At 72.0% G+C, this 56,192-nt stretch carries 58 protein-coding genes (2 of these 58 cut by a window edge); 33 read left to right on the top strand and 25 right to left on the bottom strand.

The genetic code is table 11. From position 1 onward, the window contains the following. The 7 genes from L2K70_RS06630 to L2K70_RS21590 all read right to left on the bottom strand — a co-directional run. Window positions 1-83, bottom strand: partial view of a type II secretion system F family protein gene (locus tag L2K70_RS06630; RefSeq protein WP_236400583.1) — the beginning only. Its footprint begins 853 nt before the window's first position; only the first 83 of its 936 coding nucleotides appear in the window; it begins with the start codon at window positions 81-83; its stop codon lies beyond the left edge, outside the window. Between the two features lie 2 nt (window positions 84-85). Next, complete coding sequence (locus L2K70_RS06635; RefSeq protein WP_236400585.1) at window positions 86-1,981, bottom strand: type II secretion system F family protein; 1,896 nt, start codon at window positions 1,979-1,981, stop codon at window positions 86-88. Further along, window positions 1,978-3,405, bottom strand: coding sequence for a TadA family conjugal transfer-associated ATPase (locus L2K70_RS06640; RefSeq protein WP_236400587.1), 1,428 nt, complete (start codon window positions 3,403-3,405; stop codon window positions 1,978-1,980). The genes L2K70_RS06635 and L2K70_RS06640 overlap by 4 nt, the downstream gene beginning before the upstream one ends. Window position 3,406: 1 nt before the next feature. Beyond that, entirely contained in the window at window positions 3,407-4,672 is a 1,266-nt protein-coding gene (locus L2K70_RS06645; RefSeq protein ID WP_236400589.1) for a CpaE/TadZ family protein, read from the bottom strand. After that, window positions 4,669-5,451, bottom strand: a complete 783-nt coding sequence (gene cpaB / locus L2K70_RS06650) for a Flp pilus assembly protein CpaB (protein ID WP_236400591.1) — start codon at window positions 5,449-5,451, stop codon at window positions 4,669-4,671. Before cpaB ends, L2K70_RS06645 begins: the two co-directional genes overlap by 4 nt. A 284-nt stretch (window positions 5,452-5,735) precedes the next feature. Next, window positions 5,736-7,532, bottom strand: a complete 1,797-nt coding sequence (locus L2K70_RS06655) for an AMP-dependent synthetase/ligase (RefSeq protein ID WP_236400593.1) — start codon at window positions 7,530-7,532, stop codon at window positions 5,736-5,738. Between the two features lie 10 nt (window positions 7,533-7,542). Next, window positions 7,543-8,196, bottom strand: a complete 654-nt coding sequence (locus tag L2K70_RS21590; protein WP_236400596.1) for a methyltransferase family protein — start codon at window positions 8,194-8,196, stop codon at window positions 7,543-7,545. A gap of 102 nt (window positions 8,197-8,298) precedes the next feature. Between L2K70_RS21590 and L2K70_RS06665 the strand changes: the two genes are divergently transcribed. Together L2K70_RS06665 and L2K70_RS06670 are read left to right on the top strand one after the other, a co-directional pair. Continuing rightward, window positions 8,299-8,736 carry an SRPBCC family protein gene (locus L2K70_RS06665; RefSeq protein WP_236400597.1) on the top strand — a complete coding sequence of 146 codons (438 nt, stop codon included), beginning with the start codon at window positions 8,299-8,301 and terminating at the stop codon, window positions 8,734-8,736. Further along, entirely contained in the window at window positions 8,733-9,116 is a 384-nt protein-coding gene (locus L2K70_RS06670) for a hypothetical protein (protein WP_236400599.1), read from the top strand. Before L2K70_RS06665 ends, L2K70_RS06670 begins: the two co-directional genes overlap by 4 nt. A 15-nt stretch (window positions 9,117-9,131) precedes the next feature. Here L2K70_RS06670 and L2K70_RS06675 read toward each other — a convergent pair whose 3' ends face one another. Together L2K70_RS06675 and L2K70_RS06680 are read right to left on the bottom strand one after the other, a co-directional pair. Continuing rightward, window positions 9,132-10,331: a pilus assembly protein TadG-related protein gene (locus tag L2K70_RS06675; RefSeq protein ID WP_236400601.1), complete on the bottom strand. Its 1,200-nt coding sequence runs from the start codon at window positions 10,329-10,331 to the stop codon at window positions 9,132-9,134. After that, entirely contained in the window at window positions 10,328-10,765 is a 438-nt protein-coding gene (locus tag L2K70_RS06680) for a TadE/TadG family type IV pilus assembly protein (protein WP_236400603.1), read from the bottom strand. Before L2K70_RS06680 ends, L2K70_RS06675 begins: the two co-directional genes overlap by 4 nt. A gap of 175 nt (window positions 10,766-10,940) precedes the next feature. On the opposite strand from L2K70_RS06680, the gene L2K70_RS06685 reads away from it, so the two are divergent. Further along, window positions 10,941-11,882 (top strand): ROK family protein, encoded by a 942-nt coding sequence (locus L2K70_RS06685; protein WP_236400604.1) that lies wholly within the window; start codon window positions 10,941-10,943, stop codon window positions 11,880-11,882. Between the two features lies 1 nt (window position 11,883). Here the strand turns inward: L2K70_RS06685 and L2K70_RS06690 are convergent, their stop codons facing one another. Beyond that, on the bottom strand, window positions 11,884-13,122 hold the full coding sequence (locus L2K70_RS06690; RefSeq protein WP_236400605.1) for an ornithine cyclodeaminase, nickel-pincer nucleotide-dependent: 1,239 nt from the start codon (window positions 13,120-13,122) through the stop codon (window positions 11,884-11,886). 80 nt (window positions 13,123-13,202) lie between these two features. Then, the gene (locus L2K70_RS06695) at window positions 13,203-13,631 is read right to left on the bottom strand and encodes a hypothetical protein (protein ID WP_236400606.1); all 429 of its coding nucleotides are present in this window, start codon (window positions 13,629-13,631) and stop codon (window positions 13,203-13,205) included. Window positions 13,632-13,718: 87 nt separating this feature from the next. Between L2K70_RS06695 and L2K70_RS06700 the strand changes: the two genes are divergently transcribed. The 8 genes from L2K70_RS06700 to L2K70_RS06735 are packed head-to-tail and all read left to right on the top strand — an operon-like array spanning window position 13,719 to window position 19,934. Further along, complete coding sequence (locus L2K70_RS06700; protein WP_236400609.1) at window positions 13,719-14,531, top strand: alpha/beta hydrolase; 813 nt, start codon at window positions 13,719-13,721, stop codon at window positions 14,529-14,531. Between the two features lie 9 nt (window positions 14,532-14,540). Continuing rightward, window positions 14,541-15,290: a lysophospholipid acyltransferase family protein gene (locus tag L2K70_RS06705; RefSeq protein ID WP_236400611.1), complete on the top strand. Its 750-nt coding sequence runs from the start codon at window positions 14,541-14,543 to the stop codon at window positions 15,288-15,290. Next, window positions 15,287-16,435 carry a MacS family sensor histidine kinase gene (gene macS, locus L2K70_RS06710; RefSeq protein WP_268930292.1) on the top strand — a complete coding sequence of 383 codons (1,149 nt, stop codon included), beginning with the start codon at window positions 15,287-15,289 and terminating at the stop codon, window positions 16,433-16,435. Before L2K70_RS06705 ends, macS begins: the two co-directional genes overlap by 4 nt. 4 nt (window positions 16,436-16,439) lie before the next feature. Further along, the gene (locus tag L2K70_RS06715) at window positions 16,440-16,958 is read left to right on the top strand and encodes a flavin reductase family protein (protein WP_236400614.1); all 519 of its coding nucleotides are present in this window, start codon (window positions 16,440-16,442) and stop codon (window positions 16,956-16,958) included. A gap of 52 nt (window positions 16,959-17,010) precedes the next feature. Continuing rightward, entirely contained in the window at window positions 17,011-17,649 is a 639-nt protein-coding gene (locus L2K70_RS06720; RefSeq protein WP_236400616.1) for a response regulator, read from the top strand. Next, window positions 17,646-18,542: an arylamine N-acetyltransferase family protein gene (locus L2K70_RS06725; RefSeq protein ID WP_236400618.1), complete on the top strand. Its 897-nt coding sequence runs from the start codon at window positions 17,646-17,648 to the stop codon at window positions 18,540-18,542. Before L2K70_RS06720 ends, L2K70_RS06725 begins: the two co-directional genes overlap by 4 nt. After that, window positions 18,539-19,012: a GNAT family N-acetyltransferase gene (locus L2K70_RS06730; RefSeq protein ID WP_236400620.1), complete on the top strand. Its 474-nt coding sequence runs from the start codon at window positions 18,539-18,541 to the stop codon at window positions 19,010-19,012. Before L2K70_RS06725 ends, L2K70_RS06730 begins: the two co-directional genes overlap by 4 nt. 22 nt (window positions 19,013-19,034) lie before the next feature. Next, window positions 19,035-19,934, top strand: coding sequence for a hypothetical protein (locus L2K70_RS06735; protein ID WP_236400622.1), 900 nt, complete (start codon window positions 19,035-19,037; stop codon window positions 19,932-19,934). 82 nt (window positions 19,935-20,016) lie between these two features. Here the strand turns inward: L2K70_RS06735 and glpK are convergent, their stop codons facing one another. Continuing rightward, window positions 20,017-21,495, bottom strand: coding sequence for a glycerol kinase GlpK (gene glpK / locus L2K70_RS06740; protein WP_236400624.1), 1,479 nt, complete (start codon window positions 21,493-21,495; stop codon window positions 20,017-20,019). Then, window positions 21,492-22,334, bottom strand: a complete 843-nt coding sequence (locus L2K70_RS06745; RefSeq protein ID WP_236400626.1) for a DUF1028 domain-containing protein — start codon at window positions 22,332-22,334, stop codon at window positions 21,492-21,494. Before L2K70_RS06745 ends, glpK begins: the two co-directional genes overlap by 4 nt. Before the next feature lie 53 nt (window positions 22,335-22,387). On the opposite strand from L2K70_RS06745, the gene L2K70_RS06750 reads away from it, so the two are divergent. Beyond that, complete coding sequence (locus L2K70_RS06750; protein WP_236400628.1) at window positions 22,388-23,632, top strand: MFS transporter; 1,245 nt, start codon at window positions 22,388-22,390, stop codon at window positions 23,630-23,632. Window positions 23,633-23,638: 6 nt separating this feature from the next. On the opposite strand, the gene L2K70_RS06755 is transcribed toward L2K70_RS06750, so the two are convergent. Then, on the bottom strand, window positions 23,639-24,835 hold the full coding sequence (locus L2K70_RS06755; RefSeq protein WP_236400630.1) for a pyrophosphate--fructose-6-phosphate 1-phosphotransferase: 1,197 nt from the start codon (window positions 24,833-24,835) through the stop codon (window positions 23,639-23,641). Between the two features lie 169 nt (window positions 24,836-25,004). Between L2K70_RS06755 and L2K70_RS06760 the strand changes: the two genes are divergently transcribed. The 4 genes from L2K70_RS06760 (at window position 25,005) to L2K70_RS06775 (ending at window position 30,550) form a co-directional block, all read left to right on the top strand. After that, complete coding sequence (locus tag L2K70_RS06760) at window positions 25,005-26,450, top strand: APC family permease (RefSeq protein ID WP_236400632.1); 1,446 nt, start codon at window positions 25,005-25,007, stop codon at window positions 26,448-26,450. Between the two features lie 60 nt (window positions 26,451-26,510). Beyond that, the gene (locus tag L2K70_RS06765) at window positions 26,511-27,869 is read left to right on the top strand and encodes a metallophosphoesterase family protein (protein ID WP_236400633.1); all 1,359 of its coding nucleotides are present in this window, start codon (window positions 26,511-26,513) and stop codon (window positions 27,867-27,869) included. Between the two features lie 74 nt (window positions 27,870-27,943). Further along, on the top strand, window positions 27,944-29,293 hold the full coding sequence (locus L2K70_RS06770) for a class II 3-deoxy-7-phosphoheptulonate synthase (RefSeq protein ID WP_236400635.1): 1,350 nt from the start codon (window positions 27,944-27,946) through the stop codon (window positions 29,291-29,293). A 255-nt stretch (window positions 29,294-29,548) separates the two neighbouring features. Continuing rightward, on the top strand, window positions 29,549-30,550 hold the full coding sequence (locus L2K70_RS06775; protein ID WP_236400637.1) for a threonine aldolase family protein: 1,002 nt from the start codon (window positions 29,549-29,551) through the stop codon (window positions 30,548-30,550). Here L2K70_RS06775 and L2K70_RS06780 read toward each other — a convergent pair. The 4 genes from L2K70_RS06780 to L2K70_RS06795 form a co-directional block, all read right to left on the bottom strand. After that, entirely contained in the window at window positions 30,528-31,625 is a 1,098-nt protein-coding gene (locus tag L2K70_RS06780; RefSeq protein WP_236400639.1) for an NADase-type glycan-binding domain-containing protein, read from the bottom strand. The genes L2K70_RS06775 and L2K70_RS06780 overlap by 23 nt on opposite strands. A gap of 72 nt (window positions 31,626-31,697) precedes the next feature. Further along, on the bottom strand, window positions 31,698-32,597 hold the full coding sequence (locus L2K70_RS06785) for a DMT family transporter (RefSeq protein WP_236400641.1): 900 nt from the start codon (window positions 32,595-32,597) through the stop codon (window positions 31,698-31,700). Between the two features lie 17 nt (window positions 32,598-32,614). Beyond that, complete coding sequence (locus tag L2K70_RS06790) at window positions 32,615-34,783, bottom strand: Stk1 family PASTA domain-containing Ser/Thr kinase (protein ID WP_236400642.1); 2,169 nt, start codon at window positions 34,781-34,783, stop codon at window positions 32,615-32,617. A 168-nt stretch (window positions 34,784-34,951) separates the two neighbouring features. Beyond that, on the bottom strand, window positions 34,952-35,752 hold the full coding sequence (locus tag L2K70_RS06795) for a glycoside hydrolase family 16 protein (protein ID WP_236400644.1): 801 nt from the start codon (window positions 35,750-35,752) through the stop codon (window positions 34,952-34,954). Between the two features lie 79 nt (window positions 35,753-35,831). Between L2K70_RS06795 and L2K70_RS06800 the strand changes: the two genes are divergently transcribed. The 3 genes from L2K70_RS06800 to L2K70_RS06810 all read left to right on the top strand — a co-directional run bounded on the left by L2K70_RS06800 (window position 35,832) and on the right by L2K70_RS06810 (window position 37,196). Continuing rightward, a complete protein-coding gene (locus L2K70_RS06800; RefSeq protein ID WP_236400647.1) occupies window positions 35,832-36,203 on the top strand; it encodes an Rv2175c family DNA-binding protein in 372 nt (123 codons plus the stop codon). Continuing rightward, window positions 36,203-36,697 carry a guanyl-specific ribonuclease gene (locus tag L2K70_RS06805; RefSeq protein WP_236400649.1) on the top strand — a complete coding sequence of 165 codons (495 nt, stop codon included), beginning with the start codon at window positions 36,203-36,205 and terminating at the stop codon, window positions 36,695-36,697. The genes L2K70_RS06800 and L2K70_RS06805 overlap by 1 nt, the downstream gene beginning before the upstream one ends. Before the next feature lie 64 nt (window positions 36,698-36,761). Further along, window positions 36,762-37,196, top strand: a complete 435-nt coding sequence (locus L2K70_RS06810; protein ID WP_236400650.1) for a barstar family protein — start codon at window positions 36,762-36,764, stop codon at window positions 37,194-37,196. Between the two features lie 60 nt (window positions 37,197-37,256). On the opposite strand, the gene L2K70_RS06815 is transcribed toward L2K70_RS06810, so the two are convergent. Beyond that, window positions 37,257-38,321: a polyprenyl synthetase family protein gene (locus tag L2K70_RS06815; RefSeq protein ID WP_236400652.1), complete on the bottom strand. Its 1,065-nt coding sequence runs from the start codon at window positions 38,319-38,321 to the stop codon at window positions 37,257-37,259. Between the two features lie 75 nt (window positions 38,322-38,396). On the opposite strand from L2K70_RS06815, the gene metF reads away from it, so the two are divergent. Continuing rightward, on the top strand, window positions 38,397-39,287 hold the full coding sequence (gene metF / locus L2K70_RS06820; protein ID WP_236400654.1) for a methylenetetrahydrofolate reductase [NAD(P)H]: 891 nt from the start codon (window positions 38,397-38,399) through the stop codon (window positions 39,285-39,287). A gap of 31 nt (window positions 39,288-39,318) precedes the next feature. After that, on the top strand, window positions 39,319-39,945 hold the full coding sequence (locus L2K70_RS06825; RefSeq protein ID WP_236400656.1) for an SIMPL domain-containing protein: 627 nt from the start codon (window positions 39,319-39,321) through the stop codon (window positions 39,943-39,945). Window positions 39,946-39,949: 4 nt separating this feature from the next. Here L2K70_RS06825 and L2K70_RS06830 read toward each other — a convergent pair whose 3' ends face one another. From L2K70_RS06830 to L2K70_RS06840, 3 genes are read right to left on the bottom strand one after another with little or no spacing between them, the layout of a single operon-like run. Next, window positions 39,950-41,251: a phytoene desaturase family protein gene (locus tag L2K70_RS06830; protein ID WP_236400658.1), complete on the bottom strand. Its 1,302-nt coding sequence runs from the start codon at window positions 41,249-41,251 to the stop codon at window positions 39,950-39,952. Window positions 41,252-41,260: 9 nt separating this feature from the next. Then, window positions 41,261-41,857: a DUF4126 domain-containing protein gene (locus tag L2K70_RS06835; RefSeq protein ID WP_236400661.1), complete on the bottom strand. Its 597-nt coding sequence runs from the start codon at window positions 41,855-41,857 to the stop codon at window positions 41,261-41,263. After that, window positions 41,857-42,351, bottom strand: coding sequence for a YbaK/EbsC family protein (locus L2K70_RS06840; RefSeq protein ID WP_236400662.1), 495 nt, complete (start codon window positions 42,349-42,351; stop codon window positions 41,857-41,859). The genes L2K70_RS06835 and L2K70_RS06840 overlap by 1 nt, the downstream gene beginning before the upstream one ends. Before the next feature lie 58 nt (window positions 42,352-42,409). Between L2K70_RS06840 and L2K70_RS06845 the strand changes: the two genes are divergently transcribed. The 6 genes from L2K70_RS06845 (at window position 42,410) to L2K70_RS06870 (ending at window position 46,416) form a co-directional block, all read left to right on the top strand. Beyond that, entirely contained in the window at window positions 42,410-42,874 is a 465-nt protein-coding gene (locus L2K70_RS06845) for a hypothetical protein (RefSeq protein WP_236400664.1), read from the top strand. 189 nt (window positions 42,875-43,063) lie between these two features. After that, the gene (locus L2K70_RS06850; RefSeq protein ID WP_236400666.1) at window positions 43,064-43,396 is read left to right on the top strand and encodes a DUF6504 family protein; all 333 of its coding nucleotides are present in this window, start codon (window positions 43,064-43,066) and stop codon (window positions 43,394-43,396) included. A 13-nt stretch (window positions 43,397-43,409) separates the two neighbouring features. Then, window positions 43,410-43,847, top strand: coding sequence for an SAV_6107 family HEPN domain-containing protein (locus L2K70_RS06855; RefSeq protein WP_236400667.1), 438 nt, complete (start codon window positions 43,410-43,412; stop codon window positions 43,845-43,847). A 43-nt stretch (window positions 43,848-43,890) separates the two neighbouring features. After that, window positions 43,891-44,631 (top strand): methyltransferase domain-containing protein, encoded by a 741-nt coding sequence (locus tag L2K70_RS06860; RefSeq protein WP_236400669.1) that lies wholly within the window; start codon window positions 43,891-43,893, stop codon window positions 44,629-44,631. 18 nt (window positions 44,632-44,649) lie between these two features. Further along, window positions 44,650-45,861: a DNA polymerase IV gene (gene dinB / locus L2K70_RS06865; RefSeq protein WP_236400672.1), complete on the top strand. Its 1,212-nt coding sequence runs from the start codon at window positions 44,650-44,652 to the stop codon at window positions 45,859-45,861. A 117-nt stretch (window positions 45,862-45,978) separates the two neighbouring features. Continuing rightward, window positions 45,979-46,416: an SCO2097 family morphological protein gene (locus tag L2K70_RS06870; protein ID WP_236400674.1), complete on the top strand. Its 438-nt coding sequence runs from the start codon at window positions 45,979-45,981 to the stop codon at window positions 46,414-46,416. Between the two features lie 218 nt (window positions 46,417-46,634). Here the strand turns inward: L2K70_RS06870 and L2K70_RS06875 are convergent, their stop codons facing one another. The 3 genes from L2K70_RS06875 to L2K70_RS06885 are packed head-to-tail and all read right to left on the bottom strand — an operon-like array spanning window position 46,635 to window position 51,322. Continuing rightward, window positions 46,635-49,016: a transglutaminase TgpA family protein gene (locus L2K70_RS06875; RefSeq protein ID WP_236400676.1), complete on the bottom strand. Its 2,382-nt coding sequence runs from the start codon at window positions 49,014-49,016 to the stop codon at window positions 46,635-46,637. Continuing rightward, on the bottom strand, window positions 49,013-50,281 hold the full coding sequence (locus L2K70_RS06880; protein ID WP_236400678.1) for a DUF58 domain-containing protein: 1,269 nt from the start codon (window positions 50,279-50,281) through the stop codon (window positions 49,013-49,015). The genes L2K70_RS06875 and L2K70_RS06880 overlap by 4 nt, the downstream gene beginning before the upstream one ends. A 9-nt stretch (window positions 50,282-50,290) precedes the next feature. Continuing rightward, complete coding sequence (locus tag L2K70_RS06885; RefSeq protein WP_268930183.1) at window positions 50,291-51,322, bottom strand: AAA family ATPase; 1,032 nt, start codon at window positions 51,320-51,322, stop codon at window positions 50,291-50,293. A 374-nt stretch (window positions 51,323-51,696) separates the two neighbouring features. Between L2K70_RS06885 and mraZ the strand changes: the two genes are divergently transcribed. From mraZ to L2K70_RS06915, 6 genes are all read left to right on the top strand, one after another. Continuing rightward, entirely contained in the window at window positions 51,697-52,125 is a 429-nt protein-coding gene (mraZ, locus tag L2K70_RS06890; protein ID WP_236400681.1) for a division/cell wall cluster transcriptional repressor MraZ, read from the top strand. A 343-nt stretch (window positions 52,126-52,468) separates the two neighbouring features. Continuing rightward, window positions 52,469-52,630: a hypothetical protein gene (locus L2K70_RS06895; protein WP_236400683.1), complete on the top strand. Its 162-nt coding sequence runs from the start codon at window positions 52,469-52,471 to the stop codon at window positions 52,628-52,630. Window positions 52,631-52,645: 15 nt separating this feature from the next. After that, window positions 52,646-53,656, top strand: a complete 1,011-nt coding sequence (gene rsmH, locus L2K70_RS06900; RefSeq protein ID WP_236400685.1) for a 16S rRNA (cytosine(1402)-N(4))-methyltransferase RsmH — start codon at window positions 52,646-52,648, stop codon at window positions 53,654-53,656. Then, the gene (gene ftsL, locus L2K70_RS06905; protein ID WP_236400687.1) at window positions 53,653-54,246 is read left to right on the top strand and encodes a cell division protein FtsL; all 594 of its coding nucleotides are present in this window, start codon (window positions 53,653-53,655) and stop codon (window positions 54,244-54,246) included. Before rsmH ends, ftsL begins: the two co-directional genes overlap by 4 nt. Window positions 54,247-54,359: 113 nt before the next feature. Continuing rightward, entirely contained in the window at window positions 54,360-56,141 is a 1,782-nt protein-coding gene (locus L2K70_RS06910) for a peptidoglycan D,D-transpeptidase FtsI family protein (protein WP_236400689.1), read from the top strand. Window positions 56,142-56,158: 17 nt separating this feature from the next. Next, window positions 56,159-56,192, top strand: partial view of a UDP-N-acetylmuramoyl-L-alanyl-D-glutamate--2,6-diaminopimelate ligase gene (locus L2K70_RS06915; RefSeq protein WP_308195747.1) — the 5' end (the start) only. 1,529 nt of this gene lie beyond the right edge of the window; 34 of the gene's 1,563 nt are visible here — the first part of the coding sequence; the start codon lies at window positions 56,159-56,161; its stop codon lies beyond the right edge, outside the window.

A 56,192-nucleotide genomic window follows, 5' to 3' on the forward strand; every position in this document is an offset into this window, starting at 1 on the left:
GTGATGACGCCGATCACCGTCAGCGCCATCACCATCGACACGCACAGGAGTCCTGCGCCCAGGAGCATCATCGTCTCGCTCATCGTCACACCTCGACCTTCGCGAGCTTCATCATGGCGAACGACCCGATCGCCAGCAGGCCTCCGGCCACGCCGAGCAGGATCATTCCGGGCAGGGTGGTGAAGAGGACTCCGATGTAGTCCGGGTTGACCAGCATCATGTACCCCCCGATCAGCGGCGGAAGTCCCACCAGGATGTATCCGGAGAGCCGGCCCTCGGCGCTCAGCGCCTTGACCTGGCGCCGCAGGTACTCCCGCTCACGCAGGGTGTCGGACACGGTGTGCAGGATCTCTGCCAGGTTGCCTCCGACCTCACGCTGGATGCGGATCGCCATGACGATCCAGTCGAAGTCCTCGCTGTCCATGCGCGCGCCCACACCGTCGAGCGCGTCGGTGATGTCGACGCCGAGGCGCTGCTCGATGAGGGCTCGTTTCAGCTCGCCGGCCATGGGCTCGTTGCCCTCCCTGACGACGCTGTCGACCGCCTGGGGGAGCGACAGGCCCGCCTGCAGGCCACCGGCCATCAGTCCGAGGGTCTCGGCGAGCTGACCGTTGAACTTGCTGAGCCGGCGCGAGTGCCGGAACTTGAGGTACACCCAGGGGCCGATCAAGCCGACGATCAGCCCGAACACGGCGAAGCCCGGGCCCTTGAAGACAAATGCGAGCACCGCAGTGCCGATCGCGATGCCGGCGTGGAGCAGCAGCCACTCGGCGGCCGTCAGCGCGGATCCGGCGCCCGCGAGGCGTTGCGAGACACGCGTCTCGAGGTCGGCGGACACGACCTTGTCGGTCAGTGCGACGGCAGAGCCCCTGAGGTCGGCGCTGCTGCTCGGCTTCCCCTTGCCGTCGGCACCCTTGTCGCCGAAGTACGCCTCGAGGCGCCTGTCGGCCGATGTCTTGTTCGGACCGCCGAGGACGACGGCGAGGACGCCCGCGAGGCCGAGGGCGAGTGCGAGGGCGCCGGCGAGCATCCCGGGAGTACCGACCAACGACTTGCCCGACGTCACGATGTCCGGCCGGGACTCGCCCGCGCCGACCGACACGAAGGCGGAGTCGGTGAAGGAGTCGCCCCCGGCGTCCACGGTGACACCGAGGTTGACCTCGCTGGCCGCGTCCTCGGGACGGTCGAACGTGACGAGGAGCTGCTGGGCGAGCGCGTCGGCCTGGGCCGAGAAGACCGCGTCGAGCGCGTCCTGCTCCGCGGGGATCACCTGGCCGCCGGTGGTGTCTGCGAGGTCGGCCATCGTGGCCGCGTTCTTCTCGTTGGCCAGCGAGACGACGTCGACGACCACTCCCTCGTCCGTGGCGTCGGTGGTGACGACGTCGAGGGTGGTCGCGCTGTTGGTGTCGCCGCCGTCCGACAGGACGAGGAGGGAACGGGAGCCCTGGGAGCCGACCAGGTCGAGGCCCTCGGCGATGCCGTCGTAGACCGACGTGCCCTTTCGGAGCTTGATGCCCTCGAGAGCCGCCCGGACGGACTCGTGGTCGGTGGTGGGATCGATGACCGCACCGAGGTCGCCCGCGAAGGTCACCAGGCCGATGCGGACGTCCGCAGGAGCGGTCTCGAGGAACGTGTCGACGGCCTCCTTGGCCGCGTCGAACTTGCCGCCCTGGAGCATGCTGTTGCTCGCGTCGAGCACCAGCACGGTGGTGCGCTCCACGTCTCCCGCGGAGATGACCTTGGCGCTCGAGTCGACGGCCCGGCCGTCGACCTCGACCTGGACGGACGCCGGGTCCACGGTCTCCCCGCCGGGGATGCCGTCCACTGCGAGGACGAGCGAGACGACCCCGTCCTCCGACTCGAGGTGGTCGATGTTCACCTCGTCCTCGGCGTGGCTCGGCGCGGCACCGCCGAGCACGACCAGCCCGCTGGCGAGGATGGCCGCGGCGAGCCTGGCGCGAGGGGCGTGGCGACGGCTCATCGCAGACTTCCTCCGGTGGCGAAGATCGCGGGGTCGACGTGGACGCCGTGGTCTGCGAGGTGCTCGAGGAAGCGGGGGCGCAGGCCCATGGAGATCAAGCCGCCCTTGAACTTGCCGTCCTCGCCCACGCCGGCGGCGTAGTCGAACATGAAGACGTCCTGGGTGGTGATGATGTCACCCTCCATGCCGACGATCTCCGTGATGGCGGTGATCCGGCGGGTGCCGTCCTTGAGTCGGGTCTGCTGGATGATCAGGTCGACCGCGCTGGCGACCTGCTCGCGGATGGCGCGGACGGGCAGGTCCATGCCGGCCATCAGCACCATCGTCTCGAGACGCGAGAGGGCGTCGCGCGGCGTGTTGGCGTGCAGCGTCGAGATCGAGCCGTCGTGACCGGTGTTCATCGCCTGGAGCATGTCGAGGGCGGCCGCGTCACGGATCTCACCGACCACCACGCGGTCGGGGCGCATGCGCAGGGAGTTCTTCACGAGGTCGCGGATGGTGACCGCGCCCTTGCCCTCGATGTTGGGCGGGCGCGACTCGAGGCGGAGCACGTGGTCCTGCCCGAGCCGGAGCTCGGCTGCGTCCTCGATGGTGACGATGCGCTCGTCGTCCGGGATGAACGACGACAGCACGTTGAGCGTCGTCGTCTTGCCGGCACCGGTACCACCGGACACCAGGATGTTGAGGCGACCGCGGACGCAGCCCTCGAGGAGGTTGGCCGCCGGGCGCGTCAGCGTCCCGAAGTTGATCAGGTCCTCGACCGTGTAGGGGTCCTCGGAGAACTTGCGGATGGTGAGCTTGGAGCCGTCGAGCGCGAGCGGCGGGATGATCGCGTTGACGCGGCTGCCGTCGGGGAGGCGGGCGTCGACCATGGGGCTGGTCTCGTCGACGCGTCGACCGATCTTGCTGACGATCTTGTCGATCGTGCGGCGGAGGTGGGCCTCGTCGGTGAACGACGTGCCGGTCTTGACCAGCTTGCCGCTCTTCTCCACGTAGATGGAGTCGAACGCGTTGACCATGACCTCGGAGAGGTTGGGGTCGCGCAGCAGCGGCTCGATGGGCCCGTACCCGAGGATGTCGTCGGCGATCTCCTGCGAGATGCGGGTGCGGTCGGCCGAGGACATCGGGGTGTCGGTGTCCGCGATGGCGGTCTGGAGCGCGAGCCGGACCTGCTGCTCGAGCTCCGACTGCGTCATGTGGGCGTCGTACAGCTTGGGGCCGAGCGCCTCGACCAGTCGCTGGTGCACCGTGCGCTTGAGGTCCTGGAAGGGGTCGGCCTTGGAGCTGGCCCGCTTCTTGGTCTCGATGTTCGCGACGCTGCCCTGGACGGCAGGCGTGGTCGATGCCCCGGCGGTCGCCGGGGCGCCGTTGTCGGCGTCGGTCGTGCGGCCACGTGCGGCGGCCAAGCGGTCGGTGAGGCTCACGTCATGCCCTCCTCAGGCGCAGCCGGGAGCCGCTGGACTTCCGACTGGATGGGTTCTGCTCGGCGGCGGGCGTCTCCCCGCCGATCGAGTCGGCCGTGCTCCTCGCGAAGGAGACGAGGGCCTTGGAGTTGGGGTGGTTGGGGTAGGCGGTCACCAGCGCCTCGCCCCGGTTGACCGCGGCGAGCACCTCGCGGCTCGACACGAGGGACGCGTCGGCCTTGAGGCCCAGCGTCTTCTCGAACTCCTCGACGGTGAGGCCCACCTTCCCGTCGGCGCGGTTCAGGACGAAGCGCCACGTCGACTTCGGGAAGTTGAGCACCTCGAGGGTGCTGGTGGCGAGCTTGAGCGCCTTGAGCGAGGGGATGTCGAGGGTCCCGACGAGGACGATGCCGTCGGATCGGTCGAGCGCGCAGAGAGCGAGGTCGTCGAACGTGCCGGAGGTGTCGACGACCACGAAGTCGACCATGCGCTTCAGGGCCTCGAGCAGCTTGGCGACGTCGTCCTGCGACGCCTGGTCGGGGGAGTCGATCCGGACCGGGGCAGCGACGACGGACAGGTTGTCGGAGTGACGGGTGAGGATCGACGAGATGCCCTCGGCGTCTATCACCCCGTTGAACCCCACCAGGTCGTTGATCGTGCGGTGCGGTGTCAGCTGCAGCATGATCGCGACGTCCCCGCTGTTGACGTCGAGGTCCACCAGGCACACCGACCTGCCGGAAGCCGCCAGCGAGACGCCGAGGTTGGTCGCGACCAGGCTCTTGCCCACTCCGCCCTTGGTGGAGAAGACCGTGATGATCCGCCCGCGCGGCGCCTCCGCCTTGGCCTGCGCTGCCGCCGCCGCAGCCGCGGCGTCGGCCTCTGCCTGCGCACGAGCGGACTCGGCCGCTGCCTGCGCCTCGTCCATCAGCGTCTGGCCGATGGCGTTGGCCACGGAGCGGGCGCGCTGGACGGCCGTGGTGATGCCGGCCAGGTCACGGGCGGCGACCACCTCCCGCATGCCGCTCCGCAGTGCCAGCGACAGCGCTGCGCTGTCGACGTCGTGGCGGAGCAGGATGACGCCCAGGTCGGGTCGGTGCACGCGAGCCCACTGGGCGAGCTCGGCGGCAGCCTCGCTCGGGACGGACGGTCCGATGACGACCGCGAACTCGTTGGTCTCCGTGCGGACGTGCTCGTCGAGGCCCTCGAGGTCCGCAAAGGCCTTGGACCCGTGCAGCATCGCCTGGAGGATGCCGCGCTGCGCGGCGTCCGGCTCGAGGACGGCGGTCACGGTGCGACGCCCCGGAACAGCTCGGGGTAGACGTCGCTGAGGAAGGCACCCGGCTCGTCGGCGGTCTTGCTGTCGTCGGTGAGGAGGGCGAAGTTGAGCTCGCCGGTGCGATCGGCCTGGATGAGCTTCTCGGCCTGGTCCTGCGTCACCGCGATCGTGAGGATGGTCTTGGCGACCTCCTCGGTGGACGAGCCGCCGTCCTCGTCCTGGGTGGTCCGCGAGGTGACGCTCGTGGTCCCGACGCCGAGCACCAGGTTGCGCGACAGGACGATGCGCGTGTAGGTGCCGAGCTTCTTCTCCTTGCCGTCAGGCTGGATCTGCACCGCGTTGAGCGTGGTGGTGAACACCGCCACCTCGTTGCCCGGATTCACGAAGCCGGCCACCCGCTCGAAGTCGGTGAGCTCGACCGACATCGCCATCATGTCGTCGGGGATCACCAGGCTCTGCGTGTCACCGAGGGTGCCGAACTTCTTGGCGATGAGCTGCTCGCCGGGGTAGATGGTCCCGACCGCCACGTCGTCGGCGATCGAGGTGGTCGAGGAGAGGCTGCCGTCGACCAGGTCGGCGCGACGGACCTCGGACTTCTCGATCTTCCCGGCATCCTGGGCATCGGAGACGGACTCGCCGATGTCGATCGTCTCGGTGGCGACGAGCACCTCGACCAGCTCCTGGTCCTTGGTGGCTCGGGCGTCGATGCCCTGGACGTACAGCACGATCATGGCCGTCCCGGCCAGTGCGATGAGGGCGGCGACGAGGAGGAGAACAGAACGGCGAGCCATGGTGCAGTCCTTCGCGGGTCATGTGGTCCCCCCACGGGGGGATTCGGTCGCGTAGGCGGATCCAGGGACTCTGCGTGAAGTCGAGCCCCGGTGCCCTCCCAGCGGATCGAATGTAGGGGCCGCGTTTGACTGCTTGTGGGCTAAACCTGGCAAACCACCCGAAAGCGGTGCCGGAGTGGCCCGAAGTGACTAGTCAGACCTAGTCATCGACTAGCCCGCGGCTCGGGAGCGGCAGGATGACCGGAGAACGACCGAAGATCTCTCGAAGAGCCGGTGGCCGGGCATCAGCCGAGGTAGATCGCCTCGATCTCGCGGCGCGCCTCACGCACCACGACGTTGCGCTTGAGCTTGAGGCTGGGCGTGAGGTGGCCGCCCTCCTCGGTCCACTCGTCCCTGAGGATCGTGAACTTGCGGATCGCCTCTGCCTTCGAGACCGCCTTGTTGGCGTCGTCGACGGCCTCCTGGATCGCCGCAACGAGGTCGGGGTCGTCCAGCACCTCGCCCACGTCGGCGGACTTGCCGTGCTCCGTCGCCCACGCGGGATAGGTCTCGCGGTCGATGGTCACCAGTGCGCCGATGAAGGGCTGTCCGTCACCGACCACCAGGCACTGGTCGACCAGGGGGTGGGCGCGCAGTCGGTCCTCGAGCACGGCCGGGGCGACGTTCTTGCCGCCGGCCGTCACGAGGATCTCCTTCTTGCGTCCGGTGATCCGGACGAAGCCCTCGTCGTCGACCTCGCCCACGTCGCCGGTGTGGAACCACCCGTCGCGGTCCAGGGCCTCGGCGGTCGCTGCGTCGTTGCCCCAGTAGCCGGCGAACACCTGACCACCGCGGAACAGCAGCTCGCCGTCGTCGGCGACCCGCGCGGCCGTGCCCGGGAGGGGCCGGCCGACCGTGCCGATGCGCGTGGCGCCGGGGAGGTTGGCGGACAGTGCCGCCGTGGTCTCGGTCAGGCCGTATCCCTCGAGTACCGTCAGTCCGACACCGCGGTAGAAGTGCCCCAGCCGCTCGCCGAGCGGGGCCCCGCCGGAGATGGCGTAGGCGCAGCTCCCACCGAGCGCCTGGCGCAGCCTGCCGTAGACGAGCCGGTCGAAGAGCGCGTGCTGGGCGCGCAGCCGTACGGGCACCTTCTTGCCGTCCTGGGCGCGGGACCACGCGATGGCGACGTCTGCCGCGCGGTCGAAGATCCTGCCGCGGCCGTCGGCGGCGGCACGCTGCGAGGCGGTGTTGAACACCTTCTCGAACACGCGAGGCACGGCGAGGATGAAGGTCGGCCGGAACTCGCCGAGGTCTGCCACGAGGTTCTTGATGTCGGCGCTGTGGCCCATCCGGGCGCGACTCTTCACGCACCCGACCTGGATGATCCGTGCGAACACGTGCGCGAGCGGGAGGAACAGCAGGGTCGAGGCGTCCTCGGTGTCGAAGAGGTCGCCCAGCTCGTCGACCGCGACCCCGAGCTCGAACATGAAGTTGCCGTGGGTGAGCATGCAGCCCTTGGGCTTGCCGGTGGTGCCGCTGGTGTAGATCAGCGTGGCGAGGTCGCCCGGGGAGGCGCTCGTACGGCGCTGCTCGAGCAGCTCGTCGGTGATGTCGGAGCCGAGACGGCCGAGGACGTCGACGGCGTTGTCCTCGATCGACCACACGTGCTGGAGCTCGGCCAGGTCGCCGGACTGGCGCGCCTCACGTACCCGGGCGAGGTGGTCGGGGCCTTCGGCGACGACTGCGCGGGCGCCGGAGTCCTGGAGGATCCACCCGATCTGCTCGGCGGAGGAGGTCTCGTAGATCGGCACCGAGACGGCGCCGGCGAACCAGGTCGCGTAGTCGAGCAGCGTCCACTCGTAGCGGGTCTTGGACAAGATGGCGACCCGGTCGCCGACCTCGACGCCGGCCGCGACCAGGCCCTTGGCCACTGCACGTACCTCGTCGTGGAACTGCTCGGCGGTGACGTCGACCCACCCGTCGGAGGTGCGTCGGCTGAAGACGGCCGCCCCGCCGGCGTCGCGTGCGTTGGCGACGACGTCGTCGGTGAGGTTCCCCGCGGTGGGGATGGTGGTCGAGAGTGGTGCGGCGTACTCACGCACGGGGGACCTCCTAGCTGCGGCCGAGTGCCGGCACGAGCATAGGGGTGCGGCTCTGGTACTCCACATAGCCGGGCAGCTCGGCGGCCAGCAGTGCCTCCTCCCGCCGGGCACGCATCACCTGGAACACGCCGAGCGCGACGAGGACCACCCACGGCCAGGCTCCGGAGTGGGCGAGGCAGAGGCCGACGACGTTGAGCAGCTCGGCGGCATAGAGGGGGTGGCGGACCTTGGCGTAGGGACCGTGGGTGACGACCTCGCGGGCCTGCGGCACGACGCTGATGTTGGTGCCGAGCGCGCCGAGCGCCCAGAGCATCGCGGCGAGACCGAGGGCCAGGACGGCCGCCGAGACGGACTCGCGCGCCGTGCCGGTGGCCAGGCCGTCGGACACCAGCGGGATCGCGAAGGGGGCAGCCGTGCCGGCGAACGCGACCAACCACGACGACCACCGCAGGTCGGTGCGGTCGGACGGGACGCGACGCAGGTACGCCCAGACGAGGAGGAGGTAGAACACCATCGTCAAGGTCGTCGCGACGGTCTTGAGCGGGGAGGACAACGGGTCCTCCTGCGCCAGGTGCGCGGCGTTCAGGACGAGGAAGAACGTGAACAACGTGACGGCGACGAGGCGGCCGGTGTCGACTCGACCGGTGGTGTGGTTCGGGCTCACGGTGGCGTCTTCCTGGGAGGGGCTGGCGCGTCCGAGGGTAGTGCGGATGCGGCGGCCCGGGAGGCGTTTCGGCGCAAGCGGGGCGCGCGATAGGTTCACGCCATGGCCGAACAGACCTCCTCGTCGATCACGATCGACGCCCCACCGGCCGACGTGATGGCCGTCATCGCCGACTTCGAGTCCTATCCCTCGTGGGCCAAGGGCGTGCAGAAGGCGGAGATCGTCGCGCCGGGCACCGGCGACCGCGCCGAGCAGGTCTACTTCGCGCTCGACGTCTCGCCCATCAAGGACGACTACACCCTCGCCTACGACTGGGACGGGGACCGCGAGGTCACGTGGACCCTGGTCGAGGGCAACATGCTGAAGATGCTCGACGGCGCCTACACGCTCGTGGACCGCGGTGACGGTACGACCGAGGTGACCTACCGCCTCGCCCTCGACGTCAGCATCCCGCTGATCGGCATGCTGAAGCGCAAGGGCGAGAAGATCCTCATCGACACCGCGCTCAAGGGGCTCAAGAAGCGCGTCGAGTCGCTGTGACCGAGGCCCGGGACGTCGGCCCACTTGCCGAGGAGGCCGCCAAGCTGGTCGGTGCGCTGTCGGGCTGGGCCCGGGAGCACGCGGCTGAGGCGGGGCACGGGCTGTCCGACCTCGCTGATCAGGCGGCGTCGGCGGTCCACGGCCTCGACGAGCACCTCGCCACCGGGGCGGCCGAGTGCACGGTGTGTCCGCTCTGCCGCACGGCTCGCGCCGTGCGACAGATCGACCCCGAGGTGACCACCCACCTCGCGTCGGCGTTCTCCTCGCTGGTCCAGGCTGCCAGCGTGCTCCTCGGCACGCCCGTACCCACGCGGGCAGGGGAGGACGTCGAGGACGTTCCGGCAGACGACGCCCGGCCGGAGAAACCCGACGCCCGGTGACGCGGGGGCGTCAGGTCACTGCGTCAGGCGGGTGCGGCGCAGGCCGCCGTCGCACGTGGCGCCCAGCGCGCACTCCGACTCGGCGTTCGACCCGCTCGTGCGCACCGAGACGTACTTCAGCACGATGTAGTTGTTCTCGTTGTTGCCGTTGGTGTCGCTGCCGGCGAGGTAGGGGTTGCCCGCGCACTCGCCGGTGGAGGAGTGGTACTTCTCCTGGTTGCTGAAGTGGTAGCCGCACACGACCGCGCCGAGCAGCTTGTAGACCGGGAAGACGGTGTTCGTGCCGCTGCCCGACGTGGTGTCGTCACTGCACTGCGGAGTCACGCAGAAGACGGGGAAGATGCTGACCTTCTGCTGATCGACGAGGTACTTCCACGAGTCGGCGATGTGACCCGCGTCGAGGCTGCCGGGGTCGCCGCTCATGCACGTCTCGGACCCCTGGGGCGCCGTGGGGCAGGCGGCTTCGAGCACCACGGTCAGGGCGCCCGGCGTGTTGACGTCCGCCTGGCCGGGGATCACGGTGACGCGGTTCTTGCAACCGTCCTTGATCTGGGCCTCGAGGGTCGTGGTCGCGCCGCCGCGCTCCTCGGGGCAGTCGAGGGTCCACCAGTTGCCGGCGCTCTTCGGCTTGGGGCACTGGGGCGGCGACTTGGTGCCGTTGAGCGGGTAGAAGATCTGCACGAACTGACCCGGAACGCTGTTGCCGATGGCTGCCGAGCACAGGGCCAGGGGGCGGACGCTCTCGCCGGCGCCGGGTGCCACGTCGATGGTGGCCTCCGCCGTGCGGGACGTGGTGACCTTCTTCGCGCCGCCGAACACCCCTGCGAAGCCGGCGTCGGTCGTGCCCTTGTTGCCGAACTGGACGGTGACGACCTTGAGCTTGGGGTCGCAGGCGACCTTCCACGTGCCGTCCTCGGCCCAGGTGCTGCTCGGATAGTTCTTCTTCGCCACGCTGATGGCCAGCGCGTGCGCCTTGCCCACCTCGACGGAGTTCGACAGCACCGCGTTGCAGGTGCCGGGCACCTTGGTCAGGGACTGCGCGGCCGCGAGGGCTCCGGCGTCGGCCGCCTTCTGCAGGTTGCGGTTGCTGACGTAGGCCGCGCCGAGGTCGACGGTGAAGGCGGACAGGCCGATGAGGAAGACGGAGAGGATGCCGACGAGGACCGCTGTGGCGCCGCGGTCGTCCCGGGGCCTCGCTGCCCGTACGGGGATCACTGGTACTCGCACTGGAACTCCGCCTTGCTGGACAGTGTGACCTGCTTCGGGAGAAGGGACTTCGGAAGCGGCCAGGGGATGAGGAACTTGGTCGTCACCGTGCCTTGGACGATCATGCTCGCGCCGAACGTGCTGCCCTTGCACGTCGAGCCGACGCCGCCGTACGTCACGCCGAAGCCGGACGTCTGTGACTTCGCGATGACCGTGGAGTTCCACTGGTTCGTGGCCACGGTCGCCGGGACGTTGCCGGTCTGGACGACCCCGGCGCGGGCGCCTGCGCGGATGGCGTTGTCGAGCGACAGCTGCTGGGCGAAGACGAGGCCGAAGTTGACGATGCCGGCGATGACCATGAGCAACGGGATCAGCGTGAGCGCGAACTCCACCGCGGACACGCCACGTTCGTCGCGTGTCTTCTTGCTGGTGCGCCAGCGCATGAGATCCCCTAACCCCGAAACAGTTCGCCTGCCAAGGTACGAGTCACGGTCGTGGCTGTCGCTCCATTCCCGGCACTCTTAACCGGTCGGCGGCGAAGATGGCCCGAAGTGACTAGACGGGTGGTCCGGGCGGTCCATGCAGCTCGCACGTTCACGCATGCGCAAGGATGCGCGGATGGACGGATTGGTCGTCGTCGGGGTCGACATCGGGGGCACCAAGGTGCTCGCAGGCGTCGTCGATGACGACGGCACGGTGTCCGCCACCGCACTCCGCACGACGCCGGGGCGGCGTGGCGTCACCCGTCAGGCCGAGGACGCGCTGGCCGAGGCCGTCCTCGAGGCTGCGGCGGGCCGCCCGCTCGCCGGTGTGGGCGTGGCAGCGGCCGGGTTCGTCGACCCGGCGGGGGAGCGGGTGATGTTCGCGCCGCACCTGCCGTGGCAGGGCGAGCCGCTCCGTGACCTGCTGGAGCAGCGTCTGGGTTGCCCCGTGCTGCTCGACAACGACGCGAACTGCGCGGCGCGCGCCGAGGCGCACCACGGCGCAGCGCGAGGAGCCGGGTCTGCCCTGATGATCACGATGGGCACGGGGATCGGCGGGGCGCTCCTGCTCGGCGACCGGGTGCTGCGCGGCGCGAACGGCATGGCCGGGGAGTTCGGCCACATGCAGGTCGTCCCGGGCGGCCAGGCGTGCGAGTGCGGGAGGAGCGGGTGCTGGGAGCAGTACTCGTCGGGCAACGCACTGGTCCGCAACGCCCGCGCGATGATGGTCGAGCAGCCGTCGGTGCTGGCCGAGGCGAGCGGGGGGCGGCCCGAGCGGGTGACGGGTCCGATGGTCACCGCTGCGGCCGAGCAAGGTGATCTCGTCGCACGCCAGGCGTTCGCCGCGGTCGGCGACTGGCTGGGTGTCGGCACCGCCAACCTCGTCGCGGCCCTCGACCCGGAGCTCGTGGTCGTCGGGGGCGGGGTGTCGGCAGCGGGCGACAGGCTCCTCGACCCGGCGCGTGCAGCACTGCGCCGTACGCTCGTCGGGGCAGCGCACCGCCGGGTGCCCGAGCTCGTCGCGGCCACGCTGGGCCCACAGGCGGGGATGATCGGCGCAGCGCTGATGGTCCGCTGAGTCAGGCGCCGCCGTAGTCCGGGACCAGCTCGAGGGCGAGCTGCTCGAGGAAGAGGCCCACGTCGGTGACGATCCCGCGGCCCTGGGCCGAGCCGCGGTCCGCGATCTTGGTCACGGTGCTGGGGTTGATGTCCACGCACACCAGCGGCACGCTCGCGGGGAGGATGTTGCCGGTGGCGACCGAGTGCAGCTGGGTCGCCATCATCAGGCAGTAGCCCACGTCGGCCACCTCGGCACGCATCGCCCGCTGGCCCTCCAGCACGTCGGTGTGGACGTCGGGGAGCGGGCCGTCGTCGCCCACCGAGCCGACGAGGACGAAGCGCTTCTGCTCGGTCACCAGCGCGTGCATGATCCCGCTGGTCACGACGCCGTCCTCCACGGCCCGCGCGATGGAGCCCGACCGGCGGATCGTGTTGAGCGCCCTGACGTGGTGCTCGTGGCCGTGCTCGACGCCCTGGGCCAATCCCAGGTCGAGCCCCAGGCTGGTGCCGTACAGGCTCAGCTCGATGTCGTGGGTGGCCAGTGCGTTGCCCGAGAAGAGGGTGTCCACGAACCCCGCACGCACGAGGGCCACGAACGCCGGCACCGCACCGGTGTGCACGACCCCGGGACCGGCGACCCACAGCAGCCGCTTCCCCGCGTCGCGGGCCTGGCGCATGCCGTCGGCGACCTGGCGGACGAGGACTGCCTGCGGCTTCTCGTACGACGACTCGCTCACCGCGGGCGCGAAGGACTCGCCGGCGGGCGCGCTGGGGATCGACACCCGGATCCCGGATGCGCCGACCACGATGCGCATCCCCGGCTCCACGTCTGCCATGGGGATCGTCCGGACACGCGTCGTGCCGTCTGTGTCGTCGGTGAGCACGAGCCCGCAGTCCATCTCGGGGTTCTCGACGTCGTACCACCGGCCGTCGACCCGGACGCGGGTGTCGAGGTTCGTGGTGGAGTAGAAGCCGTCGGGGAGCACGCCCGCCAGCTCGGCCTCGGCGGTCACTGCCTCGCCCGGGTCGAGCTGGTTGACCCCGCGGGTCTGCAGGCGCATCAGGAGACGCTGCAGCGAGGTGTCGTCGTCGGCGCGCACCGTGATCCGCGCGCTGCTGGGGTCGTGCGCCTCGTGACCGACGTCGAAGGTGTCGATCGAGTAGTCGCCGCCGTAGTCGCGGATGTCGTCGAGGATGCGCGACAGGATCCCGCTGTCCATCAGGTGTCCGGTGACCTCGACGGTCTCGCTCGCGCCCACGGCCCGGACCCTACGTCGTCAAGGTGGACTGGACGGGCGTCAGGGCACCCCGACGTGCTGGCTGGCGGGCGATCGGCGGCTCAGATGCGCGAGCCGTCGTCCCACGGGTCCCGGGGCGACTTCGGCATCTCGAGGACGAGGTAGGCGAACCCGCCGATGAACCACGCCACCAGGGCCCACCCGACCAGCGGCGTCACGTAGATGGAGAAGAGGCCGATGACCAGCGCCAGGACCGGCGCCACGAAGATGCCCGACCAGGCGACGCCGCGCTGCCAGGTGCGCGGCGCAGGGAACGGCGGCGGCGGAGGCGGCCGGAACCGCTCGACGGGGGCGACCTCGTCGCCGTCGTCCTCGTCCTGGTGCGCCTCCGGCACGTCGGGCGCGACGACGTACGACGTCACGGGCGGGTCGCGCGGGACGTCGTCGTCGAGGACCGGGCGGTCGCCGTAGTTCTCCACGATCTCCCGCCACGCCAGCTCGGTGCGGCTCTCGTCGCCGGGCGTCGTCACGCGGCAACGGTAACCCTCGGGTGGTGGGTCTCGATACGCCGCTCGCGTGCGACCCGGGGAGCGGGGATCGTGGTGCACACTGTGCGCGTGAAGATCCCCTTCCTCGGACCCCCGGCGGCTCCGCTCGACCCGGCCCTCGTCGCACCCATGTCGGTGGCGGCCCGCCCCGAGCTCACGGGTGGTCGCCGCATCGGCGTGCTGGTGCAGCACGGCTTCACGGGCAACCCGGTGTCCATGCGGCCGTGGGCCGAGGATCTCGCCAGCCGCGGGTACGCCGTCGAGATGCCGTTGCTTCCCGGCCACGGCACGCGGTGGCAGGACCTCAACAAGGTGACGTGGGCCGACTGGGTCGCCACGGTCGAGACGGCGTACGAGAAGCTCGCCTCGGAGAACGACGCCGTCGTCGCGGTCGGGCTCTCGATGGGCGGCGCCCTCTGCCTGCGGCTCGCGGCCGACCACGGCGACGGGCTCGCGGGGATCTGCGTCGTCAACCCGGCGGTCGACACGCTGCGCAAGGACGTCAAGCTGCTCCCGGTGCTCAAGCTGCTGGTGCCGGGGATGCCCGGCATCGCCAACGACATCAAGAAGCCGGGCGCCGACGAGCACGGCTATCCGACCACCCCGCTCAGGGCGGCGGCGTCGATGTTCGAGGGCTACGCCGAGCTCCGCAAGGACCTGCCGAAGATCACTGTGCCGGTGCTGTTCTTCCGGTCGGCCGAGGACCACGTGGTCGACATCTCGAGCTCGCGGGCACTCAACGCCGGTCTGTCCTCGAAGGACTTCGAGGAGCGGGTGCTGGAGGACAGCTACCACGTCGCGACCCTCGACAACGACGCTCCCCGCATCTTCGCCGAGTCCGCGGAGTTCATCGAGCGGGTCACGGCCCCCACCGAGGGATAGGCTCCGTCCGTGCTCTATTGGTTCCTCAAGTGGATCGCGCTCGGGCCGGTCCTCCGTCTGGTGTTCCGCCCGAAGGCCTACGGCGTGGACCACGTGCCGGAGGAGGGGCCGGCGATCCTCGCGAGCAACCACCTGTCCTACGCCGACTGGCTCTTCATGCCGTTGACGCTCAACCGACGCGTCACCTTCGTGGCCAAGGCGGAGTACTTCACGACGCCGGGCGTGAAGGGCTGGTTCCAGAAGAAGTTCTTCTCCGGCGCGGGCCAGGTGCCGATCGACCGCTCCGGCGCCAACGCGGCCGAGGGCGCGATGAAGTCGGCCATGAAGATCCTCGGAGAGGGCGAGCTCTTCGGCATCTACCCGGAGGGCACCCGCTCCCACGACGGCCGGCTCTACCGCGGCAAGACCGGCGTGGCCCGCCTGGCCCTGGAGTCCGGCGCTCCTGTGATCCCGTGCGCGGTCGTCGGCACCGACGTGGTGGCCCCGGCCGGCAAGGTCTACGGCACGTGGACGCGGCCGGTGGTGCGCTTCGGCAAGCCGCTCGACTTCTCCCGCTACGCCGGCATGGAGAACGACCGCTACATCCTGCGTTCGATCACCGACGAGATCATGTACGAGATCATGCGGCTCTCCGGCCAGGAGTACGTCGACCTCTACGCCACCAAGGCCAAGGAGCTGGCTCGCGAGAAGGCCAGGCAGGCCGCCGCCGAGCAGGCCGCGGCGGAGTCGGCGGAGCAGCCGGAGAAGAAGGCGTCCTGAGCACGTACGTCGACGGGCGCGCACCGCGTGCCGACTCGGCGCTCGCGGTCGAGGACCGGCTGTACTCGGCCCTGTCGCTCGTCCGGGTCGTGGTGACCGTCAACATGGTCGCCCTCAACGCCTACCGGCGCGACAACTTCGAGCACCCGACGCTCGGGCTGGTGGTCGTGGTCGCGCTGGTGGCGTGGACCGGGGCGGCCATCTGGCTCTACCGCGACCGCGTCCGGCGTACGCCGGTCCTGCTGGTCGCCGACCTCGCGATCGTGCTCGCCGCCCTGGCCGCCACCCCGTGGGTGAAGTCGCCCGACTTCAACGCGACCATCCCGGGCTTCTACGTCATGGGTGCCTTCTTCGCCTGGGCCATCCACTGGCACTGGAAGGGCGGCCTCGTCGCGTCGTCGCTCATCGCGCTCTTCGACGTGGTGCCGCGCAACCACCTCGACCAGGGCAACTACGGCAACGTGTTCCTGATCCTCATCGGTGGCCCGATCGTCGGTTACCTGTGCGAGTCGCTGCAGCGGATGGCTCGGGAGCGCGATGCCGCGGAGCATGCCGCCGCGGCCGCCGAGGAGCGCACCCGGCTGGCCCGCGCCGTGCACGACGGTGTGCTGCAGGTGCTCGCGATGACGCAGCGGCGCGGCGCCGCAGCGGGAGGGGAGTGGGCCGACCTCGGCCGGCTCGCCGGCGAGCAGGAACGCAGCCTGCGCTCGCTCATCCGGCAGCAGGACACCGTGCCCGCTGCCGCGGGCGGCAGGGTCGACCTCGCAGGTGCCCTCGAGGCGATGGCCACCGCCCATCCCGTCCGCACCGAGGTGGCCACCCCGGGCGGCACGGTCCTCGTCGACGAGCACGTCGCGACCGAGACGGTGGCCGCCGTACGCGCGTGCCTCGACAACGTCCTCGCGCACGTCGGCCCCCGGGGCAGCGCCTGGATCCTCGCGCAGGCCGCTCCCGACGCGATCACCGTCTCCGTGCGCGACGACGGCCCGGGCATCGCCCCCGGCCGGCTGTCGCAGGCCGAGGAGGAGGGCCGCCTCGGCGTCGCGTCGTCCATCCGCGGCCGCATCGAGGACCTCGGCGGGACCGCGACCGTCGAGAGCGGCGAGTGGGGCACGGAGTGGGAGATCGTGGTGCCGCTAGCGTGACCGGGTGACGATCCACTCGACGCACCCGTTCCTCGAGCCGGAGGGCGACCGTGATCCCGTACGACGACTGCGCGGGCGCCTCGGCGGGACGGTCTCGCTCTGGACTGCGGGCGCGCCTGACGACCGGGCGGGCCTGACGGTGTCGTCCTGGCTGGTCGCCGGCGGCGACCCGGGACGGGTGCTGGCCCTGCTGGACCCCGACGCGGACCTGACCGACGCGCTCCTGGACACCGGCCGCGGCCTGCTCCAGCTGCTCGCGTGGGACGACCGCGGTCTGGCGGACGCCTTCGCCGGGACGGCACCGGCACCGGGCGGGCCGTGGCGGATGGCGGAGTGGACGGCGACCGACCACGGCCCGCGCCTGGCGCACGCGGCCACCTGGGCGACCCTGGAGGTCGAGTCCGTCGTCGAGGTGGGGTGGTCGCGCCTGGTCACCTGCGCGCTCGGCGAGGTGGTGGTGGGGGACGACAGCGACCCGCTCGTGCACCGCCGCGGTCGCTACCAGCCGCCGTCGTCGTCGTGAGTGGCTACGATTCCTCCAACCGAGGGAGCCGGGGGGCGACATGGTGAGGGTGATGGTGGTCGACGACCACCCGATGTGGCGTGACGCGGTCGAGCGCGACCTCGAGGCGGCGGGCCACCAGGTGGTGGCGGTCGCCGCCAACGGGCGCGAGGCCATCGCGCGTTTCCCCGCTGCCGCTCCGCAGGTGGTCGTGCTCGACCTCCAGCTCCCCGACGACACCGGCGTCCAGGTGACGAGCATGATGCTCGAGCACGACCCGACGGCCAAGGTGCTGATCCTGTCGGCCAGTGGCGAGCAGGGCGACGTCCTCGAGGCGATCAAGGCCGGGGCCACGGGCTACCTCGTGAAGTCGGCCTCCAGCGCCGAGCTGATCGACGCCGTCGTGCGCGTCGCCGAGGGCGAGGCCGTCTTCACGCCGGGTCTCGCCGGCCTGGTGCTGGGCGAGTTCCGCCGGATCGCGGACGGTCCGCCCGACAGCCCGGTCGACCAGCTCACCGAGCGCGAGACCGAGATCCTCAAGATGGTCGCGACCGGCATGAGCTACAAGCAGATCGCCGCGCGCCTGGTCCTCTCGCACCGCACCGTGCAGAACCACGTGCAGAACACGCTGCGCAAGCTGCAGATGAACAACCGCGTGCAGCTCACCCGCTGGGCCATCGAGCACGGCCTCGACGACCAAGCCGAGGCATGACCGCACCCCACACCGACGCCCGGCTCGACGCCTATCTCTCCCGCATCGGCCTGACCCACCGGCCACCGGTGACGATCGGCGGCCTGCGCGAGCTGCACCGTGCCCACGTCGGGCGCATCCCCTACGACAACCTGTCGATCTACCTCGGCCGGCCCGACCCCGTCGACGGCTCGGTCGACCGTGTGTTGTCGGGCGGTCGGCTCGGCTACTGCTTCCACCAGAACACCGCTCTCGAGTGGCTGCTGACGGCGCTCGGGTTCTCCGTCAGCCGGCGCCACGGCCACGTGTGGGCGCGACCCGAGCACCAGCTCGGCACCGAGCTCAACCACCTCGTGCTCGTGGTGTCCGGACTGCCCGCCGACGACAACCCCGGCGGTCACTGGTGGGCCGACGCCGGGATGGGCGAGGGCTTCGCCGAGCCGCTGCCACTGGTGCGCGGGGACCACGTCCTCGACGGGTGGACGTTCGGCATCGGTGCCGGCTACGGCGCGCAGGCCGCGGGACGGCCGACCGGCCCCGCCGCCTGGACCTACCGGCACCTGCCGGGCGGAGTGGTCAGCGGCGTCGTCGTGACGTCGCGCGACCACTCGCCCGAGGCCGTCGCGTCGTCGCACCACGCGCTCGGCACGGGCGCGGAGTCGCCGTTCCGGCGGGTGGTGGTGGCCCAGCGCATCGACGGCCGGGTGCAGCGGTGCGTCCGCGGCCTCGTCCACCAGACGATGACACCCGACAGCCGCGAGCAGCGCGACCTGACGTCGTACGACGACTGGCGCGGCGCGCTCGTCGACGACCTCATGGTGCCGGTGGACGACGTCACCCCCGAGGAGTGGACGGCGCTTTGGGAGCGTGCCCGGGCCGCGCACCGGGCGTGGGACGAGGCGGGTCGACCGTGATCGAGGCAGGGAGCGCCGCCTGGCGGCGCGCCACGTCCGACGACGCGGTCGCGCTGCGTGACCTCGAGCGGGCCGCCAGCCTCGTCGGCCTGGCCCACGTCTTCGGCGAGCTGCCCTACCCGGAGGACGACGTGCTCGCCCGCTGGGTGCTGCTCCTCGACGACCCGTCCGTGGTGGTCGAGGTCGTCGACGACGACGGGGGCGACGAGCTGGTCGCCCTCGCCGCCCACGACGGCGAGACCCTGCGCCACCTCGCCGTACGGCCCGACCACTGGAGCGCCGGTCTGGGGCGGGAGGGCTTCCGCCGGGCAGAGGCCGCCGGCGCGCGGCGGCTGTGGGTGCTCGAGCACAACGACCGGGCCCGTCGGATGTACGAGTCCCTCGGCTGGCGGCCCAGCGGGACGACCCAGGAGTGCCCGTGGCCGCCGTACCCGACCGAGCTCGAGTACGCCGCTGCGCCTTCCCCCTAGGCCGAACCCCTAGGTTGGGTCCATGGCCGACCCGCTCCTGGAGATCGCCGACGACCTCTACGCGCTGCCCCTCGCGGACTTCACTCCCGCACGCGACGCGCTCGCCAAGGAGCACAAGGCCGACAAGGCCCTCGCGGCCGGCATCAAGGGCCTGCGCAAGGCGTCCGTCGCGGCCTGGGTGGTCAACCTGCTCGTGCGCCGCGACCCCGACCAGGTCGACCAGGTGCTCGCCGTGGGTGCCGCGCTCCGCGAGGCGCAGGAGAACCTCGATGCCTCCCAGCTGCGCGAGTTCACCAAGCAGCGCCGCCAGCTCACCGCGTCCGTGACGACCAAGGCCCGGCGGCTCGCGCGGCAGGACGGCGTGAAGACCACGGAGTCCGTCGGTGACCAGGTCGAGGCGACCCTCACCGCGGCCATGCTCGAGCCCGATGCGGCGAGGGCCGTGCGGAGCGGGTTGCTGGTCACGTCACTCGCCGCGACCGGGCTGGGCGACCTCGACCTGAGCGGTGCAGTCGCCGTGCCCGAGGCCCTCGGCTTCACCGCGACCGCCCGGCCGGTCGCCGAGCCCGACCCGACGCAGCGGCCGAAGCTCACCGTCGTACCGGATCCCGACGCGGACCTCAAGGCACGCAAGGCCGCCGACGAGCTGCTTGCCGACGCGAAGGCCGCGCTCGGCGTCGCGGAGAAGGAGCAGCGCGGTGCCCGTCGCGCCGTGGAGCGGCTCAGGGCACGGACGCTGCAGCTGCAGTCCGAGCTCGACGAGCTGCGCAGCCGCATCGCGACCCTGGAGGCGGAGGCCGAGGAGGTCGACGACGAGCTCGGCGAGGCCGAGGCGGTGGAGGCCGAGGCGCAGGAGGCCGTCGAGGAGGCACAGGCCGAGGTCGACGCGGCCAAGGAGGCGCGCGCGAGGCTCGACGGCTGAGCCTGCAGGTGGGGGAAGTCTTGCGCGGTCAGGGCGTTGCAACACCCTGACCGTGAGGGAGTCCCCGCTTGAGCGGTGACTCCTACAGCCCCGCCCAGCCCTTCGACCGTTCGACCGCGTCCGACCAGCGGGCGTACGACGCGTCGAGCGCCTCGCGGTCACCGCCGGGCTCGAAGCGCCGGTCGAGCGCCCACGTCTCGCGCAGGTCGTCGGTCGAGGACCACACGCCGGTGCCGAGACCGGCGAGGAACGCCGCGCCGAGGGCCGTGGTCTCGACGATCTCGGGCCGCTCGACCGCACGGCCGACGTGGTCGGCCTGCATCTGGCACAGCAGGTCGTTGGCCGACGCGCCACCGTCGACGCGCAGCGTCGTCTGACCTTGCCCCGGCAGCGTCTCGAGCACGTCGCGCACCTCGAAGGCGATCGCCTCGAGCGTCGCGCGCACGATGTGCGCGCGGGTGGTGCCACGGGTGATCCCGATGATCATCCCGCGCGCGTGGGGGTCCCAGTGGGGCGCGCCCAGGCCGGTCAGCGCGGGCACGAACACCACGCCGTCGGTGTCCTCGACCGTGGATGCGATTGCAGCCGTCTCGGCGGCGCTGCCGACGATCTGGAGGCCGTCGCGCAGCCACTGGACGGCCGACCCGGTGACGAAGATCGCGCCCTCGAGGGCGTACGTCATCTCGCCGCTGGGGGAGCGCCATGCTGCGGTGGAGAGCAGTCCGGCGTCGCTGCGGACCACCGAGGAGCCGGTGTTGGTGAGGATGAACGAGCCGGTGCCGTAGGTGCACTTGGACTCGCCCTCGTCGAAGCAGGTCTGCCCGAAGAGCGCGGACTGCTGGTCGCCGGCGATGCCGGCGATCGGCAGCGACAGGCCGAGGAAGACCTTGGGGTCGGTGGGCGCGACCTCCCCCCAGTTGGGCACCAGCTCGGGGAGGGCGTCGCGCGGCACGCCGAGGAGCCCGCACAGCTCGTCGGACCAGTCGCCCGACTCGAGGTCGAGGAGCAGGGTGCGGCAGGCGTTGGAGACGTCGGTGACGTGCCAGGTGCCGCGCGTCATCCGGGCGATCAGGTAGGAGTCGACGGTGCCGACGGCGTACCGGCCCGACTCGACCAGCGCCCACGTGTGCGGCTCGTTCTCGGCGAGCCACATGAGCTTCGTGCCGGAGAAGTAAGGGTCGAGCCGCAGGCCGGTCAGCTCGGCGACGCGGTCCTCGTGGCCCTCGGAGCGCAGCCGGTCGCAGATGTCGGCGGTGCGCCGGTCCTGCCAGACGATCGCGCGTCGCGGCGAGCCGAGCGTCTCGCGGTCCCACAGCACGATGGTCTCGCGCTGGTTGGTGATGCCGACGGCGGTGAGCTCGGACTGGTCGACCTTGGTGAGCACCTCGCGGGTCGCCTCGAGCGTCGCCTGCCAGATCTCCTCGGCGGAGTGCTCGACCCAGCCGGGCCGCGGGAAGTGCTGGCGGAACTCCTGGTAGCCGGTGGCCTGGATCCTGCCGTCGGGGGTGACGACGACGGCGGTGACGCCGGTGGTCCCGGCGTCGATCGCGAGGATGCTCATGACACGTCCTCACCTCGGATGATCGACAGGATGCGGCGGTCGATCCAGTCCGGCCGGGCACCTGGCCCGACGCGCATCTCGTAGTTCTCCGAGCCGACCCACATGTGGAAGCTGTCCTTGCCGTCGGCCTTCGCCAGTGCCTCGAGCTCCATCATCAGGGTGTCGTCGACCGGCACCTTCTCCTCGTCGGTGGAGGCGGTCAGGTAGAGCTCGTTGAGGTCGACGAGGCGCGCGAGCTCGGTGACCGGGTCGACGTGGTCGTCGACGCGCAGGTCGACCGCGACGTCGTCGTGACCGCCGTACCCCGCGCCGTCGCGCACGACGAGGACGGCGGCCGACTGGCGTCCCCGGCTGTCGCCTCCGGCGGCGTCGCCGGCCGCGAGGGCGGCGAGCAGGCGTCGTTCGAGGGAGAGGTCCGGTGCGCCCTGCCACGCCAGCTCCATCGCCTCGACCACCTCGGGTCCGGTGAGGATGTTGCCCTGGATCGCGTAGCCGCCACGCTCGCCGCTGCGCCCGGTCGTCCCGCCGGCCCACGCGAAGCACTCCGAGCCGGTGTACGTCGCCGCGTTGCCGTCCGAGTCGACGATCCCGGCCTGCCGGTGCTCGCGGCCGTCGTCGTCCTCAACGAGCCGGTCGAGGGCCACCTGGGCCGTGGCGCCGTCATCGAGGTGCGCCAGGCCGAGGTACTTGTAGGCGATGTTGGCGTCGGCCTGGGTGGCGATCGCGCCGACCCCTGCTGCCGCGGCGGGCACCGCGGACCCCACCGCCAGGAACTTGGAGGCGACGGCGACGCCCCACGACTCGCCGTCGTCGGACCGGGCCACGATCGAGAACGTCATGTGCCGAACATATCGGGGCGCGCGCCGTCGGACCGGCCACCTAGGGTGGCCCGGTGCTCACACGTCTCGGGTTCCCCAGCGTCGGGGAGCACCGACGCTTCGTCGCGGCGATCGTCGCCGACACCGTCGGCAGCGGGCTGTTCATGCCGATCACGCTGCTCTACTTCCTGGCGATGACGGACCTGTCGCTGGTGCAGATCGGCTCCGCGCTCTCGATCTCGGCGCTGCTGAGCCTGCCCGCGTCCTTCGTCATCGGCTCGATGGTCGACCGGTTCGGCCCGCGCCGGATGATGCTGGCGGGCAACCTCGTCCAGGCCGCGGGCATGGCGGCCTACATCTGGGCCGACTCGCTCCTGGCGGTGGCGCTGTGGACGGCGCTGCTCAACCTCGGCCGTCAGTCGTTCTGGGGGTCCTTCGGCAACGTCGTCACGGCGATCTCCGCGCCGGGGGAGCGGGAGGTGTGGTTCGGCTTCCTGCAGGCGGTGCGCAACCTCGGCTTCTCCGTCGGTGGGGTGCTGGCCGGGATCGCCCTCCAGGTCGGCACCGACACGGCCTACCTGTCGGTGGTCGTCGTCAACGCCGCCACCTTCGTGCTGGCCTTCGTCCTGCTGCTCGACGTCCCGGACCACCGGGTGGCCCACGACGAGGACGCCCCGGTCGAGGGGTGGGGCGTCGTGCTGCGCGACCGTGCCTACCTGCGACTGGTGGCGGGGCAGTTCGGCTTCGTCGTCGGGATGATGGTGCTCAACTTCGCGCTCCCGGTCTACGTCGCCGAGACCATCGACCTGCCGGGCTGGGTCGTGGGCGCCATCTTCACCCTCAACACGGCTCTTGTCGGCCTCGGACAGGGACTCGTCGTACGCCGGATGACGGGGCAGGTGCGCGGCCGGATGATGGGCCTGGCCCAGCTGGTCTTCGCCGCCGGCTACCTGCTGTTCGTCGTCGCCGGCTTCCTGCCCGTGGGGGTCGCCGTGGTGGTGATGCTCGCGGGAGCGGCCATCTACACCGGCGGCGAGCTCGTCGGCGGCCCGGTCTTCAGCGCGACCGCCGCGGAGGCAGCGCCCGACCACCTGCGCGGTCGCTACCTCGGACTGTTCCAGCTGAGCTGGGGGATCGGGGCTGCCGTGACGCCGCTCGGGTTCACCTGGCTGCTCGCCCACGGACAGACCACGCTGTGGTGGGTGCTCACCGTCGTCGCCCTCGCCACGGCGGCGTACCTCCAGACGCTGCCGCGTGTCCTGCCCGCGGCCGCGCTGCGCGTCACCGATCGCGCGGAGCCGGCCACCGCGACCGACTGATCCGCGTCAGGCCTGGCCGGTCCAGCGCTGGAGCTCGGCGAACCACTCCTGGTCAGGGTCGAACGGCTTGTGCCCGGCGATGCGCTCGAACTCGATGGCGCGCAGCTCGTCGCCGCGGTCCTCGTCGTGGCCGATCACCCCGGGCGTGCCCTCCATCGCGGACGACACCGCGAGCGTCGCCATCTCGCGGATCAGCGCGAGGTCGGTGTCGTTGGCGGGGGCGGAGCGCGAGAAGTAGCCCGACTTCTGCACCATCTGCTTCTCCGCGCCGATCTCGCGGGAGAACCGGTCGGCGAAGTAGCGGCCCGGGTTGATCGTGTCGATCTTGACGTGGCCGAAGGGGTCGCGCCCGACGGTCTCGCCGGCCGCCTCGAGGTCGGCGACGATGTCGTCGATGCCGGCGCCCTCGGCGAGGAAGATGTTGACGCAGCCGATCTCGTCCATCACGGCACGGAGCCGCTTCGCCTCGGCGGCGAGGTCGATCGCCCGCTCGGGCACGTAGACGGCGTGGACGGCCCACTTGCGGCCGTCGAGCCCGATGCCCGGCAGCCACTCCTGCTCGGCGTGCCAGGCCATGTAGTCGCGAGCCGCTGCTGCGGTGAGCCAGCCGCTGGCGCGCCCCATCACCTCGTGCACGATCAGCATCCGCGGGTTGGAGCCGTGCTCGGCGAGCACGTTCTGCGCGAACCGTGAGGCCTGCTGGGCGGCGGTCTGGGCACCGAGGCTCTGCCGGATCGGCACGATGTCGTTGTCGATGGTCTTCGGCAGACCGACGACGGTGAGCTCCGACCCCTGCGTGCGGAGGTACGCCGCCAGGTCGGCCGCCGCGGTGTTCGTGTCGTCGCCGCCGATGGTGTGCAGCACGTCGACGCCGTCGGCCTGCAGGCGTGCGGCCGCGACCTCCAGGGCCGTCTCGCCCTCGCCGATCAGGCCGCGGCGGCGGCAGTCGTCGTCGTTGGTGAGCTTGACGCGGCTGTTGCCGATCGGGCTGCCGCCGTAGCGGTGCAGCAGCGACGCGCCCGCGCGCTCGTCGGGGCCGATCACCACGCTGTTGCCGGTGAGCAGGCCGTGGTAGCCGTGCTTGTAGGCGATCAGCTCGATGGACGGGTCGGTGGCGTCGTAGGTCTCGATGAGGGCACCTACGGCGGAGGACAGGCACGGGGCGTAGCCACCGGCCGTGAGGAGCGCAACGCGGGTCGGCATGGGCAGCAGGGTAGTTGGAACGATCTAAGGCCGGAAGTCCGCCCGACGGGCGGACAGTGACCCCTCGTCGACGGCGACGTTGTAGGGGTGAGGCGGTGGTTGCCAGCCCCGTCGCACGAAGACATTGTGGAGGAAGCCGTGCGGCGCACGGCCCGACGAGGGGAGTCCGATGAGCACGACCGAAGCCACCCAGCCCGACGTGAACGGACCGGAGGACGCGGACCTCAAGCGCGTCCTCGGACCCAAGCTGCTGCTGCTCTTCATCGTCGGCGACATCCTCGGCGCCGGCGTGTACGCCGTCACCGGCAAGCTGGCCGGCCAGGTGGGCGGGATCGCCTGGCTGCCGTTCCTCGTGGCCTTCGCGGTCGCGACGGTGACCGCGTTCTCCTACCTCGAGCTGGTCACCAAGTACCCGCAGGCCGCCGGTGCCGCGCTCTACACGCACAAGGCGTTCGGCATCCACTTCGTCACGTTCCTCGTCGCCTTCACCGTGGTCTGCTCCGGCATCACGAGCGCGTCCACCTCGTCGAACCTGCTGGCGGCCAACCTGCTCATCGGCTTCGGCAACGACGACCCGAGCAGCAGCGCCACGCTCATCACCGCCTTGGCGTTCATGCTCGTGCTGGCAGCGATCAACCTGCGCGGCGTCGGCGAGAGCGTGAAGTTCAACGTGGTGCTCACGCTGGTCGAGATGAGCGCCCTGGCCATCGTGATCGGCATCGGCATCTGGGTGATCGGCAAGGGTGACGGCGACCTCGGCCGGATCACGGTCTTCGAGAACCCCGACGACAAGGGCCTGTTCATGGCCGTCACGATCGCCACCGCGATCGCCTTCTTCTCGATGGTCGGCTTCGAGGACTCGGTCAACATGGTCGAGGAGACCAAGGACCCCCTCAAGATCTTCCCCCGCACCATGCTCACCGGCCTGGGCATCGCGGTGGTCATCTACATGCTCGTCGCGATCTCGGTGGTCGCGGTCATCCCGCCCGGCCAGATCGCCGAGCCCACCAACGCCGAGGCCGGGATCCTCCTCGACGTCGTGAAGACGGGTGCGCCGGACCTGCCGATCGACAAGCTGTTCCCGTTCCTGACGGTCTTCGCCGTCGCCAACACCGCGCTGATCAACATGCTGATGGCCAGTCGCCTGATCTACGGCATGGCGCAGCAGGACGTGCTCCCGCGCTCGCTCGGCAAGGTCCTGCCGGGGCGTCGCTCGCCGTGGACCGCGATCCTCTTCACGACCCTGCTCGCGCTGGCGCTGATCACTGTCGTCACTGTCGACGCCGAGAACTCCGTGGTGGCCGCCTTGTCCGGCACGACCGCACTGCTGCTCCTTGCGGTGTTCACGATCGTCAACGTCGCCTGCCTGATCCTGCGGCGCGACCCGACCCCGGAGGGCGCCTTCCGGGCGCCGTCGTTCCTGCCGGTGGTCGGCGCGGTCTGCTGCGCCTACCTGCTCGGACCCTGGGCGCGGCTCGAGGCCGACATGATCCAGTACAAGATCGCCGGGGGCCTGCTGGCCGTCGGGGTCGTGCTGTGGGCGATCACGTGGGCCACCAACCGGGGTGTGCGCGCGAAGAAGACCGGCTTCCGCGACATCGACCGCCTCGAGTAGCCCGACCGGGACGGCGGGTTCCGGCCCGCTGTGGCGGGTCCGCCGTCTACGGTTGGCCGAGTGACTCGTCGACCTCTCGGACTCGCGGCGGCCGTCCTCGTGGCGTCCGCCCTCGGGTGCACCTCGGTGGCACCGCCGTCACCGTCGGCGAGCGCCACTCCCACCGGGGAGCACTCCGCGACGACCACGCCGACCCCCGACGGCGGGCCGGAGGGACGCCTGCCGAAGGGCGGCCCCCGTGACCGCCCGGCCGTGCCCGCCGCCCCCGAGCTCCGCGACGCCTACCACTTCGTCTCGGCCCCCGACTTCCTCAACCAGGACGTCGCCGACCTGACCGCCGACGGCCGCGAGGAGTACGTCGACCCGCGCACGGGAGCCGTCGCAAACTCCACCAACAAGGAGTACGACGCGGGCCTCCGGCACGTGCTGGACGAGATGGCGTCGTACGGCACCCGCGACGTCCTGGTCGCCGGCGACCTCGTCGAGGGCCGCTGGGGACGCGACGACTCGGGCAGCGGCGTCTTCGGGCCCGTGCGCACCGAGAAGCAGCGCATGCGGGCCTGGCGCCGGGCTGCTGCCGTCTACTACCCGGCGTACCGCCAGCGCTTCGCCGACCACGGCCTCCGCACCTTCCCGGCCGTCGGCGACCACGAGATCGGGGACGACCCGTGGAAGGCGCGGCGCGACCCGTGGATCGCGTTCAAGCGCAGCCACGTCCCGCAGTTCAAGCAGATCTTCGCCGACGAGATGCTGACCACGGCCAGCGGCCGCTCGCGGTTCTCGAAGCACCCGTCGAAGGGACCGGCACGGCGCACCGCGTACGCCGTGCGCCTCGACGCCGACGTGCTGCTGGTGACGCTCGACGTCTTCGAGCGCCGCGGGGGAGACGTGCACATGTCGGTCGACCCCGCCCAGCTGCGGTGGCTGGAGCGGGTGCTGCGCAAGGCCCGAAGGGACGAGGTGCCGTGGGTGATGGTGCAGGGCCACGTGCCGATGACCGGTGACGTCCGCGCCCGCAACTCCAGCCACCTCACCTACGAGAAGGGCGACCGCTCGGCGCTCTGGAAGGCGATGGTCGACGGTGGCGTCGACGTCTACCTCAGCGGCGAGGTCCACGACCAGACCGTCCACCAGGTCGACGGCATCCTTCAGGTGTCCCACGGCTCGCTGTTCTACCGCGGCGAGGCGTCGTACGTCGTCGGGCAGGCCACGGCCGACGAGCTGGTCCTGGAGAACCACCAGTTCCGCGGCGAGATCGGCTTCGAGGACCGGCTGTGGACCACCTCGCGGCAGGGTGCGCCCGGCCACATCAGCTACCCGGACCCGTCGCTCGTGACAGGCACGCTGGAGGCGCACCGGACCCGGTCGGGCGGGGTCAAGGTCGACGCCGCGGCCGGGGTGCTGAAGCCGCGACGCTGATCGCGGTCGGCGCCCCGCGCCCACCGGACGGTCACGGTTCGGGGGAGCGCGCGCTGCCGCCGTACCCTTGGGGGGTGACTGCCATCCCCACCCTCGAGCAGCTGCACGCGCTCGGACCCCAGCAGCAGCCGACGTACCCGGACTCCCGGGCCGTCGACGCCGCCGTCGCCCGCCTGCGGACGGTCCCGCCGCTGGTCTTCGCGGGTGAGTGCGACGACCTGACCGAGAAGATCGCCGCGGTGACCCGCGGTGAGGCGTTCCTGCTTCAGGGCGGCGACTGCGCCGAGACCTTCGCCGGCGTGACCGCCGACAACGTCCGCAACAAGCTGCGGGTGCTGCTCCAGATGGCGGTCGTGCTGACCTACGCCGCCTCGGTGCCGGTCGTGAAGCTCGGCCGCCTCGCGGGCCAGTACGCCAAGCCGCGCAGCTCCGACGAGGAGACCCGCGCCACCCCCGACGGGCCAGTGACCCTTCCCGCCTACCGCGGCGACGCGGTCAACGGCTACGACTTCACCCCCGAGGCGCGCGTGCCCGACCCGCAGCGCCTCGTCGACGTCTACAACTCCTCGGCCGCGACCCTCAACCTGGTCCGCGCGTTCGTCACCGGCGGCTACGCCGACCTGCGCCAGGTGCACACCTGGAACACCGACTTCGTGCAGAACTCGCCGTTCGGCCAGCGCTACGAGGCGATGGCCGACGAGATCGAGCGGGCGCTGACGTTCATGAAGGCGATCGGCGCCGATCCCGACGAGTTCCACCGCGTTGACTTCCACTCCAGCCACGAGGCCCTGCTGCTGGAGTACGAGCAGGCGCTGACGCGCATCGACTCGCGCACCGACCAGCCCTACAACGTCTCCGCGCACTTCGTGTGGATCGGCGAGCGCACGCGTCAGCTCGAGGGCCCCCACGTCGAGCTGCTGTCGAAGATCAAGAACCCGATCGGCATCAAGCTCGGTCCCACGACCTCGCCCGACGACGCGCTGGCCTACGCCGCGCGGCTCAACCCGGACAACACCCCGGGACGGCTCACCTTCATCACCCGCTTCGGCGCAGGCAAGATCCGCGACGGCCTGCCCGCGCTGGTCGAGAAGGTCACCGCCGAGGGCCTCAACGTGGCGTGGGTCTGCGACCCGATGCACGGCAACACCTTCGAGGCGTCCTCGGGCTACAAGACCCGCCGCTTCGACGACGTGATCGACGAGGTCCAGGGCTTCTTCGACGTCCACCGCAGCCTCGGCACCTGGCCCGGCGGCGTCCACGTCGAGCTCACCGGCGACGACGTCACCGAGTGCGTCGGCGGCGGCGAGGAGATCGACGAGGTCGGGCTCGCCCACCGCTATGAGTCCGTCTGCGACCCCCGCCTCAACCGGGTCCAGTCCCTCGAGCTCGCCTTCCTCGTGGCGGAGATGCTGCGCAAGGCCTGAGGAAGCGGCCGCGAGCTTGCGAGAGGGCGCTTCCGAGCGGCTTGTACCTCCGCCCTGAACCGTCCGTCACGGCACGCCCGCTGGCGGTGGTCCACCCACATTCGGCGGGCCCGGAAGGTGGCTCCACCACCGCTGGCCCGCGCGCCGTCATTCGACACGCCCGCGGGCGGGTGGCGCACCCACATTCGGGAGGCCTGGAATGTGGCTCCACCACCGCCCGGGGAACGACCGGGACCCGCGTGATGGGATGAGCACGTGATCGACCTGCGCTCCGACACCCTGACCCGGCCGACCGAGGGGATGCGTGCCGCGATGGCGCGCGCGGAGGTCGGGGACGACGTCTACGGCGAGGACCCGACCGTCACCGCGCTGCAGGAGCGGGTGGCGGGGATGTTCGGCCACGAGGCGGCGCTGTTCACGCCGACCGGGTCGATGGCCAACGTGCTCGCCGTGGCGAGCGTCGTACGACCCGGTGAGGAGGTGCTGTGTGACTCCTCGGCCCACATCGCGCGGGCCGAGCTCGGCGCGCACGGCGCGATCACCGGCATCACCATGCGCACGTGGACCGGTGCGCGGGGACAGGTCGACCTGGCGGCGATCGAGTCGATGTACGCCCCCGACATGGGGCCGTTCTTCGTGCGCACGGCGGCCGTCTCGGTCGAGAACACCCACAACTTCGCCGGTGGCGCCGTGCTCCCGCTCGAGGACCTCCGTGAGCTGCGCGCCTGGGCCGACACGACCGGCACCGCGGTGCACCTCGACGGCGCGCGGCTGTGGAACGCGCACGTCGCGACCGGCACGCCGCTCGAGGACTACGGCCGGGTCGCCGACGTGCTGGCGGTCTGCCTGTCGAAGGGACTGGGCGCACCCATCGGGTCGCTCATGGTCGGCTCGGCCGACGCGATCGAGGAGGCCCGGGTGCGTCGCAAGCGGATGGGCGGGGGGATGCGGCAGGTCGGCGTCCTCGCGGCGGCAGGGGCGTACGCCCTCGACCACCACGTCGATCGGCTGGCCGACGACCACGCGCACGCCCAGCTGCTCGGTGAGGCACTGGGCCTCGACCCGGGGTCGGTCGACACGAACATCGTCGTCGTGGACCGTCCGGACGCGTCGGCGTTCGTCGCCGCGGCGGCCGACGAGGGCGTGCGGATCGCCGCGGTCGGGCCCCGGGCCGTCCGCCTCGTGACGCACCTCGACGTCACCCGCGCGGACGCGGAGCGGGCAGCGGTCGTGCTCAGCCGGCTCGCCGGCCGCTGATTGCGACCTCGCTGATCGCCGTGTAGTCGCGGCCGAGGTTTCCGGTGCCCGGAGGTGTCACCGAGGTGATCGTGATGGTGACGGTCGAGGTCTCCACCGGGGGCACCTTCAAGAGCTCCATCGCGGGCCTCTCGGCGAACGTCTGCTCGACGCTCGTCCCGTCCTCGAAGCCCCACGTGACGGCTAGGATCCGGCGGTTGTTGGGGTACCAGTCGACGCCGGCGACCTGCTTGGCGTAGCCGTTGACCAGCCCGACGCGGTAGACGACGGCGGGCTCGGCCAGCGTGATCGTGACCGTCTGGCCGGTCGCGTCGCCCTCGACGCGCCACGTGGTGCTGGAGTCGCCGTCGTGCATCTGCACGGGCTCGTAGGCCACCAGGTTCCCGTCGAAGTCGGTGGTCGGCGGGGCCGTGCCGGGCACCTCGAACGACGCCCCGCGGGCGAGGTCGACCTGCTTGCCGACGCCCCTCGGCCCCTCGGCCTCCGGCTCGCTCGACCCGCCGTCAGGTCCCTCGCCTGATCCGCCGGTCGATTCGCCGCCGGGCGCGGAGGACGCGCTCGTGGCGGGGTCCGTCGCCGTGCCGTCATCGTCGTCGGCGCCGAAGGTCTCGAGGAGCACGAACACCAGGCCGACCAGCAGCACCGCGCCGAGCACCCAGAAGATCCAGGCCCGGCCGCGGACGGGGTCCTCGACGTCGAGCTCGTCGACCTCCTCGTAGGGCAGCAGCTCCTCGCGCGGGTCCCAGGTCGAGGTCGACGAGCGCGCCGCCGCGACAGGCTCCGGCTGAGCCGCGGGCTCGGCAGCGGCAACGGGCTCGGCAGCGGCAACAGGCTCGACGGGCGCGCCGAGGGGCGCGGTCGCTGGAGCGACGGCCGTCGGGTCCGCGGCCTGCACGGGCATCACGACCGGCGCTGTGTCGGGAGCCGGGTCCGGAGGAGCCGCGGGAGCCTCCGGCGCCGGGGCGATCGTGACGGGTGCAGCGGACGCCGGTGCGGGCTCCCCGATCGGGTGCCCGCAGTTGAGGCAGAACCGGCCCACGCCGAGGGCCGCCCCGCACCGCACGCACGTCTCCACGTGGCCACGATAGGGGGAGGCGCCACGCCCGTCGCCCTGTGTCGGGGTGGGGCGAGGACGGCGCCGGCGGGCTCAGACCGCGATGTGCGGGACCTCTCCCTCGACGACCCGGCGCGGGGCGAGCTCGACGATGAGCATGGCGACCAGGACCATCGAGCCGCCGAGAAGCAGCCGCTGGGTGAGGTCCTCGCCACCGAGCCACACCGCGAAGACGGACGCGAACACGGGCTCCATGCTCATGATGATGGCGGTCCGGGTGGGCGGCAGGTGCGCCTGCGCCCAGGTCTGCCCGAGCAGGCCGGCCGCACCGACGACGACGGCCATGTAGAGGAGCGAGAGCCAGTCAGCAGTCCGCGACGGCAGCACGATGCCGTCGTACGCCGTCGCCGTCGTGCACACCAGCGCGATCACCACGACCTGCAGGATGGTCATGCCCACGGCGTCGCGGGCCGTGGACCACGCGCCCAGTCCGACGATGTGCAGCGCGTAGAGCACGGCCGACGCCAAGGTGATGAGCTCGCCGTAGCCGACGCTGAAGCCGCGCAGCGCGAGGACGCCGAGGCCGATCGTGGCCAGCACGACGGCCACCCACGTGACCGGCGGGATCCGCGTCCGCAGGATCGCGGCCGCCAGCAGCGGGGTGCACACGACGTACAGGCCCGTCACGAAGCCGCTGACGCTCGCCGGGGTGTGCGCGAGACCCGTCGTCTGGAGGATCTGCGCGAGGCCGTAGAGCAGGCCCAGCACGACCGCGTGCCGCCGTACGACGGGGGAGAGGCGGCCTATCGCGCGCGGTGCGACGACCAGCAACGCGACGGCCGCGACCGAGAACCGGACGGCCAGGAAGTCGAGCGTCGGCACCCGGTCGAGCAGGTCCTTGATGAGGAAGAACGTCGACCCCCAGCACGCCGCCAGGGCGACCAGCGCGAGCGAGGCGAGCAGGGTCGTACGACGGCTCTGCTCGGGTGTCACGGAGGAAGGCTAGGACCTCACACCACGTAGAGCGTGATCGTCGAGCCCTTGGGCACCTCGTCGCCGGCACCGGGGTCGGAGCTCGAGACGTAGCCGATGCCGAGGTAGATGTCGGCCTGCTCCGTTCGCACCTCGAAGCCGAGGCCCTCGAGCAGCTCGGTGGCCGCCTCGACGCCCATCGCCTTGACCTGCGGCACCTCGACCAGCTCGGGTCCGAGGGACACCACGAAGGAGACGGTGTCGCCGCGGTAGAGGACGGTCCCGGGGGCCGGGTCCTGGGAGATGATGTCGCCGGTCGGGACGGTGTCGCTGTACTCCTCGCCGGCGTCGGCCTGGAGCCTGCGCTTCTCGAGGGCCGCCTTGACGGCGTCGTAGTCCCCGCCCGTCCAGTCCTTGACCTCGAACGGCTTGCGGCCGCGGCTGAGCACGAGGTCGACGGTCGCGCCGGGCTTCAGGGTCGTGCCGGCCTTGGGCACGGAGCGGATGACCTGGCCCTCCGGCACGGTCTCGCTCCAGCGGCCCTTGCTCGTGCCGAAGGTCAGGTTGGTGGCCGCGATCGCGTCCTGCGCCTCGTCCTCCGTCTTGCCCCCGAGGTCCGGGACGTCGTAGCGCTCCGGCCCCAGCGACAGCACGAGGGTGACGGTGCCGCCGTCGAGCACCTTCCCGCCGGGCTCGGGGTCGGTGGCGATGACCAGGCCGGCCTCGACGTTCTCGCTGTAGGCCGCCTCGCCCTCCTCCGCCGTCAGGCCCGCGGCCTCGAGCTCGGACGCGGCGGCCGCCTGGTCGAGGCCGAGCACGCCCGGCGTCGTGGTGTACCGCTCCCAGCCGAACCACCACGCGCCTGCCCCGATCCCGGCGACGAGCAGCAGGGCGAGCAGCAGCGCGACGGGGCCCTTGCGCGAACGGCGGCGCGCTGTCGTCGTCACCGGCGCGATCCTGGTGGGGGCCTTGCCGGCAGGACGTCCAGTGGCCGGCCGCGCCGTCGCGGCGGACGCACGCGTCGCCTCCGTCGGTGCCTCCGCCACCGCAGCAGCCGGTACGGCGGCGCGCATCGGCTGGGTGACCGGCGCGGCGGCGGTGGTGGTGACAGCCTCCGTGGCCCCCGCCGGAACGGGGTGGCGCTCGATGGCCGTCGTCCGGTCGGGACTGCCGTCGTCGACGAGACCGGAGTCGCGCGGGTCGACCTCGGTGAGGAGCGCGAGCGCGCTCGCGTCGAACGGCTCCGGCATGGTGTCGTTGCCCGGCTCCGAGGCGTCGACGATCTCGGGCGAGCGGCGGGGGAGCAGGTCGGCGGCCAGCTCCGGGTCGGACTCCAGCCCGTCCCGCAGGGCCAGCTCGACACGGTGGAGCTGGTGCAGCAGCACGGTGGCGTCGGCGGGGCGCTGGTCGCGGTCGCGCGAGGTGGCGCGGGCGACGAGTGCGTCGACGTAGTCGGGGATGCCCGGCTGGAGGAGCGAGGGCATCGGCACGTCGTGGTGGACGTGGCGGTAGGCGACCTGGATCGGGGACTCACCCTCGTGCGGCTTCGTGCCGGTGAGCAGCTCGTAGAGCACCACGCCGGCTGCGTAGACGTCGGCGCGCGCGTCGGCACGGCCGTCGACCACGAGCTCGGGCGCGAGGTAGGACACCGTCCCGATGAGCACGCCACCGGTGGCGGTGTGCTGGGTGTCGGCGCTGACGGCCTTGGCCAGGCCGAAGTCGGCGACCTTGATGCTGCCTCCGTGGGCCTCGTCGGCGATCAGCACGTTCTCGGGCTTCACGTCGCGGTGGATCAGCCCGGCGCGGTGCGCCGCGCCCAGCGCGGACACGACGGGCTCCAGGAGCGCGAGTGCGCGCCGCGGGGGCATCGGAGCCTCCTTGCGGACCACGTCGCGCAACGTGTGGCCCGGGACGTACTCCATGACCAGAAATACGGTGTCCTGACCGTCCGAGGTGTCGTCGCCCTGGTCGTAGACGCCGACGACGTGGGGGTGGTTGAGCCGCGCGGCCGCGCGCGCCTCCCGCACGAACCGCTCGGCGAACTCCTGGTCGTCGCCGAGCCCCGGGTGCATCACCTTGACGGCGACCGTGCGGTCGAGTCGGATGTCGGTGGCCTCGTAGACACTGGCCATGCCACCGCGGGCCACCCGGGCGAGGATCCGGTAGCGGCGCTCCAGCAGGCGGCCGACCATGGGGTCGCCAGACACGCCGGGCGCTGCTGCGCGGGCGTGCTCGGGTGGCTCCACTGTCGACCTCCAGCTGCCGGACGGGGAAGGATCCAGCGCCTCCACTCTACGGAAACAGCCCCCGCGGCCACGCTCAGGCGCGGGCTCCGGCGTGGCGTGGATCGCCACTCCGGAACCCGCGTGACGCGCTCAGCAGGCGTCGTTGAAGGTGCTCAGCTCCAGCTGCGGCGCCTTGATCGACTTCTCGTTGGGTGCGCGCATCGACCAGTAGCGCATCCAGTCCATCTGCATCCGTGCCGGGTGCATCCTCTTCCCGTCCTTGGCGCGCAGCTCGAACTTCAGCTGGCGCGGCAGCGGGTCGAGCGCCTCGTCACGGCGCTCGGTGTTGACGACGTGGGCGTCGACGAACCACGAGACGTGGTCGGGCGCGACCTCGACGGCGTAGGTGTGCCAGCGGTCGTTGCGCAGGTGACGTCCCAGGAAGCCGCGGTAGGAGCTGCTGGGGAGGGTGTGCACGTAGGACTTCACGGTGTTGGTGCCGAGGGTGAAGTTCTCGATGCCGATGTCCCGCCCGCCGCAGTGCTGGTCGCGCGTGCCGCCCGGGACGAGCTCGGTGACGACCTTGAACGGCGTACCGCCCTTGACCTTCGACATCGTGCGGGCGCGCATCCGGATCTCCCAGCGGCCGTAGGTGTGGCCCGTGAGGTCGAGCTTCGCCGAGACGCTGCCGCGCTTGGTGCTCATCAGCGTGAGCATGCCGTTCTGGGTGCGGACGATGCCGCGGCCCTTCTGCTTCCAGAAGGCCGGCTTGGGGCCGACGAACTCCTGGCGGAAGACGCCGTACTGGTACCAGCCGAAGGTGTTCCCGGCGTGGATCGGGCCGGGTGCGCCGTGGACGTGGTCGGCCTGCGCGGGGGAGACGACCGGGGACAGGGTGAGTGCCAGCAGGCCCACGAGTGCGGCCGCGAGCGCGGATCGGAGGGGGTGCATCCGCGACACGCTACGGATCACCCGCCGGGGTGACAAACCGGCTTCGCCACCTCGGACGTCCTCTCCTAGGCTTCAGCCCATGAGTGACCAACCCCTGGCCGACCGTGACCTGGCCGCCCTCGTGCCCGAGTGGCTCGAGTGGAGCGAGGTCGCCGACCTGCTCGGGGTCACGCCCGGCAAGGTCCGCACGATGATCCGCGAGCACGAGCTCGCCCAGGCAGTGTCCGAGCCGGGCGCCGGACCGCGCGTGCCGGCGGCCTTCATCCAGGACGGCATGGTCGTCAAGGGCCTGCCCGGTCTGCTGACCATGCTCCACGACCACCGGTTCGACGACCGTGAGTGCATCGCGTGGCTGTTCACCGACGTCGACCTGCCCGGTCGTCCGATCGACGCGCTCCGCGAGAACCGCGGCAGCGAGGTCAAGCGCCGCGCGCAGGTGCTGGAGTACTGATGGCCGGGACGGCGACGGCTCGGCAGCGCTACCAGTGGTTGCTCCTGCTCGTCGCCGCCGTGCTGCTCCTCGGCTGGCTGGTGACCGGGGGCCAGGGCGACGACTCGGCGACGACCGCGCGAGACCCGTCCTCGAGCTCGACGTCCCCCTCCTCGTCCTCGTCCGACGAACCCACCGCCACGAGCTCACCCGGCACGGATCCCGACAGCGGGTTGCCGTACGTCGAGGAGTCGAGCCTGCCTGCCGAGGCGCAGGACGTGCTCGCGCGGATCGATGCGGGCGGGCCGTTCAAGTACCCCGACAACGACGGGGTGGTCTTCGAGAACCGCGAGGACCTGTTGCCGGACCAGCCCTACGGCTACTACCGCGAGTACACCGTCGAGACCGCTCCTCGGGTGCGCGGGCCACGCCGGATCGTCACCGGCGAGGAGGACCAGTACTACTGGACCGACGACCACTACGACTCGTTCTCCAGGATCCGGAGGGCGCGATGAGGTTCACCCCACGACGTTCTTCTCCTCCGCTTCGCTCCTCCGAACAACGCCGCGGGGACCCCGAATGAGCGGACTGGCAGCGGTCCTGGCGGGGCGAGAGGCCCCGGGCATCCACCTGTGGGCGGGCGCGTTCGACGTCGCCGACGTGCGTCACACCGTCGAGCACGCCGGGTGGGGATTCGGTTACGTCGACGGGTGGACGCGCGCGGACTCGAAGGCCGCCTTCCTCGCCGAGGTGGGCCGGACGCTGGACTTCCCGGACTGGTATGGCCAGAACTTCGACGCCCTCGCCGACTGCCTGCACGACGTCGGCGCCGGTGTCGACGGCGTGCTGCTGCTGTGGGACGGGTGGGCGACGCTCGCCCGGGCCGACGAGAAGGCCTTCAACGTCGCCCTGAGCGTCCTCGGCTCGCGGGTCCACGCCGATCGCGGCGTCCCGTTCTCGGTGCTGCTGCGCGGCGAGGGCCCCGTGGTGCCGGGGATCATCCGCCTCGACTGACCCGCCGCTCGCTGGTCGAGGAGGGCGCGCAGCGCCCGTCACGAGACCGAGGTGCAGCCGTCACACCGTCCGCTGGGTCGCAGCCGCCGCGAGCTCGGTGAGCACGATGCGCGCGTGCTCGTCGACGTCGGCGGCGTCGAGGGCCGACACGGCGTGGTCGGCGAGCGATCCGATGACCTCCTCGACCTGGGCGCGCGCACCGGAGGTGTCGATGATGGTGCGGAGCTCGTCCACGTCGGCCCCGGACAGCGGGGTGCCGAGCGCCTCGTCGAGCCGTCGGGCCGCGGCCGGCGGGGCGGCGTCGAGCGCCAGGGCGACGAGCACCGTGCGCTTGCCCTCGACGAGGTCGTCACCGGCCGGCTTGCCCGTCTCGGCGGGGTCGCCGAAGACGCCGAGGAGGTCGTCGCGGAGCTGGAAGGCCTCGCCCAGCGGCAGCCCGAACCGGCTGAGCTGCTCGATCCGGGAGTCGTCGGCGCCCGCGAGGGCGGCGCCCACGTGCAGCGGCCGCTCGATGGAGTACTTGGCGGACTTGTAGCGCAGCACCGTCATCGCCGTGTCGACGTCGGCGCGCCCGCGCGCCTGGACCGACACGTCGAGGAACTGCCCGGCGATGACCTCGCTGCGGCACCGCTCGAACAGGTCGAGGCCGGGCGCGACCTCGTCGGGGGCGAAGCCCGAGTGGCGCAGGAGGTCGCCGGCCCAGCCGAGCAGCAGGTCGCCGAGCAGGATCGCCGCGGCGGCGCCGTACTGCTCCGGGTCGCCGCGCCAACCGGTCGCCCGGTGCTCTGCCTCGAAGGCCCGGTGCGTCGCGGGCCGCCCACGCCGGGTGTCGGAGGCGTCCATGAGGTCGTCGTGCACGAGCGCACTCGCGTGCAGGAGCTCGAGCGACGCGCAGGCCCGGGCGAGTGCCGCCTCGTCCGCAGGGTCCGGCCGGATCGCGCGGTGCCCCCAGTGGCAGAAGGCCGCGCGGAACCGCTTGCCCCCGCGCACCGACGTACGTGCCTCCGCGATCAACCGGCCGGCGTCGGGGCCGAGTGGCGCGAGCTCGGCCTCGCGCTCGTCGAGGAACGCATCCAGGACCTGCTGGACCTGGTCGCGGAAGGGTGCGGGGTCCCAGGTCGTCACGGGAGCGAGCCTAGAGGGGGCCTGAAGGGTGGGACGATGCGGGACCACGGCCCGGTCGTCCGTAGGCTGTTGCGCATGACGCACGCACCCGGACGCAGCATGCGCGAGCTCCTCGCGACGGGCGAGCGGTCGTTCTCCTTCGAGTTCTTCCCGCCGAAGGACGAGGCCGGCGAGCAGCAGCTGTGGCAGGCGATCACCGACCTCGAGCCCTACGGCCCGACGTTCGTCTCGGTGACCTACGGCGCCGGCGGCACGACCCGCGACCGCACGGTCGCGATCACCGAGCGCATCGCCCGTGACACCTCGATGCTGCCGGTGGCGCACCTGACCTGTGTCGGCCACACCCGCGCGGAGCTCAGCGCCATCCTCGACGACCTGCACGAGGCCGGGGTCACCCACGTCATGGCGCTGCGTGGCGACCCGCCGGACGGGCCCGGCACCCCGTGGACGCCGACCGACGGAGGACTGACCTACGCCAGTGAGCTGGTGGAGCTGATCCGGGACCGGGCCGACATGCGCATCGGCGTCGCGGCGTTCCCGGAGGGTCACGTCGACGCGGTGGACCTCGAGACCGACGCTCGCGTGCTGAAGGCCAAGCAGGACGCCGGGGCCGAGTTCGCCGTGACCGACATGGTGCTGCGGGCCTCCGACTACGCCGCGCTCGTCGAGCGTGCCGAGGCGGTGGGCGCCGACCTGCCGATCATCCCGGGCATCATGCCGATCCTGAACCTGCGCTCGATGGAGCGGATGGTCGAGTTCTCCGGGCGACAGCTGCCCGAGGAGACGACGGCCCGCCTGACGCCGTACGCCGACGACCCCGTCGCGCTGCGCGCCGAGGGCATCGCGATCGCCACCGAGCTCTGCGAGGACCTGCTCGACGCGGGTGCGCCCGGTCTGCACTTCTACACGCTGAACCGCTCGAAGGCCACGCGCGAGATCTTCGCGAACCTGCGCATCACCGTCTGACCCTCCCGCGGGGTCGCACTAGGTTGGGCCCATGCCTCCAGAGCCCGCGGACATGCACACCGTCACCGTCACCGGGACCGGCACGAGCCGGGTCGCCCCGGACAGCGCGGTCGCCCGCGTCGGCGTGGTCGGTCGCGGTGCCAGCGTCGCGGAGGCCTACGACGCGATGAGCGCCGCCGCGACCGTCCTCACCGAGGTCGCCGGACGGCACACCGAGGAGCGACGCCTCGCCTCCACGGGGGTGTCGGTGTGGCCGGCGCACGACCAGACCGGCGCGCGCGACGGCTTCGAGGCCCGCCACTCCTTCTCGATCGGCTGCGACGACCTCGCCGCCGCCGGGTCGATGCTCGGCGAGCTCGCGAGCGAGGTCGGCGACGCCTTGGTCGTCGACGGCGTCGCCCTCGAGGTGACCCAGGACCACGGTGCCGGGATCGCAGCGCGCGAGGCCGCCTTCCACGACGCACGCGAGCGAGCCGCCGCCCTCGCCCGGATGGCCGGCGCCGGTCTCGGCTCCGTGCGCACGATCGTCGAGGGCGACGCGGCACCAGGTCCGGGGCCGCTGCCCAAGATGGCGATGATGCGCGACGCCGGGGGTCTCGAGCCGGGGGAGGCGTCCGTGACGGTCTCCGTCACGGTGGTGTGGGAGATCGTGCACTGACGGCTCAGGCGCGACCGACCACCTCGGCGACCAGGGCGGCGCTGAGCCCGGCGAACGGCAGTCCCGAGCCGGTCGTGGCGTGCGCCCCTGCCGCGAGCACTCCCCGGATCGGCGTCGTCGGCCCGAGGCGGGTCCGGGCGGTGCGCGGTCCTTGCCAGAGCATGCCGTGAGGGGAGCCACCCCAGCGCTCGACCAGGTCGCGCGGACCGCGGTCGACGCGCGCCACGACCCGGGACCGTACGTCGATGCCGTGCCGCGCGAGCGCGGTGAGCACGTCCTCGGCGATCCGGCCACGGGCGAGCACCGTCCACGCGGCGCCACCCCCGGGTGCCCGTCCGCCGGTGCGCACCACGAGCAGCGGGTCGCCGTGGAGCACGACCTCGTGGGGGAGGTCCGGGACGTCACCCTCGAGGCCGACGTGGCAGACCACCGGCGGGATCGCCGGCATCGTCCGGCTGACGTGGGGGGCGAGCGCGGGCAGCCGCCGCGGGTCGACCGCGACGACGACGAGGTCGGCCGGCAGCCGGCCGCCGGGTGTGCGGACGCCGCTCACGCGCCCGTCGGACGTCACGAGGTCTGTCGCGGGCGTACGGGTGAGCACGGTGACGCCGCGCAGTGCCAGCCGCTCCGCCATGGCCGTCCCGAGCGCAGCCAGCCCGCCCGGGACGGTCCACGCCCCGAACCGTTGCTCGAGGTAGACGTCGACCCCGGCGAGGACCGGCACGTCGCGCAGGTCGTGGCCGTCCATGAAGAGACGGTGGCCGGCGACCAGGCGTAGCCGCTCGTCGCGGAACGTGCGTCGCAGTCGCTTGGCCAGCGACTCACGGGAGCCGAGCAGGGCGATCAGCTCGCGCGGCGCGACGTCCTCGTCGAAGGGACGCTCGAACCACTCCCGGCGCAGCAGCTCCCACGTGTCGCCGTACGACGCCACGTGGTCGACCCACTGCTGACCCAGCCCGGCCCCGAGCCCGTCGACCGCGGCGAGCTGGGCCGCGCGCGACCCGCCCGGGAGGCGGAGCGCCGAACCGTCCGCGAAGCGGTGCTCGCGGACGAGGTCCAGCGGCTGGAGGTCGACCTCGCGCTCGAGCGGACGACCGGACTTGCGGAAGAGGTCGCGGACCACCGCCGGCATGAGCGTGCTCGTCGGCCCGGCGTCCCAGGCGAAGCCGTCGAGCTCGACCGTGCTGAGCGCGCCACCGAGGGTGTCCGCGCGCTCGACCAGGGTGACGTCGTGGCCGAGCTTCGCGAGCCGGGCGGCGGCCGCCATGCCGCCGAAGCCACCACCGATCACGACGACACGAGCCACGCCAGAACCCTAGGGTGTTGCCGTCTGGTGGAGCGGACCGCGCTTCTTCCACCGCCGCCAGCCGCGGCGGACGAGGCGGGCCACGAAGAAGAGCATGACCAGCCCGAGCAGGAGCAGGACTCCGGCGACCGCCGCGGCAGCCTGCGGGTGCTCGAGGGCGAACCAGACGACTCCGAGGACGGCCGCGTCCTCGGTCAGGCTCGCCAGGACGTTGCTCGCAGGCTCGGGGGAGGCGTTGATCGCCAGCCGCCCGCCCGCCTTGACGAGGTGGCTCAGCAGCGCCGTACCGCCGCCGACGACGCCCAGCACCGCCTGGTCGAGCGACGACGCGTCACCAGCCAGCAGCACGCCGATCACCGCTCCGGCGGTCGGCCGGATCGCGGTGGAGATCGCGTCCCAGGTCGAGTCGATGTAGGGGATCTTGTCGGCGATGAACTCCATCGCGTAGAGGAAGCCGGCCACGGCCAGCACGTCCCAGCGACCCAGGACGTCGGGGATGTCGGTGAACGACCCGAACCGGTCGGCGATGCCCAGCACCAGGACCACGAGGTAGGAGTTGATCCCGCTCGCCCAACCGCTGGAGAACGTCAGCGCCAGCGCGTCCATCAGCCGGCGTCCGCGTCGCCGGTCTCGACGTCCACCTCGGCCGCGCCGGTCATGGCGACGAGCTCGTCGTACGTCGTCGAGAACACGGCGGCCGGGTGGCCGGCGGCCGCCCACACCACCGGGTGCCGCCGCAGCCACGGGTCGATCCAGGTGCGGACCGGTGCCGGGTGGTCGAGGGGGGAGACGCCGCCGATGACCTGGCCGGTGTGGCGCCGTACGAAGTCCGGGTCGGCGCGCTTCAACCGACCCACGCCGATGCGTCGGGCGACGGCCGCGGTGTCGACGCGGTGCGCGCCCGAGGTCAGGATCAGGACCGGCTCCCCCTCGGCGTCGAAGAGCAGACTGTTGGCGATCGCACCGACCTCGCAGCCCAGCGCCGCCGCGGCGAGTGCCGCAGTGTGGGCGCTGTCGGGCAGGATGACCACGTCGCCCGTGCCACCGAGCCGGGCGTGCTCGCCTCGAAATGAGGTGATGGATGCGTGCTCGGTCGACATGATGCGAGCCTAGCGACGACAACGACGAACCTCAGCGACGAACTTCAGGGAGTGACGGATGGCGCGCGACGTGCCCGGTTCAGTGGCCAACGCCGTGCGGGTGCTGGGGCTCATCGTGGCCACCTCGGGTGTGATCACCCTGCTGATCTGGCTGTTGAGCGACGACGTCATCCTCGGCTGGGCGAAGGGCAACCCGTCCGCCCAGGAGATGCTCGACCAGGGCGGGATCGAGCAGCTGCGCGAGAGCCCGATCGTCCCCGGCTTCGTGGCGCTCGCGATCGTGGCCTTCGTGGGCTTCGCGCTGCTCGCCATGGTCCTCGGCTCGTTCTTCCTCGGCGGCCACCCCTGGACCCGGTTCGTGCTGACGGCGACCGCTGGGGTCGGCGTCCTCGTCGGCGCGGTCTGCCTCGCCAACCACCTCCCGGTCATCTTCGTCGTCCTGTCCGCCCTCGTGATCGTCGAGGGCCTGGTCCTCTCCTACTTCCTCTGGCAGCGCGACACCACCGCCTTCCTGCGCGACTGACTCCCGCCGCCTGCCTGTCCTCCGACGACCGGCCTCCGGCTCTTGACGCGCTGTCGGTGGCGGGTAGTACCGTTCGTGGTGTTCGAACACGTGTTCGATGCGACCCGGGTGGCGGCGGACCTCGACCCCCGCCCCGCCCGGGTCGGCCCGGGGTCGAGGCGACGGCGAGCGAGATCGAAGGGAGGCACGATGAGGCAGTACGACGACCCCGTCGAGGTGCGACGGGGTGAGGCGGAGGACCCCGACCAGTTCCTGTGGCGCGGCCGGCTGTGGAAGGTGCGCGCGGTCGTCGCGCACTGGGTGGAGGCCGGGGCGTGGCGCCCGGCAGCGAGCACGTCCGAGCCGGGGGGCACGGGGACCGCGGAGCGTGAGATGTGGCGGGTGGAGGCGGGCCGGGGGCTCCGGGTCGCCGATGCCGACACCGACGGCCACTCCGGTGGCCACTCCGCGAGCCACGGAGTGTTCGACCTCTCCCTCGACTGGGCCGACGGGCGCTGGCAGCTCGTCGGGTCCCAGGACTGAGGGGATGACGGCGATGAGTCCTCGTCACCAGGCGCCGGTCAGCCCGCCTGCCGGTCCCCACATGCTGCCGGCCACCGCGCACTCCTACCTCGAGCGCTCGGCGACCTCGCTGCGCGACGCGATCGCGGCGCGGGACGTGCCCACCCGCTACGCCTGTGCCCACGTCGCGGCGCTCTGCGCCGCTGCCGCCCTGCTCGCCGCGCGCGCCCGGCCGGCTCCGCGCGGGCGGCGCCAGAAGAACGCGTGGGTCCTGCTCGCCGAGGTCGCGCCCGAGCTGTCGGAGTGGGCGAGCTTCTTCGCGGCCGGCGCCGCCAAGCGAGCCGCCGCGGAGGCGGGCTCGACACGCGCGGTGTCCGAGCGCGAGGCCGACGACCTCGTCCGCGATGCCGACAGGTTCCTGGCGATCGTCGAGCAGGCGCTGGGGCTGGTGCCGCACGTCAGCGTGGCGTGAACTGCCCCCGGCCCCGGTCGCCACGCGCACTAGGGTTGGCCGCATGGCCCAGCCCTCCGCCAGCGACCGCCGCCACTCCGTCCGCACCGGCGTGGCGTGGGACGGGGTGCGCGCCGTGCTGGACGCCCGCGGCGGTGACCGACAGGCACGGATCGTCGACGTCGGTGGCGGGACCGGCGGCTTCGCGGTGCCCCTGGCGGAGCTCGGCCACCGCGTGCAGGTCATCGACCCCAGCCCGGACGCCCTCGCCTCCCTCGACCGGCGCGCCCGCGAGCGCGGTGTCGCCGACCTGGTCTCCGGCCAGCAGGGCGACCTGGCCGACCTCCCGGACCTGGTCGAGGAGGCCGACCTGGTGCTCTGCCACGGCGTCCTCGAGATGGTCGACGACCCGGCCGCCTCGCTGGTGGCCATCGCCGGCGTGCTCGGCCTCGGTGGCCATCTCAGCCTGCTCGTCGCCCAGCGCCACGCCGCCGTCGTCGCCCGCGCGATGGCCGGCCACTTCCAGGCGGCCCGCGAGCTGCTCGACGGGGACGCCTCGGTCGCCGGGGCGGGTCGTGGTGGACGCCGGTTCACCCACGACGAGGTCGTGGACCTCCTCGGTGGTGCCGGGCTCGAACCGACCTCCGTCCAGGCCGTGCGCGTCTTCGCCGACCTCGTTCCCGGCAGCCTGCTGGACCTCGAGCCCGGGGCCACGGCCGCGCTCGTCGAGCTCGAGCAGGCCGTGGCCTCGCGTCCCGAGTACCTCCCGCTCGCGGCCCAGCTGCACGTCATCGCGCGGCGCTGACGTTCCCGGGCCAGCGTGATGGCCGGCGCGCCTGACGAGGTCGTCGCCACGCCGATCCTCCACGTCGACATGGACGCGTTCTACGCCTCCGTCGCGCTCCGCGAGCGCCCCGACCTCGTCGACCAGCCGGTCGTCGTCGGCGGCAGCGGGCGTGGCGTGGTGCTCGCGGCCAACTACCCCGCCCGTCGCTACGGGATCCGCTCGGCCGTCCCGATGACGCGCGCGCGACGACTCTGCCCCCACGTCGTGGTCCTCGCCCCCGACTACGACACGTTCAGCACGGTGTCGGCCTCGGTGATGGCGACCTTCCGCGAGGTCACGCCCCTCGTCGAGGCGATCTCCCTCGACGAGGCGTTCCTCGACGTCCGCGGCTCGACGCGGCGGCTGGGTCCACCCGGCGAGATCGCGGAGTGGCTGCGCTCGACGATCCACGACGAGCAGGGCATCACCTGCTCGGTCGGTGTGGCCGCGTCGGTGTCGGTCGCCAAGCTCGCCAGCAGGCGTGCCAAGCCGGACGGGGTGATCGTGGTGCCCCCCTCGCAGGTGACGTCGTTCCTGCACCCGCTCGACGTGGGCGAGCTCTTCGGGGTGGGGGAGAAGACCCGGGTCCTGCTGCACGGACGTGGGTTCCGGACCGTCGGCGACGTGGCGCACACGCCCCTGCAGGACCTCCGGCGTGCGGTCGGCAGCCACCTCGGCACGCAGCTGCACCACCTCGCGTGGGGGACCGACCGCAGCGAGCTGACACCACGCTCCGGTCCCTACGAGCCCGATCGCTCGATGGGGGCCGACGAGACCTTCGCCCGTGACATCGCCGACCGGGACGTCATCGTGCGCGAGCTGCTCCGGCTCTGCGCCAAGGTCGGGGGCCGGATGCGGGCGGCCGGCGTGGCCGGCAGGACGATCACCCTCAAGGTCCGGTTCTCCGACTTCACCACCATCACCCGCTCGCGCACGCAGCCCGAGGCCACCGACGTGACGGTGGAGATCCACCGCGAGGTCACGCGGCTCTACGACGCGCTCGGCCTCACGGGCCAGCGTCTGCGCCTGGTCGGCGTACGGGTGGAGGGGCTGGTGCCCCGCGCCACCGTGCACCACCAGCTCGCGCTGGACGAGCCCGACCACGGGTGGCCCGAGGCCGACCGCGCGGTCGACCGGGCGACCCGCCGGTTCGGCTCGTCGGCCGTGCGTCCGGCGAGCCTGGTCGGGGTCCGTGCCCGCGGTCGATGACCCCCCGCGACCCGTGTGCGGCAGAACCGGTCCCTGCGTCGGGGTGAATTTCGACAGGACGCCTACCGTGGGCCACAACACGTGCCTAGACTTGGCGACGAGAGGTGAGGAGGAACCGTGGAGCTCTCCGAGGAAGAACTGCGAATGCTCGAGCAGATGGAGCGCGCCCTCGTCGAGGAGGATCCCAAGCTCGCCTCCACCCTCCGCGGCACGTCGTTCCAGCGAGCTGCGCGTCGCCGGATGGTCATCGGTGGCGTCGTCCTCGTCGCCGGCATCGGCCTGCTCATCGCGGCCGTGCTGCTGGATCTCACCGCGATCGTCCAGACGATCGTCGGTGTCCTCGGCTTCGTCGTGATGCTGGGCGGCGCGATCCTGGCACTGACCTCGGCCCGCAACCCCGCGGCTGCGTCGCCCAAGGTGCGCGCCTCCGGTCGGAGCGGCTTCGGCGTCGTCGACGGTGGCCGCCCGCACCGCCCGTCCCGGCAGCGCTCGGGCACCCCGTTCATGCAGCGCGTGGAAGAGCGGTGGCGTCGCCGCCGCGACCGCGGTTTCTGACCCGCCGCTGACCTTCTTCCGTCGCGTTCCGGGCTCGTCATGAGCCCTCTGGCCGCGTAGTCCCTTGCCAGCGAGGCGGCGCGGACGTGCGCCCCAGGGGCGCGAAGGCGGCGCGGATGTACGCCCGATCAGCGGCGGGTCGGCGCCACCGTGCAGCAGCCGGCGCACGGACGAGCCGACTCAGTGCCGATCGAGCGAACAGATGAGCCGGCTCGACGTCAGCCGACCAGCTCGTCGACCGTCTCGCTCGTCTCGTGGTCGACCGGCGTCCGGGTCTGGGCGGCGCGGGAGCGCCGCGGGCGCCACGAGGTCGTACGACGTCCCACGACCGAGGCCGGCCACCACTGGGCCCGGCGCTCCTCGCGCGGAGTGACGCCGGCGGCGAGTGCCTCCTCCACGAGTCGCGCGTCGTCGGCGTAGCGGTCGGCGGTGAAGGACTCCGGGTCGCGGGAGTAGCGGCTGCGCTCGAGCGCCGTCACGAGGCGGTCGAGCGCCTGGGCGGCCTCGGGCGCCTGGTCCCGGCCGCGGCGCGGCCGGTCCGGTCGTCCGGAGCCGGCGACCGTCGCCGCCAGGAGCCGTCCGAGCCACTCGCCGGCGCGGCGCGGTGAGCGGCCGGCCGGCCAGGCGTGGCCGAGGTCGGTCGCGACGTCGCGCAGCTCCACCCAGAGGTCCTCGATGTCGCCGGCCATCCGGCGGCGACGCCGAGAGCTGCGGACGAGACGGGGGGTGAGGAGGAGCAGCGCGACCAGGGCGAGTCCGGCCAGGGCGCCGAGCACCTGCGCCCACGGCAGCGACGAGGTGTCCTCGTCGGCCGAGCCGGAGTCGGCGCTGGGGCTCTCGGACCGCTGGGGCAGGTCCTCGCTCGACTGGCTGGCGGTCGGCGTGGGCGTCGTCGGCTCGGGGGCGAACTCGGCGGTCGTGTAGCCGGGCACCTCCTCGGCCCGCGCCTGCGGCGTGGGCTCGAAGCGCACCCAGCCGGAGCCGGGGAAGTAGAGCTCGGGCCACGCGTGCAGGTCGTGCGCGGAGAACACCCACGACCCGTCGGCGGCCCTCGTCGGCTCGAGGAAGCCGACGGCCACGCGGCTCGGTATCCCGAGCGTGCGCGCCATGATGGCCATCGTCGCCGCGAACTGCTCGCAGTAGCCGACCTTGTCGTTCAGGAAGGCCAGCAGGTCGGCGCCGCCGTCGCCGGCGGACTCCACCTGCGCCTGGTCGTAGCGGAAGCCGCCGGTCTCGCGGAACCACTGCTGCAGGGCCTGCGCCTTCTGGAAGCGGGTCGGTGCATCCGCGGTCACGATCGCCGCCTGACGCCGGATCTGGTTGCTCAGGCTGGGCGGCACGTCGGTGAAGATGCCCGCCACGGACCCCGCGCCCGAGACCGCGTTGTTCATCGACGCCGCGTCGTAGGTCAGCTGGGCGCCGGTGAAGCTGTAGCTCGTGTCGGCAGCCGTCACGTCGTCCTTGGCGGCGATGAAGTCGCGCGTGGTGATGTCGTAGCGCCAGTCGGTGCTGGCCGCGATGCGCGTGGTCTGGGCGGTCGTCGGCAGCCACGATGAGCGGAAGTCCGGACCGATCCGGACGTCGTAGGTGAACTCACGCCGCTTCACGCTCGTCGCGACCCCGTCGAGCGGGGGCAGGGTCCCGGTGGCCGTCTGGGTGTCGGGGATGTCGCGGTCGCCGGGCGTCCACTGGGAGCCGTTGAAGCGGGCCAGCACCGAGAGCCGGAAGTAGGACGGCTTCGGACCCGAGGTCGTCACCGACATCAGGTCGATGTCCTCGCCGCGCTGCAGGTCACGGCGCAGGTCGACCATCGGGTCCTTCACCTCGACCTCACGCGTGCCGGGACCGTTGCCGTCGAAGACGCTCATGGTCATCGTGGGGACCCCCGCGGGTACGACGACGGCGAGGGCGATCGACGCGGCTCCGAGGGCGAGGGCGGTGTTGCCGATCGCCCCGGTGCGCACCGAGAACGACCCCTTCTCGCCGTCGGGAGCGCGACCCCAGCTCGTGACGTGGTCGCTGTGCTGGAGGAACACCAGGGTCAGGAACAGCCCGGCCACGACGGCGAAGAGCCACCAGGAGACCGACTCGCCCGTCACCGCCACCGGCAGGGTGTACGCCGCCAGCAGCACGAGCCCGGCCACGGGTGCGCGGCGCAGGGTGCAGGCGATCACGTCGACGGCGACGACCACGAGCGTGCCGCCGATCAGCAGCAGCGCGTGCACCGGAGGGACACCGGCCTGGACGGGCGCGGCATAGCTGCGCGAGCTCTCCAGGGCGGCGTCGATCGCCGCGAGGAACGCGTCGACGTTGTCCGGGGTGGGCAGGGGCGACCCGGTCGTCGTACCGAGGACCAGGAGCGCGCCGAGCACCAGCTGGCCCGCGACGACCGCGAGGGGGTGGATCCGGTACCAGCGGGCCAGGGCCCCGCCGCCCGCGAGGACGACGCCGATGAACAGGAGCGGGAAGCCGACCTCGGCGAAGCCGGCGGTCAGCACGCGCCACGACAGCACGGTGGCCCAGGCGGCCAGCAGAGCGACGCCGGCCGTGCGCAGCTGCTGCGGGAGGCTGGAGGAGGACCCGCGGCCGGACGCCCTCATCGCGCTGCCCCCGCCGAGGCCGTGGCGCGGCTCTGCATCAGGCCGAGCTCCTGCCAGGCGGTGTCGAGGCGGTCACGGGGACCGAGGGTGACCGAGCGCCAGCCCGTCGCGGTGAGGTGGGCGGCGGCTCCCACGCCGGGCTGGACCGGCAGGTGCGGAGCCCACGCGTCGACGTCGAGCGCGATCGCCAGGCTGGACGACGCGTGGTGCTGGAGCCGTCGCAGGAACGCCAGATCGGGGTCGCCGAGCCCGCCGAACACACCGACGACGAGCCCTCCGTGACCCGGCTCGGACAGCCACTGCGTGTCCGGTGCGGGGGAGTGGTCGAGCTGGACGACAGCCAGCGCCTCGAGCAGCGGCACGGTGCTGGCCTGGGCGGTCTGGGAGTGCCACTGCGTCTCGCGGCTGTCGCCCGAGGCGGTGACGAGGCGGACGGTGTAGCCGAGATGCGTCAGGTGGACGGCGATCGACGCCGCCGCCGACACGGCGCCCTCGAGCGAGCTGGCCGCGCCCTGTCCGCGGTGGGAGGTGCCGCGGTTGTCGAGAAACACCGTGGCACGTGACTGCCACGGCTGCTCCTCGCGCCGCACCATCAGCTCGCCGACGCGCGCCGAGCTGCGCCAGTGGACGCGGCGCAGGTCGTCGCCGCGGCGGTACTCCCGGACCGTGACGTCCTCCGCGCTGCCGGTGGCGAAGGCGCGCGGCCGGTTGTCGCCCGAGCCGGTCCACGCACCGCCGAGCGGGATCGCGGGCAGCGTGACAGTGCGCGGCGTGACGGTCAGGCGGGACGTGGCGTGGAAGGTGCGACCCAGCTCGACGAGGCCGAACGGGTCGGTGACGCGCACCGACATCGGACCGATGTCGAACTGCCCGCGCAGCTCGGAGCGGACGGCGTACGTCGCATGGCGCCGCCAGCCGTGGCCGAGCCCCTCCAGAACGAAGCGCGGGCGCGTGCCGAGCACGTAGGGGAGGCGCTCCTCGAGCAGCAGCACGCCGGTCGGCGTGCGCGACTCGTTGGAGACGGTGAGCTCGACCGTGGCGGGCTGTCCGGCCGAGACGAGCTGCGGCGCCACGGTGCGCACGAGGGCGAGGCGGTAGCGCGAGCGGCCGACCCACCACGCGGTGAGGAGCGGGAGTGCGGCCACCAGCACGCCGATGCGTACGACGGACGAGTGGCCGACGATGATCGCCGCGACCGTCGTCGTGATGCCCGCGGCCAGGAACGCCCGTCCGCGGACGGTCAGTGCTCCGAGTGCCTCACGCACGGTTGCCCCTCAGCGGGACGCCGAGGGGACCGGCACCGACTCCACGATCCCGGCGAGGATCGAGGCGGTGGTGCGCCCGCTCATGGTCGCCTCGACATTGGGCAGCAACCGGTGCGCGAGCACCGGTGACGTGATGCCGTGGATGTCGTCGGGGAGGACGTAGTCGCGGCCCTGGGTCGCGGCGACGGCCTTGGCGGCCCGCACCAGGTGGAGCGTGGCGCGGGGCGAGGCGCCGAGGTGCAGGTCGTTGCTCTGGCGGGTGGCCGTCGTCAGCGCGACCGCGTAGCGCTGGACGGCCGGCGAGACGTGCACGTGGCCCACGATGTCGATGACCTTGCGGATCTCGCCCGCGTCGGTCACGGGCTCCAGGTCGTCCAGCGGGTTGTGCGCGGTGTGCCCCTCGAGCATGGCGATCTCGGCGGACTCGACCGGGTAGCCCACGGACACCCGCGCCATGAAGCGGTCGCGCTGGGCCTCGGGGAGGGCGTAGGTCCCCTCCATCTCGATCGGGTTCTGCGTGGCGATCACCATGAACGGCTTCTCGAGCGTGTAGGTCGCGTTGTCGACGGTGACCTGGCGCTCCTCCATGGCCTCGAGCAGCGCGGACTGCGTCTTGGGGGACGCGCGGTTGATCTCGTCGCCGACGACGATGTTGGCGAAGACCCCGCCGGGTCGGAACTCGAACTCGCGCGTGTCCTGGTTGAAGACCGAGACGCCGGTGACGTCGGACGGCAGCAGGTCCGGGGTGAACTGGATGCGGCGCACCGTGGAGTCGATGCTGCGGGCCAGCGCCTTGCTGAGCTGGGTCTTGCCGACCCCGGGCACGTCCTCGATGAGCAGGTGGCCCTCGGCGAGCAGCACGACCAGGGCGGCGTTGACGACGTCCGGCTTGCCGGCGATCACGCGCTCGATGTTCTGGCGCACGGCACCGGTCACCCGGCGCACGGTGTCCAGGTCCGGTGCCTGTCCGTAGGTGGTGCCGTTCGGCGCCCCAGTCGGCCCTGTGGTCACGTCTTGCCATCCCCTCGTAGCACTCGCCATCGCGAGCGCAGGATCACCCGCGCTCCCCACGGTATGTGGTGCGCGCAACATACCCGCCCCGCGCGACGGGTCGGAGACCTCGACGCGGACCGTTACCGGACTGCGCTCCACTTTCCACCACCACCGGTGCCCACCGTCCCCCACCGGCCCTCCACCTGCGGCCTCGGACACCGTGCCCACGGTCGATCCACGCTCAGCAGCGCCCCTCGGCGCGCCCGGGGGAGCGGGGAGCGCCCGGCACGTGCACCGGACCGGACCACCCAAATTCACGCGTGGACTTCCCGCGTTTCGGTTGACGGTGGAGTGAAGTGGAGTAATGTGGTGCGAAGTGGGGGACAGGGTCGATCTTCCCGCCGAGCCAGTGGAGGTGCCGGATGTTCTTCGGCACCTACACGCCCAAGCTCGACGAGAAGGGCCGCCTCTTCCTCCCGGCGAAGTTCAGGGACGAGCTGACGGAGGGACTCGTGGTGACCAGGGGACAGGAGCGCTGCCTCACCGTCTGGTCGATGGAGGACTTCGGAAAGCTCACCGACCGGCTCCGCGAGGCGCCGGTCACGCAGAAGAGCACCCGCGACTACGTCCGCATGCTGTTCGCCGCCGCCAGCCAGGAGGTGCCGGACAAGCAGGGACGCATCAACATCCCGGCACCGCTGCGGGAGTACGCCTCGCTCCGCAAGGAGTGCGTCGTCATCGGCTCCATGAACCGGATCGAGATCTGGGACCCCACCGCGTGGGCGACCTACTCGGAGGAGCAGGAGCAGAAGTTCTCCGAGCTCAGCGACGAGGTCTTCCCCGGTATCTGAACCACCCGCACCACCACCCGGACGCCCGGGCAGGACCGACAACTCCACACGGCAGACATCGCGACCCGCACCACCAGGTCTCGAGCCCGCTCCCTCGCAGGCCATCTGGGGCACTTCCCCGGCACCAGAGGGCCTCCCCAAGCCAGGGAGCGGGCAGGGACCTGGTGCGGCGGCTCACCCCGCGCCACGTCGTCGGGGCGTGTCAGCCGCACCGCCAGCACCAGCTCCACCCAGCACAACCCAGCACCACCCAGCACCACCCAGCACCACCCAGCACCACCCAGCAGCTCCAGCCAGCACCACCATCCAGCAGCACCCGGCAACAACGAGTGGGGTCGAGACCATGAGCACCACCCAGCCCTGGGGACGCACCGCAGCGGGCACGCCGCTGCGGGTGCGCGACCAGGCGCGCGAGGCGGCCGCCCTGATCGCGTTCTCCGCAGCCACCGCGTCCGCGATCGCGCTGGGGCTGCTGCTGCTGACCTACCTGGGATCCCAAGGCTGAGACGGGCCTGACTCGATGAGCTCTCCCAGCCACGCCCCGGTGCTCCTCGACCGGGTCGTCGCCCTCCTGACGCCTGCCCTCGAGGCACCCGGCTCGGTCTACGTGGACTGCACGCTCGGCCTCGGCGGCCACAGCGAGGCCGTCCTCGAGCGGCTCCCGCAGGCGAGGGTCGTCGGCATCGACCGCGACCCGACCGCCCTCGAGATGTCGCGCGAGCGGCTCGCCGCCCACGGCGAGCGGTTCACCGCCGTCCACGCGGTGTACGACGAGCTGCCCGAGGTGCTCGCCTCGCTCCGCCTCGACCACGCCGACGCCGTGTTCTTCGACCTCGGCGTCTCCTCCATGCAGCTCGACGTCCGAGACCGCGGCTTCGCCTACTCCGAGGACGCGCCGCTCGACATGCGGATGGACCCCACGACGGGGCAGACCGCCGCCGAGCTCCTCAACACCGCGACGCCGCAGGAGCTGACCCGCATCCTGCGCGACTACGGCGAGGAGAAGTTCGCGAGCAAGATCGCCCGCGAGGTCGTACGACGCCGCGAGTCCGCGCCCTTCACCCGGAGCGCCGAGCTCGTCGAGCTGCTCTACGCCACCATCCCCGCGCCGGCGAGGCGCACGGGCGGCCACCCCGCGAAGCGGACCTTCCAGGCGCTGCGGATGGCGGTCAACGACGAGCTCGCCGTGCTCCGCCGGGCGATCCCGGCCGCCATCGAGTCGATCGGCGTCGGCGGGCGGGTGGTCGTCGAGTCCTACCACTCGCTGGAGGACCGCCTGGTCAAGCGGGCGTTCACCGACGCCACCCGGCTCGACGTGCCCCCGGACCTGCCGTTCGTGCCCGAGGGGGCCGAGCCGGCGCTGCGGCTGGTCACCCGCGGCGCCGAGCAGGCCGACGAGCACGAGATCGCCGAGAACCCGCGCGCCGCCTCCGTACGCCTCCGCGCCGTCGAGCGCGTCCTGCCCGCCGCCGGCAGCACCGGACCCAGCGCCAAGAGCTCCCGTCACCTTCCCCCAGGAGTCGTCAGATGAGCAGTCCCGTCCTGCAGCCCCGCACCCGCGTCAGCCGGCTCGCCCAGGAGGCCGTCGACAAGGCGCGGCTCACGGTCGTCCCGCGGGTCCGCAGCCGGGCGCCGCGGGTGCCGTTCGTGACGCTGGTCAGCCTGGTGCTCGTCGGTGGCATCGTCGGCCTCCTCCTCTTCAACACCTCGATGCAGCAGGCGTCGTTCTCCGCCTCGGCGCTGCAGACCGAGGCGGACACGCTGGCGGCTCGCGAGCAGACCCTGCGGATGGAGCTCGACGACCTGCGCAACCCGCAGCGGGTGGCCGAGCAGGCGCAGTCGATGGGGATGGTGATCCCGGCCGCGCCTGTCTTCCTCGACCTGCGGACCGGCAAGACCACGGGCGTCCGTACGCCGTCGACCCCGGACCAGTCCATCCAGCTCGAGCCCCCCGCCCCGCCCAAGCCGGCGATCCTCGCCCCGGCGCCCACCGTCGTCGAGGTCCCCGCGCCGACCACGACGGACCCCACCACGACGACGGAGGCCGACACGCAGGCCACCGCAGGCGCCGACTCCAAGCCGCAGAAGAACAAGCAGGCACGCAAGAACCGCAACCGCTGACGGCGCGGGCGCGTCGATCCGCGTCCCGCCCCACCTACATTCGTCGACACGCCCCGTCGCACCCGTGACGCGGCCAGGGAAGCGCACCACGAGCGCAGGAGATGAGGACACCAGTGAGCACCCGGGCCACCGGCAAGCGCGGCGCCTCGCGAGGCGCTCCGATGATGCGGCTGCGCATCGGGTTCGTGCTCATCGCGATGGTCCTGTCGTTCTTCGGTGCGCGGCTGGTGCAGCTGCAGGGCATGGACCCGAAGTCGTACGCCGCCATGGCCGCGGCGGAGGGCTCGGCGCGGCTCACGCTCGAGGCCGAGCGCGGCGACATCCTCGACCGCAACGGCGTACCGCTGGCGGACTCGATCCGCGGCAAGATGGTCATCGCGGACCCGGTGCTGACCGCCGGCACGGCGCCCGACCTGGCCCGCCTGCTGTCCGACCGGCTGTCGATCGACTACTTCAAGACCCTCGACGCCCTGCGGGGCCGCAAGACCGGCAGCCGCTTCGAGTACGTCGCCCGGCGGGTGCCGAGCACGCTGGCGAGCGACACCCTCGACGAGCTCGAGGCGGACGGCTTCGAGGGCATCTCGCTCGAGGACGACCCGATCCGCGACTACCCGGCGGGCGACGTCGCCGCCAACCTCATCGGCTACATGGGCACCGACGAGCCGCTGGGCGGCTTCGAGCGCACCTTCGACAAGCAGCTCGCCGGCACGGACGGCCTGGCCACCTGGCAGTCCACGTCCGGCAAGGGCGTCCGCATCCCGCTGCGCGAGAGCACGCTGAAGGAGCCGCGCGACGGCACCCCGCTGCGCACCACCATCGACGGCGACCTCCAGTGGTTCACCCAGAAGGTGCTCGCCCAGGCCGTGCGGCAGTACCGCGCGAAGAGCGCCTCTGCCGCCGTGATGGACACCCGCACCGGCGAGGTCCTCGCCTTCGCCGACGTCCCCACCTTCGACGCCAACGACCCGACCGCTCCCGGGGTGAAGGCTGACGACCGGGTCTCCCGCGGCATGACCGACACCTACGAGCCCGGGTCGGTGGAGAAGGTGCTCACCGTGTCGTCGCTGATCGACGCCGGCAAGGCCTTCCCGCGCCAGAAGTTCAAGGTGCCGCCCGACCTGGCGCGCCAGGACCGCGTCATCGGCGACTGGTTCGACCACGGCAACATCCGCCTGACGCTGGCCGGCATCATCGCCAAGTCGTCCAACATCGGCACGGTGCTGGCGGCTGACGCCTTCTCGCCGCCGCAGCTCGTCGAGTACCTCAAGAAGTTCGGCCTCGGCCAGCGGACCAACGTCGGCGTGAGCGGCGAGACGCCGGGCATCCTCACGCCCGGGGACCAGATGACGTCGCAGACCAAGGACCGCGTGGCGTTCGGTCAGTCGCTCTCGGTCAACGTCCTCCAGATGACGGCCGCGGTCAACACCATCGCCAACAAGGGCGTGCGTGTCTCGCCGAGCCTGATCTCCGGCTCCGCCGTCACCGACGAGGGGCAGACCGTCGGCACCGACACGACCACCCGCACGCGTGTCGTCAGCAAGGAGGCCGCCCGCGGCACCGCGAAGATGATGGAGCGTGTGCTCGACCCCGAGGACGGCGTCGCTCCCGGCGCCGCCGTGCCCGGCTACCTCGTCGCCGGCAAGACGGGCACCGCCCAGCGCGTCGACCCGGACTGCGGCTGCTACGACGGCAGCACCACGGTGTCGTTCGGCGGCTTCGCGCCGGCCGACGACGCCCGCTTCACCGTCTACGTCGTGGTCCACGCGCCCGGCGTCGACGGGGGTGGCGGCTCGATCGCCGGCCCGGTGTTCTCCCGGATCATGGGCTACGTGCTCGGCCGCTACGGGGTCGAGCCCACCAACGGCACGCCGTCGCGGCTCCCCGTCGAGTGGTGAGTGGATACGCTCGACCGGTGAGTCCTGGCGAGTCCGTCATCGCCGCGCGTC

It is taken from the genome of Nocardioides potassii (assembly GCF_021648885.1).
GTDB classification, from domain to species: domain Bacteria; phylum Actinomycetota; class Actinomycetes; order Propionibacteriales; family Nocardioidaceae; genus Nocardioides; species Nocardioides potassii.

Coding starts and splice junctions, on each gene's coding strand:
- L2K70_RS06635 (WP_236400585.1), bottom strand. CDS start 1,981: ATGAGCCGTCGCCACGCCCCTCGCGCCAGGCTCGCCGCGGCCATCCTC.
- cpaB (WP_236400591.1), bottom strand. CDS start 5,451: ATGGCTCGCCGTTCTGTTCTCCTCCTCGTCGCCGCCCTCATCGCACTG.
- L2K70_RS06665 (WP_236400597.1), top strand. CDS start 8,299: ATGGCCGAACAGACCTCCTCGTCGATCACGATCGACGCCCCACCGGCC.
- L2K70_RS06680 (WP_236400603.1), bottom strand. CDS start 10,765: ATGCGCTGGCGCACCAGCAAGAAGACACGCGACGAACGTGGCGTGTCC.
- L2K70_RS06685 (WP_236400604.1), top strand. CDS start 10,941: ATGGACGGATTGGTCGTCGTCGGGGTCGACATCGGGGGCACCAAGGTG.
- L2K70_RS06720 (WP_236400616.1), top strand. CDS start 17,011: ATGGTGGTCGACGACCACCCGATGTGGCGTGACGCGGTCGAGCGCGAC.
- L2K70_RS06725 (WP_236400618.1), top strand. CDS start 17,646: ATGACCGCACCCCACACCGACGCCCGGCTCGACGCCTATCTCTCCCGC.
- L2K70_RS06735 (WP_236400622.1), top strand. CDS start 19,035: ATGGCCGACCCGCTCCTGGAGATCGCCGACGACCTCTACGCGCTGCCC.
- glpK (WP_236400624.1), bottom strand. CDS start 21,495: ATGAGCATCCTCGCGATCGACGCCGGGACCACCGGCGTCACCGCCGTC.
- L2K70_RS06745 (WP_236400626.1), bottom strand. CDS start 22,334: ATGACGTTCTCGATCGTGGCCCGGTCCGACGACGGCGAGTCGTGGGGC.
- L2K70_RS06755 (WP_236400630.1), bottom strand. CDS start 24,835: ATGCCGACCCGCGTTGCGCTCCTCACGGCCGGTGGCTACGCCCCGTGC.
- L2K70_RS06760 (WP_236400632.1), top strand. CDS start 25,005: ATGAGCACGACCGAAGCCACCCAGCCCGACGTGAACGGACCGGAGGAC.
- L2K70_RS06795 (WP_236400644.1), bottom strand. CDS start 35,752: ATGCACCCCCTCCGATCCGCGCTCGCGGCCGCACTCGTGGGCCTGCTG.
- L2K70_RS06800 (WP_236400647.1), top strand. CDS start 35,832: ATGAGTGACCAACCCCTGGCCGACCGTGACCTGGCCGCCCTCGTGCCC.
- L2K70_RS06805 (WP_236400649.1), top strand. CDS start 36,203: ATGGCCGGGACGGCGACGGCTCGGCAGCGCTACCAGTGGTTGCTCCTG.
- L2K70_RS06810 (WP_236400650.1), top strand. CDS start 36,762: ATGAGCGGACTGGCAGCGGTCCTGGCGGGGCGAGAGGCCCCGGGCATC.
- metF (WP_236400654.1), top strand. CDS start 38,397: ATGACGCACGCACCCGGACGCAGCATGCGCGAGCTCCTCGCGACGGGC.
- L2K70_RS06825 (WP_236400656.1), top strand. CDS start 39,319: ATGCCTCCAGAGCCCGCGGACATGCACACCGTCACCGTCACCGGGACC.
- L2K70_RS06835 (WP_236400661.1), bottom strand. CDS start 41,857: ATGGACGCGCTGGCGCTGACGTTCTCCAGCGGTTGGGCGAGCGGGATC.
- L2K70_RS06840 (WP_236400662.1), bottom strand. CDS start 42,351: ATGTCGACCGAGCACGCATCCATCACCTCATTTCGAGGCGAGCACGCC.
- L2K70_RS06845 (WP_236400664.1), top strand. CDS start 42,410: ATGGCGCGCGACGTGCCCGGTTCAGTGGCCAACGCCGTGCGGGTGCTG.
- L2K70_RS06850 (WP_236400666.1), top strand. CDS start 43,064: ATGAGGCAGTACGACGACCCCGTCGAGGTGCGACGGGGTGAGGCGGAG.
- L2K70_RS06855 (WP_236400667.1), top strand. CDS start 43,410: ATGAGTCCTCGTCACCAGGCGCCGGTCAGCCCGCCTGCCGGTCCCCAC.
- L2K70_RS06860 (WP_236400669.1), top strand. CDS start 43,891: ATGGCCCAGCCCTCCGCCAGCGACCGCCGCCACTCCGTCCGCACCGGC.
- dinB (WP_236400672.1), top strand. CDS start 44,650: ATGGCCGGCGCGCCTGACGAGGTCGTCGCCACGCCGATCCTCCACGTC.
- L2K70_RS06875 (WP_236400676.1), bottom strand. CDS start 49,016: ATGAGGGCGTCCGGCCGCGGGTCCTCCTCCAGCCTCCCGCAGCAGCTG.
- L2K70_RS06885 (WP_268930183.1), bottom strand. CDS start 51,322: ATGGCGAGTGCTACGAGGGGATGGCAAGACGTGACCACAGGGCCGACT.
- mraZ (WP_236400681.1), top strand. CDS start 51,697: ATGTTCTTCGGCACCTACACGCCCAAGCTCGACGAGAAGGGCCGCCTC.
- L2K70_RS06895 (WP_236400683.1), top strand. CDS start 52,469: ATGAGCACCACCCAGCCCTGGGGACGCACCGCAGCGGGCACGCCGCTG.
- rsmH (WP_236400685.1), top strand. CDS start 52,646: ATGAGCTCTCCCAGCCACGCCCCGGTGCTCCTCGACCGGGTCGTCGCC.
- ftsL (WP_236400687.1), top strand. CDS start 53,653: ATGAGCAGTCCCGTCCTGCAGCCCCGCACCCGCGTCAGCCGGCTCGCC.